Annotated in this window: 37 protein-coding genes (1 of these 37 cut by a window edge); 19 read left to right on the forward strand and 18 right to left on the reverse strand. The window is 69.5% G+C overall.

Features of this window, described 5'->3' with window-relative positions; genetic code table 11:
• A protein-coding gene (locus AXZ95_RS19350) for a GNAT family N-acetyltransferase (protein WP_018191129.1) crosses the window boundary here: on the forward strand, nt 1–468 show its 3' portion. Its footprint begins 93 nt before the window's first position; only the last 468 of its 561 coding nucleotides appear in the window; the start codon falls outside the window, past its left edge; its stop codon occupies nt 466–468.
• Here the strand turns inward: AXZ95_RS19350 and AXZ95_RS19355 are convergent.
• Entirely contained in the window at nt 442–1,383 is a 942-nt protein-coding gene (locus tag AXZ95_RS19355) for a COX15/CtaA family protein (protein ID WP_018191128.1), read from the reverse strand. The two genes, AXZ95_RS19350 and AXZ95_RS19355, sit on opposite strands and share 27 nt — an antisense overlap.
• Before the next feature lie 330 nt (nt 1,384–1,713).
• On the opposite strand from AXZ95_RS19355, the gene sufB reads away from it, so the two are divergent.
• From sufB to AXZ95_RS19385, 6 genes are all read left to right on the forward strand, one after another.
• Nucleotides 1,714–3,132, forward strand: coding sequence for a Fe-S cluster assembly protein SufB (sufB, locus tag AXZ95_RS19360; protein ID WP_018191127.1), 1,419 nt, complete (start codon nt 1,714–1,716; stop codon nt 3,130–3,132).
• Nucleotides 3,129–4,349, forward strand: coding sequence for a Fe-S cluster assembly protein SufD (gene sufD, locus AXZ95_RS19365; RefSeq protein ID WP_018191126.1), 1,221 nt, complete (start codon nt 3,129–3,131; stop codon nt 4,347–4,349). The genes sufB and sufD overlap by 4 nt, the downstream gene beginning before the upstream one ends.
• Entirely contained in the window at nt 4,349–4,678 is a 330-nt protein-coding gene (locus AXZ95_RS19370) for a non-heme iron oxygenase ferredoxin subunit (RefSeq protein ID WP_018191125.1), read from the forward strand. The genes sufD and AXZ95_RS19370 overlap by 1 nt, the downstream gene beginning before the upstream one ends.
• Before the next feature lie 2 nt (nt 4,679–4,680).
• Nucleotides 4,681–5,475 carry a Fe-S cluster assembly ATPase SufC gene (sufC, locus tag AXZ95_RS19375; protein WP_018191124.1) on the forward strand — a complete coding sequence of 265 codons (795 nt, stop codon included), beginning with the start codon at nt 4,681–4,683 and terminating at the stop codon, nt 5,473–5,475.
• An 18-nt stretch (nt 5,476–5,493) separates the two neighbouring features.
• A complete protein-coding gene (locus AXZ95_RS19380; protein ID WP_018191123.1) occupies nt 5,494–5,823 on the forward strand; it encodes a metal-sulfur cluster assembly factor in 330 nt (109 codons plus the stop codon).
• 104 nt (nt 5,824–5,927) lie between these two features.
• Nucleotides 5,928–7,526: an ABC-F family ATP-binding cassette domain-containing protein gene (locus AXZ95_RS19385; protein WP_026307183.1), complete on the forward strand. Its 1,599-nt coding sequence runs from the start codon at nt 5,928–5,930 to the stop codon at nt 7,524–7,526.
• 90 nt (nt 7,527–7,616) lie between these two features.
• On the opposite strand, the gene AXZ95_RS19390 is transcribed toward AXZ95_RS19385, so the two are convergent.
• From AXZ95_RS19390 to AXZ95_RS19400, 3 genes are read right to left on the reverse strand one after another with little or no spacing between them, the layout of a single operon-like run.
• Nucleotides 7,617–8,480 carry an SURF1 family protein gene (locus AXZ95_RS19390; RefSeq protein WP_018191121.1) on the reverse strand — a complete coding sequence of 288 codons (864 nt, stop codon included), beginning with the start codon at nt 8,478–8,480 and terminating at the stop codon, nt 7,617–7,619.
• On the reverse strand, nt 8,477–8,701 hold the full coding sequence (locus AXZ95_RS19395) for a hypothetical protein (protein ID WP_051087314.1): 225 nt from the start codon (nt 8,699–8,701) through the stop codon (nt 8,477–8,479). The genes AXZ95_RS19390 and AXZ95_RS19395 overlap by 4 nt, the downstream gene beginning before the upstream one ends.
• Nucleotides 8,702–8,706: 5 nt before the next feature.
• The gene (locus tag AXZ95_RS19400; RefSeq protein ID WP_231374427.1) at nt 8,707–9,015 is read right to left on the reverse strand and encodes a DUF3099 domain-containing protein; all 309 of its coding nucleotides are present in this window, start codon (nt 9,013–9,015) and stop codon (nt 8,707–8,709) included.
• An 89-nt stretch (nt 9,016–9,104) separates the two neighbouring features.
• Here AXZ95_RS19400 and fabG point away from each other — a divergent pair, with 89 nt between their 5' ends.
• Nucleotides 9,105–9,815, forward strand: a complete 711-nt coding sequence (gene fabG / locus AXZ95_RS19405; protein WP_018191118.1) for a 3-oxoacyl-ACP reductase FabG — start codon at nt 9,105–9,107, stop codon at nt 9,813–9,815.
• An 80-nt stretch (nt 9,816–9,895) separates the two neighbouring features.
• Here the strand turns inward: fabG and serB are convergent, their stop codons facing one another.
• Nucleotides 9,896–10,561, reverse strand: a complete 666-nt coding sequence (serB, locus tag AXZ95_RS19410) for a phosphoserine phosphatase SerB (protein WP_018191117.1) — start codon at nt 10,559–10,561, stop codon at nt 9,896–9,898.
• Nucleotides 10,558–11,802: a glucose-1-phosphate adenylyltransferase gene (locus tag AXZ95_RS19415; protein WP_026307182.1), complete on the reverse strand. Its 1,245-nt coding sequence runs from the start codon at nt 11,800–11,802 to the stop codon at nt 10,558–10,560. The genes serB and AXZ95_RS19415 overlap by 4 nt, the downstream gene beginning before the upstream one ends.
• Before the next feature lie 47 nt (nt 11,803–11,849).
• On the opposite strand from AXZ95_RS19415, the gene glgA reads away from it, so the two are divergent.
• From glgA to AXZ95_RS19430, 3 genes are all read left to right on the forward strand, one after another.
• Nucleotides 11,850–13,040 carry a glycogen synthase gene (glgA, locus tag AXZ95_RS19420; RefSeq protein WP_018191115.1) on the forward strand — a complete coding sequence of 397 codons (1,191 nt, stop codon included), beginning with the start codon at nt 11,850–11,852 and terminating at the stop codon, nt 13,038–13,040.
• Between the two features lie 30 nt (nt 13,041–13,070).
• Complete coding sequence (locus AXZ95_RS19425) at nt 13,071–13,871, forward strand: ABC transporter ATP-binding protein (RefSeq protein WP_018191114.1); 801 nt, start codon at nt 13,071–13,073, stop codon at nt 13,869–13,871.
• Between the two features lie 155 nt (nt 13,872–14,026).
• Nucleotides 14,027–14,278: a type B 50S ribosomal protein L31 gene (locus AXZ95_RS19430; RefSeq protein ID WP_018191113.1), complete on the forward strand. Its 252-nt coding sequence runs from the start codon at nt 14,027–14,029 to the stop codon at nt 14,276–14,278.
• A gap of 108 nt (nt 14,279–14,386) precedes the next feature.
• Here AXZ95_RS19430 and AXZ95_RS19435 read toward each other — a convergent pair whose 3' ends face one another.
• The 3 genes from AXZ95_RS19435 to treS form a co-directional block, all read right to left on the reverse strand.
• Nucleotides 14,387–14,707 (reverse strand): DUF4190 domain-containing protein, encoded by a 321-nt coding sequence (locus AXZ95_RS19435; RefSeq protein ID WP_018191112.1) that lies wholly within the window; start codon nt 14,705–14,707, stop codon nt 14,387–14,389.
• A 70-nt stretch (nt 14,708–14,777) separates the two neighbouring features.
• Nucleotides 14,778–15,464, reverse strand: a complete 687-nt coding sequence (locus tag AXZ95_RS19440; protein ID WP_018191111.1) for an exonuclease domain-containing protein — start codon at nt 15,462–15,464, stop codon at nt 14,778–14,780.
• Nucleotides 15,465–15,589: 125 nt separating this feature from the next.
• Nucleotides 15,590–17,299, reverse strand: a complete 1,710-nt coding sequence (treS, locus tag AXZ95_RS19445; protein ID WP_018191110.1) for a maltose alpha-D-glucosyltransferase — start codon at nt 17,297–17,299, stop codon at nt 15,590–15,592.
• A 166-nt stretch (nt 17,300–17,465) separates the two neighbouring features.
• On the opposite strand from treS, the gene AXZ95_RS19450 reads away from it, so the two are divergent.
• Nucleotides 17,466–18,401: an alpha/beta fold hydrolase gene (locus tag AXZ95_RS19450; RefSeq protein ID WP_018191109.1), complete on the forward strand. Its 936-nt coding sequence runs from the start codon at nt 17,466–17,468 to the stop codon at nt 18,399–18,401.
• Nucleotides 18,398–19,471: a glycosyltransferase family 1 protein gene (locus tag AXZ95_RS19455; RefSeq protein WP_018191108.1), complete on the forward strand. Its 1,074-nt coding sequence runs from the start codon at nt 18,398–18,400 to the stop codon at nt 19,469–19,471. Before AXZ95_RS19450 ends, AXZ95_RS19455 begins: the two co-directional genes overlap by 4 nt.
• A gap of 85 nt (nt 19,472–19,556) precedes the next feature.
• Here AXZ95_RS19455 and AXZ95_RS19460 read toward each other — a convergent pair whose 3' ends face one another.
• Complete coding sequence (locus tag AXZ95_RS19460; protein WP_018191107.1) at nt 19,557–20,156, reverse strand: histidine phosphatase family protein; 600 nt, start codon at nt 20,154–20,156, stop codon at nt 19,557–19,559.
• Nucleotides 20,157–20,194: 38 nt separating this feature from the next.
• Nucleotides 20,195–21,040, reverse strand: a complete 846-nt coding sequence (locus AXZ95_RS19465; RefSeq protein ID WP_018191106.1) for a Sir2 family NAD-dependent protein deacetylase — start codon at nt 21,038–21,040, stop codon at nt 20,195–20,197.
• Nucleotides 21,041–21,117: 77 nt separating this feature from the next.
• Between AXZ95_RS19465 and AXZ95_RS19470 the strand changes: the two genes are divergently transcribed.
• Together AXZ95_RS19470 and AXZ95_RS19475 are read left to right on the forward strand one after the other, a co-directional pair.
• Nucleotides 21,118–21,942 (forward strand): RNA methyltransferase, encoded by an 825-nt coding sequence (locus AXZ95_RS19470; protein ID WP_018191105.1) that lies wholly within the window; start codon nt 21,118–21,120, stop codon nt 21,940–21,942.
• 19 nt (nt 21,943–21,961) lie between these two features.
• Nucleotides 21,962–23,218, forward strand: coding sequence for a D-alanyl-D-alanine carboxypeptidase (locus AXZ95_RS19475; RefSeq protein WP_231371292.1), 1,257 nt, complete (start codon nt 21,962–21,964; stop codon nt 23,216–23,218).
• A 97-nt stretch (nt 23,219–23,315) separates the two neighbouring features.
• Here AXZ95_RS19475 and AXZ95_RS19480 read toward each other — a convergent pair whose 3' ends face one another.
• A complete protein-coding gene (locus AXZ95_RS19480; RefSeq protein ID WP_018191103.1) occupies nt 23,316–24,104 on the reverse strand; it encodes an SGNH/GDSL hydrolase family protein in 789 nt (262 codons plus the stop codon).
• Between the two features lie 130 nt (nt 24,105–24,234).
• Between AXZ95_RS19480 and AXZ95_RS19485 the strand changes: the two genes are divergently transcribed.
• The 3 genes from AXZ95_RS19485 to AXZ95_RS19495 are packed head-to-tail and all read left to right on the forward strand — an operon-like array spanning nt 24,235 to nt 27,762.
• Nucleotides 24,235–26,007, forward strand: a complete 1,773-nt coding sequence (locus AXZ95_RS19485) for a DEAD/DEAH box helicase (protein WP_018191102.1) — start codon at nt 24,235–24,237, stop codon at nt 26,005–26,007.
• Nucleotides 26,008–26,058: 51 nt separating this feature from the next.
• On the forward strand, nt 26,059–26,898 hold the full coding sequence (locus tag AXZ95_RS19490; protein ID WP_018191101.1) for a VIT family protein: 840 nt from the start codon (nt 26,059–26,061) through the stop codon (nt 26,896–26,898).
• A gap of 30 nt (nt 26,899–26,928) precedes the next feature.
• Nucleotides 26,929–27,762 (forward strand): AMP nucleosidase, encoded by an 834-nt coding sequence (locus AXZ95_RS19495; protein ID WP_018191100.1) that lies wholly within the window; start codon nt 26,929–26,931, stop codon nt 27,760–27,762.
• Between the two features lie 26 nt (nt 27,763–27,788).
• Here AXZ95_RS19495 and AXZ95_RS19500 read toward each other — a convergent pair whose 3' ends face one another.
• The 3 genes from AXZ95_RS19500 to AXZ95_RS19510 are packed head-to-tail and all read right to left on the reverse strand — an operon-like array spanning nt 27,789 to nt 33,575.
• The gene (locus AXZ95_RS19500; protein WP_018191099.1) at nt 27,789–31,181 is read right to left on the reverse strand and encodes an error-prone DNA polymerase; all 3,393 of its coding nucleotides are present in this window, start codon (nt 31,179–31,181) and stop codon (nt 27,789–27,791) included.
• 15 nt (nt 31,182–31,196) lie between these two features.
• On the reverse strand, nt 31,197–32,882 hold the full coding sequence (locus AXZ95_RS19505) for a DNA polymerase Y family protein (protein WP_018191098.1): 1,686 nt from the start codon (nt 32,880–32,882) through the stop codon (nt 31,197–31,199).
• Nucleotides 32,883–33,575: a hypothetical protein gene (locus AXZ95_RS19510; RefSeq protein WP_018191097.1), complete on the reverse strand. Its 693-nt coding sequence runs from the start codon at nt 33,573–33,575 to the stop codon at nt 32,883–32,885. It abuts the gene before it with no gap.
• Nucleotides 33,576–33,697: 122 nt separating this feature from the next.
• Here AXZ95_RS19510 and AXZ95_RS19515 point away from each other — a divergent pair, with 122 nt between their 5' ends.
• Nucleotides 33,698–34,129 carry an NUDIX domain-containing protein gene (locus tag AXZ95_RS19515; protein WP_018191096.1) on the forward strand — a complete coding sequence of 144 codons (432 nt, stop codon included), beginning with the start codon at nt 33,698–33,700 and terminating at the stop codon, nt 34,127–34,129.
• 21 nt (nt 34,130–34,150) lie between these two features.
• Here the strand turns inward: AXZ95_RS19515 and AXZ95_RS19520 are convergent, their stop codons facing one another.
• The 3 genes from AXZ95_RS19520 to AXZ95_RS19530 form a co-directional block, all read right to left on the reverse strand.
• A complete protein-coding gene (locus AXZ95_RS19520; protein WP_018191095.1) occupies nt 34,151–34,993 on the reverse strand; it encodes a DUF3097 domain-containing protein in 843 nt (280 codons plus the stop codon).
• A gap of 54 nt (nt 34,994–35,047) precedes the next feature.
• On the reverse strand, nt 35,048–35,338 hold the full coding sequence (locus AXZ95_RS19525) for a DUF6504 family protein (protein ID WP_018191094.1): 291 nt from the start codon (nt 35,336–35,338) through the stop codon (nt 35,048–35,050).
• Nucleotides 35,339–35,437: 99 nt separating this feature from the next.
• Entirely contained in the window at nt 35,438–41,473 is a 6,036-nt protein-coding gene (locus AXZ95_RS19530) for a DUF11 domain-containing protein (RefSeq protein WP_166645328.1), read from the reverse strand.
• Between the last annotated feature and the right edge of the window lie 17 nt (nt 41,474–41,490).

The following is a 41,490-nucleotide window of genomic DNA, read 5'->3' on the forward strand; positions in this document are numbered from 1 at the left end:
TGCCAGGACGTCGAGACGCAGCGGTGGGTGCCCCTCCCGTCGCCGTACACGCGTGAGAGCGCGGAGTTCTTCGTGCGCAGCTACTGCCCGCACGGCCTGGCGAGCCGCCGGTACACGGTCTGGGCGCTGCACGCGCGCGGCGGCGGCCGCCTCCTCGGAGCGCTGGAGGTCCGCAAGGACGAGCGCGCCGGGTCGGCCTCCCTCGGCTGCTGGTCCGGCCCCTGGGCGCGCGGGCAGGGCTACATGCGGGAGGCGCTCGGAGCCGTCGCCCGCTACGCGCTCGACCCCGATGGGCTGCGATTCGACCGGCTGAACTGGGAATACGTGCCCGGCAACGAGTCCAGCAGGCGTCTGGCGGAGGCTGCGGGCTTCGGGTTCGGCGACGGGATGCGCACGGTCGTCAGCCTGCACGGAGAGACGCGCGAGGCGCGCGTCGGCCGGCTAGGCCGCGACGACGTCCGCGGCTGAATCCTCTCGCGCGTCCAGCGCAGCCGCAGGGGCCTTGAGCGAGAGGATGACCGCGGTCATCGCGGAGGCCAGGAGCGCCGCGAGGGTCATGTGGATGCCCACGAGGATGCCCGGGAGGCCGGTGTTCGCCTGGATCAGACCGACGACGATCTGCAGCAGCTCGACCGCCAGCAGGTACTGCGTGAAACGGCGCACCGCCGTCGTGCGGTAGCGCAGGGATCCGACGACGAGGACGAGGGTCAGCGCGAACGTGACGTACGCGGGGATCGCGTGGACGTGCTGCAGGATCTCGGGATTCAGGCCGTTGCGCGGGGCGTTCGCGTCACCCGCGTGCGGTCCGCTGCCCGTGGTGAGGATGCCGACCAGGATCGTGATGGCGACGACGGCGCTGGTGACATGGGCGACACCCGCGAACCAGCCGGGGACGGCGCGGACGCGCGGGCCGGGGACGGCGTAGACGCGGAAGACGAACGCCGTGCAGGTGGCGACGAGGGCGATCGACACGACGAAGTGCAGACCGACCACGTACGGGTTGAGGCCGCTCAGGACGCTGAGGCCGCCGATCACGGCCTGCGCCGGGATGGCGAGGCCGGCGATCAGGGTCAGCCAGAACAGATCCGGGCGCTGCTTGCGCATCCGGAGGATGGCGAGGAACGCCACGATGGCCACGACCGCGAGAAGGGCGCTGAGCACGCGGTTGCCGAACTCGATGAAGCCGTGGACGCCCATCTCGGGCGTGTTGACCAGCGAGTCGGCCGTGCACTTCGGCCAGGTCGGGCAGCCGAGGCCGCTGGCCGTGAGCCGCACCAGGCCACCCGTCCCGACCAGGACGACCTGCCCCACCAGGTAGACCCACGCGATCACCTTCAGCCGAGTGTCCACGCGGTCCGGCAGCCAGGCGATGATGCGCTTCATGGTTCGGGGGCTTTCTCGGTCGGATCGGCGGGGCCGGATGCGGATACTCGGGCAATGCGCAGGCGCGCCTCTACTAATACCGCGCCGCACCTGTAGAATTGGTGGGTTCGAGGAACGCGCTATCCAGCGCGTGCGCGCGGCCGGTTTCTCCGTCCGTGGCCGGGGCATCGTGGCCCGTCTCCACGAACAGTCTAGGTACGCACGTGTTGGTACGCAGTCACCGCCACCCGCACAATCAGGACGCTCAGCAGCGACCGGCGAAAGCCGTGCTTGCCGAGGGGAATGAGCCGGACTGATATCCGGTTACGAGTGGAAGGAAACGAGGTAGATATGTCAGACATCCTGATCGATCGGCCTGAGCTCGCCTCTTTGGGGCAGTACGAGTTCGGCTGGGCGGATTCCGACGCCGCGGGTTCCATCGCCCGTCGCGGTCTCTCACCCGAGGTGGTGAAAGACATCTCGGCCCTGAAGAAGGAGCCCGAGTGGATGCTGCAGCGCCGCCTCAAGGCCCTTCAGCTCTTCGAGCGCAAGCCCATGCCGACCTGGGGCGCCGACCTGTCGGAGATCGACTTCGACAACATCAAGTACTTCGTCCGCTCCACCGAGAAGCAGGCGCAGAGCTGGGAAGACCTGCCGGAGGACATCCGGAACACGTACGAGAAGCTCGGCATCCCGGAGGCGGAGCGTCAGCGTCTCGTCGCCGGCGTCGCCGCGCAGTACGAGTCCGAGGTCGTCTACCACCAGATCCGTGAAGACCTGGAGCAGCAGGGCGTCATCTTCCTCGACACCGACACCGCGCTCCGCGAGCACCCCGAGATCTTCGAGGAGTACTTCGGAACGGTGATCCCGGCCGGCGACAACAAGTTCGCCGCGCTGAACACCGCCGTGTGGTCGGGCGGATCGTTCGTCTACGTCCCCAAGGGCGTCCACGTCGAGATCCCGCTGCAGGCCTACTTCCGCATCAACACCGAGAACATGGGCCAGTTCGAGCGGACGCTGATCATCGCCGACGAGGGCAGCTACGTCCACTACATCGAGGGCTGCACCGCTCCGATCTACAAGTCGGACTCGCTGCACTCCGCGGTCGTCGAGATCATCGTCAAGAAGAACGCCCGCGTGCGCTACACGACCATCCAGAACTGGTCCAACAACGTCTACAACCTCGTCACCAAGCGCGCCACCGCGGCCGAGGGCGCGACGATGGAGTGGATCGACGGCAACATCGGCTCCAAGGTGACGATGAAGTACCCGTCGATCTACCTGATGGGGGAGCACGCCAAGGGCGAGACCCTGTCCGTCGCCTTCGCCGGCCCCGGCCAGCACCAGGACGCCGGCGCCAAGATGATCCACATGGCGCCGTACACGCAGTCGTCGATCGTCTCCAAGTCGATCGCGCGCGGCGGCGGCCGTGCCGGCTATCGCGGCGAGGTGCGGATGGATGCGAACGCGCACCACTCCGCCAACACCGTCCGCTGTGACGCGCTGCTCGTCGACACGATCTCGCGGTCCGACACGTATCCGGCGATCGACATCCGTGTCGACGACGTGCAGCTCGGCCATGAGGCGACCGTGTCGCGCGTGAGCGAGGAGCAGCTGTTCTACCTCATGTCGCGCGGGCTCCCGGAGGACGAGGCCATGGCGATGATCGTCCGCGGCTTCATCGAGCCGATCGCCCGCGAGCTCCCCATGGAGTACGCACTGGAACTCAACAAGCTCATCGAGATGGGCATGGAAGGCTCTGTCGGATGACGCAGATCGAGACGACGCAGACCACCGCGCCCGCCCCGACCCACATGCGAGCACCTGTCCCGGTGCAGAGCCGCGCCGAGCGGTTCACCTCGACCGAGGTGTCGGACTTCCCTGCGGTCACCGGCCGCGAGGCGATGTGGAAGTACACGCCGGTGGCGCGCATCCAGGAGCTCATCACGGGCGACCTGGACGGCTCGCCCTACGTGTACGACGCCACGACCGCCCCCGCTGTGACCACCGCGTGGATCGGCCGTGACGACGCCCGCATCGGTGCTGCAGGAAAGCCCGAGGACCGCGCCTCCGCCAATGCCTGGACGGCCTTCGAGCAGGCGCTGCTCGTGACCATCGGCGCCGACCTCAGCGGAGACCGTCGCGAGGTCACGCTGACCCGCTCCGCCCTCGGCGGACCGGCGCGCGCCGCGCACACGGTCGTCGAGGTCGCCTCGGGAGCCGTGGCGACCCTCATCCTGCAGAACACCGGATCGGCGCACCTGACCGAGAACGTCGAGTTCCTCCTGGGTAAGGACGCCGACCTCACGGTCGTGTCGCTCCAGGAGTGGGACGACGAGGCGCTCCACGTCGCCGCCCACTTCGCCGAGCTCGGCGAGGGCGCGCGCATCAAGCACGTCGCCGTCACGCTCGGCGGCGGAGTCGTCCGGCTCAACCCGTCGGCCCACCTGGCCGGCGCGCGAGCGGACGCCGAACTGCTCGGCGCCTACTTCGCCGACGCCAGCCAGCACCTCGAGCAGCAGGTGTACGTCCACCACGACGGCCCCGAGACCCGCAGCCGCGTGACCTACAAGGGCGCGCTGCAGGGCCAGGGCGCGCGCACGGTGTGGATCGGCGACGTGCTCATCGGCCCGAAGGCCGTCGGCACCGACACCTACGAGCAGAACCGCAACCTCGTCCTCACCGACGGCGCCCGCGCCGACTCCGTGCCGAACCTCGAGATCGAGACCGGCGACATCGTCGGCGCCGGTCACGCGAGCGCCACCGGCCGTTTCGACGACGAGCAGCTCTTCTACCTCCAGTCCCGCGGGATCCCGGAGGAGGAGGCGCGCCGCCTGGTCGTGCGCGGCTTCCTCGCCGAGATCGTCCAGCAGATCGGCTCCCCGGCGCTCCAGGAGCGCCTGCAGGCCAAGATCGAGGACGAGCTGGAATCGGCGTCGGTCACAGCGTCGGCGCCCTCCGCGCCGGCCGCCGGGGCCGAGAACTGATGGCGGGCCAGCGCGTCGCAGCCGTCGCGGAGCTGGTCGAGAACCAGGCCACCCGCGTCGTGCTCGACGGCGTCCCCATCGCCGTCGTCAAGGACTCGTCCGGTGCGGTGCACGCCATCGGCGACACCTGCACCCACGGCGAGATCTCGCTGTCCGAGGGTTTCGTCGAGGACGAGACCCTGGAGTGCTGGGCGCACGGCTCCCAGTTCTCCCTCGTGACCGGCAAGCCCCTCAACCTCCCGGCCTACGAGCCGGTCCCCGTGTTTCCCGTCGAGATCATCGACGGAGACGTCTTCATCGACCCCAGCGCCCCGAAAGTGAACAACTAACCATGTCAGTCCTCGAGATCCGCGACCTCCACGTCACCGTCGAGACGGACCAGGGCACCAAGCCCATCCTGAACGGCGTCGACCTCACCATCAACGAGGGTGAGATCCACGCGATCATGGGCCCGAACGGCTCCGGCAAGTCCACCCTCGCCTACACGATCGCCGGTCACCCCAAGTACACCGTGACCCAGGGCTCGATCACGCTCGACGGCGAGGACGTCCTCGCGATGACCGTCGACGAGCGTGCGCGTGCCGGCCTCTTCCTCGCGATGCAGTACCCGGTCGAGATCCCCGGTGTCACCAACACCAACTTCCTCCGCACCGCCAAGACGGCGATCGACGGCCAGGCGCCGTCCATCCGCACCTGGGTGAAGGACGTCCGCGAGTCGATGGGCGCCCTGCGCATGGACTCGTCGTTCGCCGAGCGCAACGTCAACGAGGGCTTCTCGGGCGGCGAGAAGAAGCGCAACGAGATCCTCCAGCTGGAGCTGCTCAAGCCGAAGTTCGCCGTGCTCGACGAGACCGACTCCGGCCTCGACGTGGACGCGCTCAAGATCGTCTCCGAGGGCGTCAACCGGGCGAAGGCCAACACCGGCCTCGGCATCCTGCTGATCACGCACTACACGCGCATCCTCCGCTACATCAAGCCGGACTTCGTGCACGTGTTCGTCGCCGGCCGCGTGGCCGAGCAGGGCGGACCGGAGCTCGCGGACCGCCTGGAGGAGGAGGGCTACGACCGCTACGTCGACGCCCCCGAGCCCGCAGCCGCCTCGGCGGCCGAAGTCGCCGGATCCTGAGAGAGGTAGAATCCTCACATGCCCGCCACTTTGAGCCCAGCGCTCTTCGACCAGGTCGAGGAGGCGCTGAAGGACGTCATGGATCCCGAACTCGGGATCAACGTCGTCGACCTGGGCCTCATCTACGACCTGGCCTGGGATGACGAGAACAACGCGCTCATCATCTCGATGACGCTCACCAGTGCCGGCTGCCCGCTGACCGACGTGCTCGAAGAGCAGACCGCCGAGGCGCTCGACGGCATCGTCGAAGCATTCCGCATCAACTGGGTGTGGATGCCGCCGTGGGGTCCCGAGCGGATCACCGATGACGGCCGCGACATGATGCGCGCCCTCGGCTTCGCAATCTAAGACATCCCCTCCAACAGTTCCGGACTTTTTCGACCGCGCCGTGGCGTGTCGGGCCGAAAAAGTCCGGAACTGTTTGCTGAGAACCGAGTAGAGAAGAGATCGACGTGCTTGCCGTGCAGGGGCTGGAGCTGCGCGTTGGCGCACGCCTTCTGATGGAGGACGTGAGCTTCCGCGTCGCCGACGGGGACAAGATCGGACTCGTCGGCCGTAACGGCGCCGGCAAGACGACACTCACCAAGGTCCTCGCCGGCGACCTGCTCCCGACGGCCGGCAAGGTCGACCGCTCCGGCGACCTCGGTTACCTTCCGCAGGACCCGCGCTCCGGCAACCTGGACGACCTGGCGCGCACGCGCATCCTCGACGCCCGGGGCCTCGGCTCGATCGTCCTCGGGATGCAGCAGGCCACCGTCGACATGGCGAGCACCGACTCCGCCGTGTCCGAGGCCGCGATGAAGAAGTACGGCCGGCTGGAGGAGCGCTTCCACCTGCTCGGCGGGTACGCGGCCGAGGCCGAGGCCGCATCCATCGCGTCCAACCTGAACCTGCCGGATCGCATCCTCGACCAGCCGCTGAAGACCCTCTCGGGCGGTCAGCGCCGCCGGATCGAGCTGGCGCGCATCCTCTTCTCCGACGCCCGCACGATGATCCTCGACGAGCCGACGAACCACCTGGATGCGGACTCGGTCATCTGGCTGCGCGAGTTCCTGAAGAACTACACCGGCGGCTTCATCGTCATCTCGCACGACGTGGAACTGGTCGGCGAGACGGTCAACCGCGTCTTCTACCTGGATGCGAACCGCCAGGTCATCGACATCTACAACATGGGCTGGAAGAACTACCAGCGCCAGCGCGCCGCCGACGAGGAGCGCCGCAAGAAGGAGCGCGCCAACGCCGAGAAGAAGGCGGGCGCCCTGCAGCTGCAGGCGGCGAAGTTCGGCGCGAAGGCGACGAAGGCGGCCGCGGCGCACCAGATGGTCGCGCGCGCCGAGAAGCTGCTCGCGGGCCTCGAAGAGGTGCGCCAGGTCGACCGGGTCGCGAAACTGCGGTTCCCGACCCCGGCGCCGTGCGGTCGCACGCCGCTGCAGGCGAGCGATCTCTCCAAGAGCTACGGCTCGCTCGAGATCTTCACCGCCGTCAACCTCGCGATCGACCGCGGCTCGAAGGTCGTCGTGCTCGGGCTGAACGGTGCGGGCAAGACCACGTTGCTGCGGATGCTCGCGGGCGTCGACAAGCCGGACACCGGCCAGGTCGAGCCCGGCCACGGCTTGCGCATCGGGTACTACGCGCAGGAGCACGAGACCATCGACGTCGAGCGCAGCGTGCTCCAGAACATGGTCTCGTCCTCGCCGTCACTGACCGAGACCGAGGCCCGCAGGGTGCTCGGCTCGTTCCTGTTCACGGGCGACGACGCGCACAAGCCGGCCGGCGTGCTCTCCGGCGGCGAGAAGACCCGGCTCGCGCTGGCGATGATCGTCGTGTCGGGGGCGAACGTCCTGCTTCTCGACGAGCCCACCAACAACCTCGACCCGGCGAGCCGCGAGGAGATCCTGGATGCGCTGGCGCACTACGAAGGTGCCGTCGTGCTGGTCAGCCACGACGAGGGCGCGGTCGAGGCGCTGAACCCGGAGCGCGTCCTCATCCTCCCCGACGGCGTCGAGGACCACTGGTCCCGCGACTACCTCGACCTCATCTCCCTCGCCTAGCCCCTCCGCGCCCGAGTCGAGTACGCACAAATTGCACACCCGGAGCCCCCGGGGCGTGCAATTTGTGCGTACTCGACGGTGGGGGTGGGGTCAGCGGGCGGCGTCGAGGAGTTCGTCCTCGACGTCGGCGTCTGTGCGCTTGGCGCGGCGGCGACGCTCGCGCGCGGCGGCGCGCTCACGCTCCGCGGGGTCGTCCGAGTTGCGCTTGCGGTATTCCGTCACGAGCGCGTAGCCGAGGCCGAAGAAGCCGATCAGGGCGAAGATGATCCACTGGATCATGTACGACCAATGCAGCCCCTCATCCTGCGTCGGCGGGCTGGTCACGGTCGGCGTCGGCGCGGTCGCTGGCGCCGGGTCCTCGCTGGCGAGCAGCCCGTACGCGCCCGTGTAGACGTCGGCGCCGCCGAGCTTCTCTTTGACCACGGACAGCTGGATGGTGCCCACCTGATCACCCGTCGCCGTGCGTCCGGCGATGGCCGGCTCACTCGCCTTCAGCCGCGCGACGACCGTCACCGTTCCGGCGGGCGCGGCCGGCACGTGGTCGGGGGAGTCGGTGGTGTTGCCGGTCGGGACCCAGCCGCGATCCACGATGAACAGCGAGCCGTCGGCCGTCCGCAGCGGGGTGAGCACCTCGAACCCGGGGCTGCCGTTGAACGGGCGGTTGCGGACGAGCAGCTGCTTGTCGCGCTCGTACGTCCCGGTCACGGTGACGCGCTTCCACTCCTGCTTCGGCGAGTACGCGCCGAGAGTCGGCAGCTCATCGGCGAGCGGGACGGGGGACTGGTCGAAGTTCGCCGTCACCAGGGCGTTCGCGGCCGCGGCCTCCTTGCTGCGGGCGAGCTGCCAGTTGGAGAGGAAGCCGCAGGCGATCGCGAACACGATCGCGAAGGCGAGATACCCCAGCCAGCGGCGGGAGAACGCGAAACGCCACCCGTCGGTCGTCGATCCGGTCACGCGATCGGCCCCCCGGCGGCGACCTCGGCCGCCGGCACGACGCGCAGCGGGAAGTCGCGGGCGGCCAGGAACTCGCGCAGGAAGTCGACGTGCTCGTCGCACGCCAGCCAGACCTTCACCCGGTCGGCCGAGTGGATGCGCGGGTTGCGCCACTCGATGCGCCAGGATGCGCTGTCCCGGCAGCCGGCGCGCGAACACGTCAGCGGCTCCGGCTCGCCCATCCCGATCACTGGCCCTCCCGAGGCTCGTCCTTCGGCGCCTGCGGAGGCGGCGCAATTGGAACGATACTGCCTGGACGCTGAACATCCACTCGACCCTGCTCCACCGAGACGTTGGCGATGACGACCGCGAAGTAGGGGAGGAAGATCGCTCCGACGAGCGGGATGGCGGCCCACCAGCCGGGGACGATCACCGCGGCGATGAGGCAGAGCACACGTACGCCCATGGCGACCGAATACTTGATCATCCGGTGCCGTCGCTCCTCATCGGGGGAGAGGGGGAGACTCGTGATCGACGGTGCTGAGGGCTTCTTCATGTGCGTTGAGTCCAGCGTACGTCCATAAACTTGGGTTCGGCCCTGCTGGGGTCGAATCTGCAGAAAGCCGTCTTCCTGAAGGGAATCGCATGACCACGCCACGCACCGTCCTCGTCACCGGAGGCAACCGGGGGATCGGCTTCGCCATCGCCGAGGAGTTCGTCGCCCAGGGCCACCGGGTCGCGGTCACCGCGCGGTCGGGAGAGGGCCCGGAGGGCGCGCTGACGGTGCGGGCGGATGTCACGGACTCCGCCTCGGTCGACGCCGCGTTCACCGAGGTCGAGGAGAAGCTCGGGCCGGTGGAGGTCGTCGTCGCGAATGCGGGCATCACCAAGGACACCCTCCTGATGCGCATGACCGACGAGGAGTTCGACTCGGTCATCGAGACGAACCTGGGCGGCGCCTTCCGTGTCGTGAAGCGCGCCAACAAGGGGATGCTCAAGGCGCGGTTCGGCCGTATCGTCCTGATCTCGAGCGTGGTCGGTCTGTTCGGCGGCGCCGGGCAGGTCAACTACGCGTCGTCGAAGGCCGGACTCGTCGGCATGGCGAGATCCATCACGCGCGAGCTGGGCGCGCGCGGCATCACCGCGAACGTCGTCGCTCCCGGCTTCATCGAGACCGACATGACGGCGGCGCTGCCGGAGGCGCAGCAGGCCGAGTACAAGAAGAGCATCCCGGCCGGGCGGTTCGCGTCGGCGTCCGAGGTCGCGAAGGTCGTGACGTGGATCGCCGGGGACGACGCCGGCTACATCTCCGGTGCGGTCATCCCGGTCGACGGCGGCCTCGGGATGGGGCACTGACCCACGCACACAGCTCCTGAGTTTTTCGGCCCCACACCGGCGTGTCCGGCCGAAAAACTCAGGAGCTGTCGGCCGGGGCTTCAGCCGCGGAGGCCGAGGAGCGGGAGCACCTGCGAGAGGTCCGGCCGGTCGATGACGAGGTCGGCCTCGGCGCGCACGCGCGGCTTCGCGTTGAACGCGACGGACAGGCCGGCCTCCGCCATCATCCGCAGGTCGTTCGCTCCGTCGCCGATGGCCACCGTCTGGCGCAGGTGGACTCCCGCGTCGGCGGCCCAGAACAGCAGCGCCTGAGCCTTGGCGGCCGCATCCACGACCGGTCCGTCGACCTCGCCGGTCAGCCGGCCGCCGTCGACGACCAGCCGGTTGGCGCGCCAGTGATCGAGGCCGAGGCGTTCGCCGATCGGGTCGAGCAGCTCGTGGAAGCCGCCGGAGACCACACCGACGACCCCACCGGCCGCCTGGACTCCGGCGATGAGCTCGGGGACGCCTTCGGTCACCCGGATGCGCTCGCCCACGTGCTGGAACACGGAGGCGGGGAGCCCGGCGAGGGTTCGGACGCGTTCGCGGAGGCTCTCCTCGAAGTCGAGCTCGCCGCGCATGGCCCGCTCGGTGATCTCGGCGACCTCCGGACGCGACCCCGCCTCATCGGCGAGGAGTTCGATGACCTCGTCCTGGAGCAGCGTGGAGTCGGCGTCGAGGACGACGAGGACGGAGGCGGGCCCGGTGTGCTGTGCGGTGGTCGTCATGGAACGACGTGCACACCCTTGCCGACCACGGTGATGCCCGAGTCGGTCACGGTGAAGCCCCGTGCACGGTCCCGGTCCGGGTCGACGCCGATCTGCGCGCCCTCGGCGACCACGACATCCTTGTCCAGGATGGCGCGGCCGACGAACGCGTTCGGCTCGATGATCGCGCGCTCGAAGACGACCGAGTCGACGACCTTCGCACCGGAGTCGACCTTGGCCCACGGCCCGAGGACGCTGCGCTCGAGGTGGGCGCCCGAGATCACGGAGCCGAGGGAGACGATGGAGTCGATGGTCGTGCCGAGCGCGCCGCGGCCGTCGCGCACGATCTTCGCGGGCGGCGAGTTGAGCACCTGGCTGAAGATCGGCCACGAGCGGTTGTAGAGGTTGAACACCGGCAGCGTGGAGATGAGGTCCTGGTGCGCCTCGAAGAACGAGTCGATGGTTCCGACATCGCGCCAGTAGTAGCGGTCGCGGTCGGTCGAGCCGGGGACGTCGTTGTTGTTGAAGTCGTACACGGCCGCCTCGCCGCGGGCCACGAAGTCCGGGATGATGTCGCCGCCCATGTCGTGGTTGGAGTCGGGACGGTCGCCGTCCCGCACCACGGCGTCGATGAGCGCGTCGGCGTCGAAGACGTAGTTGCCCATGGAGGCGAGGACCTCGTTCGGGGAGTCGGGCAGACCGATCGGGTCGCGCGGCTTCTCACGGAACGCGCCGATGCGGTCCGGGCGCTCCGGCTCGACCTCGATGACGCCGAACTGGTCCGCGAGCCCGATCGGCTGGCGGATTGCGGCCACCGTGGCGGGAGCCCCCGAGGCGATGTGCGCCTCGATCATCTGGCCGAAGTCCATCCGGTACACGTGGTCGGCGCCCACGACGACGACGATGTCCGGCTTCTCATCCCGGAGCAGGTTGAGGCTCTGCAGGATGGCGTCCGCCGACCCGGAGAACCAGCGCTTGCCGAGGCGCTGCTGGGCGGGGACGGAGGCGACGTAGGAGCTCGTGATGCCGTCGAGCCGCCAGGTCTGGGACACGTGACGGTCGAGGCTGTGCGACTTGTACTGGGTGAGGACGACGATCTGGCGCAGTTGCGAGTTGATCAGGTTCGACAGGGCGAAGTCGATGAGACGGTACTGACCGCCGAACGGGACGGCGGGCTTCGCCCGGTCCGCCGTCAACGGCATCAGCCGCTTTCCCTCTCCGCCCGCGAGGACGATGCCGAAGATCTTCTTGCCTGATGCCATGACCACAACAGTAGAGGCGAACTGATCGCTGTACTAGCGTTTCGGTCATGCGCGTCGATCTGCTCACCCGGGAGTATCCGCCGGACATCTACGGCGGGGCCGGGGTCCATGTGACCGAGCTCGTGAAGGCTCTGCGGACCGACACCGAGGTGATCGTCCGAGCCTTCGGCGAGCCCCGGGACGAGCCGGATACCGCGTCGTACCGCGTTCCCGCGGAGCTCGCGGACGCGAACGGGGCGATCGCCACGCTGGGCGTCGACCTGCAGATGGCGCAGGACTGCGGGGGAGCGAATGTCGTCCACTCGCACACCTGGTATGCGAACGGCGCCGGTCACTTGGCGAAGCTGCTGCACGGCGTCCCGCACGTCGTCACGGCGCACAGCCTGGAGCCGCTCCGCCCCTGGAAGGCCGAGCAGCTGGGCGGCGGCTACCGCGTGTCCAGCTGGATCGAGAAGACCGCGTTCGAGGCCGCCGACACCGTGATCGCGGTCAGCGACGGGATGCGTCGCGACATCCTCGCGTCGTACCCGGAGCTCGACCCGACGAAGGTTGTCACGATCTACAACGGCATCGACCTGGAGCGCTGGCAGCCTCTGCGCGACGACGATCGCGCCCGCGCCCTGGGGATCGACCCCGGGCGTCCGGCGGTCATCTTCGTCGGTCGCATCACCCGCCAGAAGGGGCTTCCGTACCTACTTCGCGCGGCCAGGATGCTGCCGCCCGAGGTGCAGGTCATCCTCTGTGCCGGGGCGCCGGACACGCCGGAGATCCTGGCCGAGGTGAGCGGACTCGTCGAGGAGCTGCAGGCCGAGCGGGACGGCGTGGTCTGGATCGACCGCCTGCTCCCGAACGACGAGCTGCGCATCGCGCTGACCGCATCCACCGTCTTCGTCTGCCCCTCGATCTACGAGCCGCTCGGGATCGTCAACCTCGAGGCGATGGCGTGCGGGCTGCCCGTGGTCGGGACGGCGACCGGCGGCATCCCCGAGGTGATCGTGGACGGGGTCACCGGACGGCTCGTCCCCATCCAGCAGCTGCAGGACGGCACGGGCACGCCGATCGATCCGGAGAAGTTCGTCGCAGACCTCGCCGCGGCCCTCACCGAGGTGGCCGGCGACCCCGAGCGGGCGGCCGAGATGGGCCGCGCCGGACGGGAGCGCGCGGAGACCTCGTTCAGCTGGACGGCCATCGCGGAGCAGACGCGGGACGTGTACCGGTCGCTCGCCGGTCGTCACTGACCTGTGTCCGGCGACGGTAGGCTGGAACGCATGGCCGACAGCGTTCTCCGACTTTCCGACGTGTCCGTTGTGCGGGACGGCAACCCCGTCCTGAAGGGTATCGACTGGGCGGTCGAACCGGACGAGCGGTGGGTCATCCTGGGCCGGAACGGCGCCGGGAAGACGACCCTGCTGCAGATCGCCGCGGCGGCCCTGCACCCGAGTTCCGGCGAGGCCGTCGTGCTGGGCGAGTCGGTCGGCCACACCGACCTCGCCGAGCTGCGTCCGCTGCTCGGCTTCGCGTCGAGCGCGCTCGCCCGCCGCATCCCGCGCAATGAGCGCGTGCTGGATGTGGTGATGACGGCCGCCTACGCCGTGACGGGTCGCTGGAACGAGCTCTACGAGGACATCGACGAGCGTCGCGCGCACCGCGTGCTCTCCGAGTGGCACCTCGACCACCTCGCCGACCGCACCTTCGGCAGCCTGTCCGACGGCGAGCAGAAGCGCGTTCAGATCGCCCGCTCGGTGATGACCGATCCCGAGATCCTGCTTCTCGACGAACCGGCGGCCAGCCTCGACCTCGGCGGCCGCGAGGAGCTGCTGCAGCTGCTCGGCGGGTACGCCAGCGACCCGAAGTCGCCCGCGATCGTCATGGTCACGCATCACGTCGAGGAGATCCCGCAGGCGTTCAACCGTGCGCTGCTGCTGAAGGACGGCGAGATCACCGCCCAGGGCCCCATCGAAGAGGTCTTGACGAGCGAGAACCTCAGTGCGACCTTCGATATCGACGTCGAGATCACCGAGTCCGACGGCCGGTACACCGCCCGGGCGCGCCAGGGCGTCGAGGGCTGATCGGCCGCTGTCGATCTGCTAGACTCGATAGCTGGCCCCCGAACCGATCCTGCCTTTCCGGCTACGATCCACGGCTCTCGGGTCTGAAGCTTCCCGTCCACGCGGTCTGCGCGGACACGACCGAACCGACTACTAGCTGCAACAAGGAAGTCCTGATGAAGACTGGCATCCACCCCGACTACGCCCCGGTGGTTTTCCGCGACCTGGCCTCGGGTGCGACGTTCCTCACCCGCTCCACCGTCTCGAGCGATAAGACCATCGAGTGGGAGGACGGCAACACCTACCCGGTGATCGACGTCGAGATCTCGTCCGAGTCGCACCCGTTCTACACGGGCAAGCAGCGCATCATGGACTCGGCCGGCCGCGTCGAGAAGTTCAACTCGCGCTACAAGAGCTTCGGCAAGTAAGCCGCTCCGCGAAGGCCCCCGTCGATTCGACGGGGGCCTTCGTCATGCCGGCCGAAACACGAAGGCCCCCGTCCGGTGGACGGGGGCCTTCGGCGTTCGTGGGCGGACTCAGTTGTAGTTGTAGTTGCTCATCGCTGCGCCGAGCGACGCGAAGAAGATGATGGAGAAGATGATGCTGAAGGCGACCGACACGAAGCCGATGATGATGGCCGCGATCGCGAGGCCGCGGCCTTGTTCGCCGGTGCGCTTGATCTGGTTGAGGGCGATGAAGCCGAGGATGATGCCCACGATGTTGACGATGAAGGACAGGATGAAGGCCACGATCGACATGGTGTTCCAGCCGGGCTGCGCGCCCTGATACTGCTGCTGGTAGCCGGCGGGCTGCTGCTGCGGCGGGAGGGGCTGCGGGTTCAGGTTGGAGTCGCTCATGCGCCACAATCTAGCGGGCCAGCGCCCGGAGCAGTAGCCCCCGCATGCGGGGGCGGGGTGCGAGACCCGGTCAGCGAATGGGCCAGGCGCCCGATGTCGTGAACTCCGGGTCGCGCTCGCGCCGCATGTACTCCTGGAAGTCGGCGGCCTGCTCGCGGCACCAGTCGACCTGGCGGCGGTGCAGTTCGGCGGCCTCCAGCGCCAGAGCTTCTGCGTGGATGCGCGCGAGCGCCTGCGCGACCCGGCCGGCTGCGATGGCGTCGGCTCCCGCGTCATGTGCGGCGAGGAGGTCGACGCCGTAGTGGGTGGCGGTGACCGTGAGCGTGCGCTTGCCACGGCGGTACTTGTCCACCGCCTTGTCGATCACGAGCGGGTCGATGATCGGGCCGGGGGAGACGAGCGGCGCGACGCCGTGGCGGCGGGCCTCGCGGTCGAGGAGCGTGAAGTCGTACGGTGCGTTGTAGGCCACGACGGGGATGCCGCGATCGAACAGGCTGCGCAGCTGGGCGACGATCGCGGCGACCGCTCTGGCCGCATCCATCCCGTGCTCGCGGGCGCGCTCGGTGGTGATGCCGTGCACCGCGGTCGCCTCGGAGGGGATCTCGACCTGCGGGTCGATCAGCCAGTCACGGCGGTGCAGCACCTCACCGGTCTCGTCGAGGAGGCCGACGTGGGCGGTGACGATCCGGGCCGATTCGACGTCGATTCCGGTGGTCTCGAGGTCGAACACCCCGAGTCGCTGGTGCCACGTGCTCATGTCCTCACGCTAAGCCGACCCACCGTCATCCCCCGGGAACGGCACGCCGAGGTGCACGTAGTTGCGCGTGACACGCCGGGGGAGGGCACCGCAATGTGCACCTCGGCGAACCGGGGAACCGCGGCTCAGTCGCGGCGCGGCTCCATGTGCAGCCAGTAGAAGTTCTGCGTGCCCAGGGTGAGCGTGAAGCGGCCGTCGTCGGCGACGGTCGGGAACTCGGCGCCGCCGAACAGGTCGTACAGCGTGCGGCCGGCGAACTCCGGCGCCTCCAGCGTGACCGACACGGGATTGTGCGCGAACGAGAACACGCACAGCACGTCCTCCGGCTGGTCGCCGAAATGCGTGCCGCTGCCCGCATACGAGCGCACGAACGCCAGGACGGACTCGTGGTCGGTCGGCAGCACGCGGATGTCGCCCAGCCCGAACACGGGATGGGCCTTCCGCACGTGGATGACGTTGCGGATCCAGTGCAGCAGCGACCGCGACTGCGCGAGCTGCGCCTCCACGTTCACCTGGTTGTAGTGGAACACCAGAGACTGCACGACGGGCAGGTAGAGCTTGCCGGGGTCGGCGCTGGAGAAGCCGGCGTTGCGGTCCGGCGTCCACTGCATCGGGGTGCGGGAGCTGTCGCGGTCGGGCAGCCAGATGTTGTCGCCCATCCCGATCTCGTCGCCGTAGTACAGGAACGGGCTGCCGGGAAGTGAGAAGAGCAGGGCGTGGGCGAGCTCCAGCTCGGCACGGGAGTTGTCGAGCAGCGGGGCGAGGCGGCGCCGGATGCCGATGTTGGCGCGCATGCGCGGGTCGTAGGCGTACCAGCCGTACATCGCCTGCCGGTACTCCTCGCTCACCATCTCGAGCGTCAGCTCGTCGTGGTTGCGGAGGAACACGCCCCAGGCGGCGCCGTCCGGTACGTCCGTGGTCTCGGAGAGCACCCGCACGAGCTCGCTCGCCTGCTGCGACCGGAGCGCGTAGAAGATGCGCGGCATCACCGGGAAGTCGAAGGCCATGTGGCACTCCGGCTCCTCCTCGCTGCCGAAGAACGCCGCGACCTCGCGCGGCCACTGGTTGGCCTCGGCGATCATGATGCGGCCGGGGTACTCGCGGTCCACCCACTCGCGCAGCTTGATGATGAACTCGTGGGTCTTCGGCTCGCCCTCGCCGTTGCCCTCGTCGGACTCGTAGAGGTACGGGATGGCGTCGAGCCGGAAGCCGTCGACGCCCAGGTCGAGCCAGAACCGGACGACGTCGTACATGGCCTCGTGCACGGCCGGGTTCTCGAAGTTGAGGTCCGGCTGGTGCGAGAAGAAGCGGTGGAAGTAGAACTGGCGCCGTGCCTCGTCGAAGGCCCAGTTGGAGTCCTCGGTGTCGACGAAGATGATGCGGATGTCCGGCCACTTGTCGTCCGTGTCGTTCCACACGTAGAAGTCGCCGTACGGCCCCTCCGGGTCGGAACGCGACTGCTGGAACCACTCGTGCTGATCGGAGGTGTGGTTGATCGGCAGGTCGATGATGATGCGCATGTTGCGCTCGTGCGCCTTCGTGACGAGCTCGCGGAACTCGTCGATCGTCCCGAACTCCGGGAGGATCGACGTGAAGTCGGAGACGTCGTAGCCGCCATCGCGCAGGGGCGACCGGAAGAACGGCGGGAGCCAGAGCGCGTCGATGCCGAGCCACTGCAGGTAGTCGAGCTTGGAGGTGAGGCCGGCGATGTCGCCGGAACCGTCGCCGTTGCTGTCGACGAACGAGCGGACCATGACCTCGTAGAAGACCGACCGGCGGTACCACTGGGGATCGAGGGCGAGCCCGGGCAGCGTGATGGGCGCGGTGAAACTCACGGTTCTCCTTCAGCGGGGTGGATCGGGGGTGGTGCCGGGAGCGGGATGAAGCGGGGTGGTGCGCGGCGGCCGCCGGGGGAGCGGCATCCGGTGCAAGCGATTACATCCAGAGAAGTCTAGGGTGTGCGGGCGGTGCCCTGTCCAGTCCTGCCTAGACTGGGGAGCGATGACTGTCTCCTCACCCTACGCCGCCGCCCTGGGGCGGGTGCCCGTGCGCGAAGAGGCGGTCGCTGTCCTCGGCTCGACCACCCGGTACTGGGACTACGGCGAGCGGGATGCGACGACCACCCTGGTGCTCGTGCACGGCTTCCGCGGCGACCACCACGGCCTAGAGCCGGTGGTCGCCCAGCTCGACGGCATCCGCATGATCTCGCCGGACCTCCCGGGTTTCGGCGCATCGACGCCGATGACCGAGGCGGCGCACGACATCGTCGGCTACGGCCGCTGGCTGCGCGCGTTCGTCGATGGGCTCGGGCTGGCCGGCCGGGTGGTGCTGCTCGGGCACTCGTTCGGGTCGATCGTGGTGGCCGGCGCGCTGGCGGAGGCGGACGGCGGGGGCGGCGCGCACAGCGCGGCCGAGCGGCCGGCCGGCGTCGTTCTCGTCAACCCGATCGGCCAGCCCGCGCTGGAGGGTCCGCGTGGCGTGTTCACCCGGCTCGCGATCTTCTACTACTGGCTCGCAGCGGTGCTCCCGGAGCGGCTCGGCTTCGCACTGCTGCGCAACCGGGTGATCGTGCGCGTGATGAGCATGGCCATGGCGAAGACGAAGGAGCCGGCGCTGCGCCGCTGGATCCACGACCAGCATGACCGCTACTTCTCGGCGTTCAGCGATCGGCAGGTCGTGCTGGAGGCGTTCCGTGCCTCGGTGTCGCACGACGTCAGCGAGTACGCGGGACGCATCCCGGAGCGCACGCTGCTCGTCGCCGCCGAGAAGGACGACATCACGCCCATCGCGGCCGAGTACCGCCTGCAGACGCTGTTCCCGGATGCGGAGCTCGTCGTCATCCCGGATGTCGGCCACCTCATCCACTACGAGACGCCGGCGGCGGCGGCCCGTGCCATCCAGCGCTTCGTCGCGGAGCTGCCGGGGGAGCGCGCGTGAGGATCCTGTTCGACTGCCGCTATACGCGGATCGGCCGGCACGACGGCATCAGCCGCTACACGGCCGGCCTCGTCACCGCCCTCGCGAAGCGGCACCCGGTGACGATGCTGATCAGCGACCACCGCCAGCTCGACTTACTGCCCGACCTGCCGTGGGAGCTCATTCCGTCGCCCACGTCGATGGGCGAGCCGTGGGTGGCGCGGACGGTCAACCGCCTCAAGCCCGACGTCGTGTTCACGCCCATGCAGACGATGGGCGGCTTCGGGCGGAAGTACCGGCTCGTGCTGACCGTCCACGACCTCATCTACTACCGCCACCCGACGCCGCCGCGCGACCTGCCGGCGTTCGTGCGGGGGCTGTGGCGGCTGTACCACCTGGCGTGGTGGCCGCAGCGCCTGCTGCTCAACCGCTCCGACGCGGTCGTGACCGTGTCGGAGACGACGAAGGGGCTCATCGCCGAGCACCGCCTGACCAAGCGGCCGGTGCACGTCGTGCCCAATGCGGCCGACATGCCCGAGCTCGCACCCGGACGGGCCGAGCGCACCGCGGCGGAGAGCAAGAGCCTCGTCTACATGGGCTCGTTCATGCCGTACAAGAACGTGGACACACTGGTGCGTGCGGCCGCGCTGCTGCCGGAGTACACGCTCCACCTGATGAGCCGGGTATCGGATGCCGAGCGCCAGCGTCTGACGGAACTCGCGCCGGGTGCGCGCATCGTCTTCCACGACGGCGCCAGCGACGAGGAGTACGCGGAGACGCTTGCCGCGGCGACCGCCCTGGTGACGGCGTCGCACGACGAAGGGTTCGGCATCCCCCTGGTGGAGTCGATGACACTCGGCACGCCGGTGGTCGTCAGCGACATCCCGATCTTCCGGGAGATCGGCGGGGAGGCTGCACTGTATTTCAACGCGGATGCGCCGGAGCAGGTGGCGGCGAAGGTCAGGCACCTGGAGGAGGACGGCGTGTGGGCTGCCCGGTCGGCGGCCGCGCGCGCTCAGGCCGCGCGGTACACCTGGGACGGCTCGGCGGAGCGGCTGCTCACCGTGCTCGAGGGCGTCGCGTCGGGCTGACGACCATCTGTGGGTCGCGACTCGCCGTTATCGGCGGGCCGTAACGGCGTGTTGCGACCCCTGGATGCGGCGGAGTGGCGTTCCGTCACATCACGGAGGCGGTGAACAGGTCGCGGTCCTCCGGGCCGAGGTTGAATCGGTCCAGCGTGAGGTCGCCGTCGTCGTAGCGGAAGCGGTGGACGGACCCGTTCGGGATCAGCTCGCCCGGCCCCGGCAGCGCGTGGTCGGTGACGTGGCGTACCAGCGACGAGATGACGCCGCCGTGGCTGACGACGATGACGTTCTCACCGGGATGCCGCTCGCCGAGGTCACGCAGCGCGGGAAGGGCGCGCGCGACGACCTCGTCGCGGGTCTCGCGACCGGGCACGGGCATCCCGTCGGGCCAGCGGGCCAGGATCTGCTCGCCGGTCAGCCCCTCGGCCTCGCCGTACTGCCGCTCGGCGACCGCCGGAAGGCGCTCCGGCTCGCCCAGCCCGACATGACCGGCGATGATCCGCGCGGTGTCGAGAGCGCGTGACAGCGGGCTGGCGTAGATCGCGTCGAACCGTCCGCCCGCGAGCGCGCGTCCAGTCGCCTCCGCCTGGTCGCGGCCGGTCGCATTGAGCGGGATGTCGCTGGAGCCTTGGATGCGTTTCGCGAGGTTCCAGTCGGTCTGGCCGTGCCGCACCAGCGAGATGAAGGTCACACGCGTCCTTTCGTCACCGGGACGCGTGGGCGGTCGGGTCAGGCCAACCGCTCGGCCAACTCGACCAGTGTCTCCGTCGTCCCACCGTCCAGCTTAATGGTCGCGCGACCGTCGCCCTTGGTCGCGCCCCGGTTGACGATGACGATGGGGAGCCGGCGCCGCCGGGCCTCCTCGAGGAGGCGGATGCCGGAGTTGACCACCAGCGACGAACCGGCGATCACGAGGGCGTCGGCCGAACGGACCAGCGCGCTGGCCTCGCGGTACTTCTCGGCGGGCACGAACTCGCCGAAGAAGACCACATCCGGCTTCAGATGGCCGCCGCAGACGGTGCAGTCCGGGACGACGAAGGCGTCGATGTCGGTGACGATGGCGTCGCCGTCCGGGGCGATCTCGACGGCGCCCTCGGTGTCGAGCCACGGGTTCGCGGCGTCGATGCGAGCGGTGATCGCCTCGCGGGCGAAGATCTGGCCGCAGACGAGGCAGAGGACGCGGTCCATGGCGCCGTGGAGGTCGACGACCTTGCGCGACCCGGCCTGCTTGTGCAGCCCGTCCACGTTCTGGGTGATGACGCCGTTGGCGGCGCCCGCGGCCTCCAGCGCCGCCAGAGCACGGTGGCCGTCGTTGGGATGCGCTGCCGCGAACCGGCGGTAGCCCAGGTGGCTGCCGGCCCAGTAGCGCTTGCGGAAGCGGTCGTCGGAGAGGAACTGCTGGAACGTCATCGGGGTGCGCTTCGGAGCGCCCTCGCCGCGGTAGTCCGGGATGCCGGAGTCGGTGGACACGCCAGCGCCGGTCAGAACGGCGAAGCGGCGGCCGGAGAGCAACTCGACGGTCTGGTCGATCCCGCGGGCGAGTTCCGGCGGGAGCTCGGTCGTCAGCGTGGTCACAGGCACCTCCAGATCCTCTCTGAGTCTAAACACCCCAGTTTTCCGATTTGTTTCGTGCGGCTGGCAGTGTTGACGTCATGCTCCTGCACCGCATCGACGACCTGGAGGCCGAAGGCCTCGCCGACTACTCGCGCCTGACCGACGTGGCGCTGCGGCGGGTGACCGAACCGGCGGGCGGGCTGTACATCGCCGAGTCGACGAAGGTGATCACGCGCGCCCTGGCCGCCGGGCACCGACCGCGTTCCGTGCTGCTGCAGGAGCAGTGGCTCCCGGACATCGAGCCGCTCCTGGAGCCGTATCCCGACGTCCCGGTGTTCGTCGGCGACGCGGCCGTGCTCGAGCGGCTCACCGGGTACCACCTGCACCGGGGCGCGCTGGCGGCTATGCACCGCCCCGAGTTGCCCGATCCGGCCGAGCTGCTGCGGGATGCGCGGCGCGTGGTCGTGCTGGAGGACATCGTCGACCACACCAACGTCGGGGCGATCTTCCGCGCGGTCGCGGGCCTCGGCGCGGACGCCGTGCTCGTCACGCCGCGGTGCGCCGACCCGCTCTACCGGCGCAGCGTCCGCGTCTCCATGGGCACCGTGCTCCAGGTGCCGTGGACTCGACTGCCGGAGTGGGATGAGGCGGTGCCGTTGCTCCACGACGCAGGGTTCGACATCGCCGCGCTCGCGCTCTCCGACGAGGCCGTGACGCTCGACGCGTACGCGGCCGACCCGCCGGAGCGCGTGGCCATGGTGTTCGGAGCGGAGGGCGACGGGCTCAGCAGGCGGGCGCTGATTGCGGCGGACACGGTGGTCACCATCCCGATGCTGCATGGCGTCGACTCGCTCAACGTGGCCTCCGCGTCCGCTGTCGCGTTGTGGGCGCTCCGCGCGCGTTCTCAGCCGTCGCAGGGATAGCCGCCGCTAAAATCCGAGGGTGCCCCAGCAAGTTCTCGTCGATCCGCCGCGCCGTGTCTCCCGGAAGGTGTACCGCCGGCGCCGCATCGTGGTCTTCGGGACGCTGATCGCCATCCTCGTCGCTTTCGTCTATGTGGTGGGGTCGCTGGTTGCGCCGGTCCCGGCGACCGCAGCGGTCACGGCGCACGGCAAGCAGCTCGTGCAGCCGGCCGTGCAGCTGGCCTGGCCGGGATATGGCTCGGCCGCGATCGTCGCGCCCGACTATCCAGGAGCGTCGGCGTCGCACGGGAGCGACGCCAGTGTGCCGATCGCGAGCATCACGAAGACGATCACAGCGCTCGTCGTGCTGGAGAAGAAGCCGCTGAACGGCAACGATCAGGGGCCGGACATCTCGTTCACGCAGCGGGATGTGGACATCTGGAACGACGTCGTCGCGGCGGGCGGATCGTGGGCGCCGGTGGTCGCGGGCACGTCCATGACCGAGAAGCAGGCGCTGGAGGCGATGCTCCTGCCGTCGGCGAACAACTACGCGATCTCGCTGGCGAACTGGGCGTACGGGTCGACGAGCGCCTACGTGTCGGCCGCCAACGACTGGCTGGCGAAGAACGGCTTCACCGGCACGAAGGTCACAACGCCGGACGGCCTCGACCCGGGGAACGTGAGCACGACGAAGGACCTGATCGGCATCGGGAAGCTGGTACTCGCGTCGCCCGCGCTGTCGTCGATCGTTTCGCAGAAGAACGCCACCCTCCCCGGCGCCGGGTCGCAGGACAACACCAACACGCTGCTCGGGTTCGAGGGCATGGACGGCATCAAGACCGGGAACACCGACGAGGCGGGCAACTGCCTGCTGTTCTCGGCGGAGCTGCCGGTCGGGTCGACGAAGGTGCGGGTGCTCGGCGTGGTGCTGGGTGCGCCGACCCACGACGATCTGTGGGCGGGGGTTCAGGCGCTGATGACCAGCATGAAGAGCGGGTTCCACCAGGTGACGCCGGTCGAGAAGGGTCAGGTGTTCGGCACCTACACGACCGCGTGGGGGGCGTCGTCGAAGCTCATCGCGACCGAGACGAAGTCGTTCCTGGTGTGGTCGGATACGCCGATCACCGTGGATCTGCAGACGCGACCGCTGTCGTCCGGGTTCAAGGGCGACATCCTCGGTCAGGGGACGTTCACGCTCAACGGGACGACCGCGACGGTGCCGTTGGCACTCGCGCGGGACGTGCCCGACCCGGGATTCGGGTGGCGGCTGGCGCATCCGGGCGGACTCGGGACGTAGCGTCGCGCGTCTGTGGGACGCGACTCGCCGTTATGGGGTGGCCGTAACGGCGTGTTGCGACCCACCGAGGTGGTCTTTGCTGGCGCTGGTGGTCGCGCTAGTCGCGGCTGAGGAGGAACGGGCCGGCCTGCGGTCGCTTCGGGGTGACGTGGTCTCCGGAGGACTGGTGGCGGATGCGGCGGATCACCCACGGCACGAGGTATTCGCGAGCCCAGGAGAGGTCCTCGGCGCGGGCGCGACGCCAGGTGCGCGGAGGGAGCGGCTCGGGCTGAAGCGGCTGCAGGTCGTTCTCGACGTTGAGCGCCGCGAGGACCATCCGTGCGACGGTGTGGTGGCCGAGGGGTGCGAGGTGCAACCGGTCGGGAGCCCACATCCGCTGGTCCTGGATCTCGGTCAGCGACCACTGGTCCGCGACGATGCAGTCGTAGCGGGCGGCGATCGCGCGCACGTTCTCGTTGTAGATCGCGACCTTGCCGCGAATGCCGCGGAAGACCGGCGAGAAGCCGACGTCGACGCCGGTGAACACGACGATCGTCGCGCCGTCGACGCTGAGCCGCGAGACGGCCTCGTCGAACAGCAGCGCGATCTGATCGGGATCTGTGCCGGGGCGGATCACGTCGTTGCCGCCCGCCGAGATGGTGATGAGGTCGGGGCGGAGGGCGACCGCCGCATCCACCTGCTCGTCCAGGATCTGGCGGATCAGCTTGCCGCGCACAGCGAGGTTCGCGTACGCGAAGTCGTCTGTCTGCTGGCTGAGGACCTCGGCGACACGGTCGGCCCAGCCGCGGTGGCCTCCCGGGCTGCCGGGCTCCGGATCGCCGATGCCTTCGGTGAACGAGTCTCCGAGGGCGACGTAGCGGGACCAGGGATGCCGTGCTTCTGCCATTGCTCCATTCTGCATCGGACTCCGCTGTCGGCGGGCTCCGGTAGATTTGATCCAAGTGGAGACGTCAGCAACACCCGAGCCGGAAGAGGCCCCCGGTGACCCCGAACTCAGTGGTCTCGAGCGTCCCGGCGTGCACGCGGGAAGCTTCGCGGCCGAGCATCTCTCGCCGTCCTTCCCGGAGCGCGCGGCCTGGGGGACCGCGGGCAAGCTGCGTGCCTGGCAGGCGGAGGCGCTCGACGCGTACTTCGTCCACGAACCCCGCGACTTCCTCGCGGCGGCGACGCCGGGCGCCGGTAAGACGACGTTCGCGCTGAGGCTCGCGACCGAGCTGCTGTCTCGGCGTGTCGTCGAGCGTGTGACCGTCGTCGCGCCGACCGAGCACCTCAAGCGCCAGTGGGCCGAGGCCGCCGCTCGCGTCGGCTTGCACCTCGATCCGGATTTCAAGAACTCCGACGGGCGCTACGCGCGGCACTATCGCGGTGCGGCGGTAACTTACGCGCAGGTGGCCATGCGTCCGAGCCTGCACAAGGACATCACCGAGGCGTACAAGACGTTGGTGATCCTGGACGAGGTGCATCACGGCGGCGACGCGCTCAGTTGGGGTGACGGCATCCGGGACGCCTTCGAGCGCGCGACCCGACGGCTGTCGTTGACGGGTACGCCGTTCCGCTCCGACACGGCGCCGATCCCGTTCGTGACGTACCTGCCGGACAGGCAGGGCATCCGCACCTCGGTCACGGACTACAACTACGGCTACGGCCGTGCGCTCGAGGACGGCGTCGTCCGTCCCGTGATCTTCATGGTCTACGCCGGCCACATGCGGTGGCGGACCAAGACCGGCGACGAGATGGAGGCACGTCTCGGCGAGGGCAACACGAAGGACATCACGTCGCAGGCGTGGCGGACGGCCCTCGATCCTCGCGGCGAGTGGATTCCCGCTGTGCTGGCCGCCGCCGACCGCCGCCTCACCGAGGTGCGCAACTCGATCCCCGACGCCGGCGGCCTGGTGATCGCGACGGATCACTACGCCGCCCGCGCCTACGCGGATCTGCTGCACCAGATCAGTGGAGAGCCGGCCACGGTCGTGCTGTCGGACGAGAAGGAGGCGAGCGACCGGATCGCGGAGTTCTCGCAGGGCGACTCGCGGTGGATGGTCGCGGTGCGGATGGTGTCGGAGGGCGTGGACGTGCCGCGGCTGTCCGTCGGCGTGTACGCGACCAGCGCATCCACACCGCTGTTCTTCGCCCAGGCGATCGGCCGTTTCGTCCGTGCGCGTCGCCGCGGCGAGACGGCGTCGGTGTTCCTGCCGAACGTGCCGACGCTGATGGCGCTGGCGAACGCGATGGAGCTGGAGCGCGATCACGCGCTCGACCGCGTCGAGGAGAACGCCGAGGGCGACCTGTGGAACCCCGAGGACGCGATGATGGCCGAGGCGAACCGCGAGGAGCGCGCGTCGGAGGCGCTGACGGAGGAGTTCGCGTTCGAGGCGCTGGGGTCGGAGGCGAACTTCGACCGTGTGCTGTACGACGGGAAGGAGTTCGGCAGCTTCGCGGTCCCCGGAACGGACGAGGAGCTGGACTTCATCGGCCTGCCGGGGATCTTGGAGCCGGAGCAGGTGCACGAGCTGCTGCTGCAGCGGCAGCAGCGGCAGGCGCGCCGGCACTCCTCCCGGCCGGCGACGGCGGAAGGGCACCCCCCTGCTCCGCTGCACCGCACGCTGAAGGAGCAGCGCCAGTTGCTGAACAGTCTGGTGGGGTTGTATTCGAAGAACTCGGGGGAGCCGCACGGCCTCATCCACGCCGAGCTTCGCCGGGTGTGCGGGGGCCCGGCGGTGGCGCAGGCCAGCGTGACGCAGCTGCAGGCGCGCATCGACTTCCTGCGCAAGCGGCTCGGCAGTCATTAGGGTCGCCGAACCTTGCTGGCGGGCGATCGGCGTGATTCTTAGGCTGGGCGCATGGGCGACACTGGATCGGATGACCTGACAGCGAGTGGGGCGGCGGATCGCGCTGCGGCGGATCGCGCAGCGGCGGATCGCGCGGCGGCGGATCGCGCGGCCGCGGACCGCGCGCCGGCTGACGAGGCGGCGGGCGGGCCGCACCCGGACGAACCGCACCGCGGTGGCTTGGCGCAGCGCCTGAACTGGCTGCGCGCCGGCGTGCTCGGGGCGAACGACGGCATCGTCTCGGTTGCCGCCGTCGTGGTCGGCGTCGCGGGGGCGACGGCCTCTGTTGCGGCGATCGTGACGGCTGGGCTGGCGGCACTCGTGGGTGGGGCGATCTCGATGGCTCTGGGCGAATACGTCTCGGTGAGCAGCCAGCGTGACAGCGAACGATCGCTGATCGCGAAGGAGCGCCGCGAACTTGCGGAGATGCCGGAGGAGGAACTGGACGAGCTGACGGGTCTGTACGAGCAGCGGGGCCTGACGCCGGCCACGGCCCGGAAGGTCGCCGTGGAGCTCACCGCGCATGACGCCCTCGCCGCGCACCTGTCGGCGGAGCTCGGAATCGACCAGGACGACGTCGTCAGCCCGTGGCATGCCGCGCTCGCATCGGCCGTCGCGTTCACGTGCGGCGCCGTGCTCCCGATGCTGACCATCCTGCTTCCCGCTGCGTTCCGCATCCCGGTCACGTTCGTCGCGGTGCTCGTCGCCCTCGCCGTCACCGGCTACGTCGCGGCGTGGATCGGGGGCAGCTCGCGGGGTCGTGCCATGGTACGAGTGGTGGTGGGCGGCGCGTTGGCGCTGGCTGCGACGTTCATCGTCGGGTCTCTGCTCGGCACCACCGTCGCCGGCTGACCGGCGGCGGACGAGAAAGGGAGACTCAGGATGGTGGATGCGCAGGACCGCGAGGCCGCGGTGAATGTGATGCCCAGCGAGGGCGGCATGAAGGACAAGGAGGCCATCGTCCGCGACTGGCTCCCGCGCTACACCGGCACTCCGTTGGAGGAGTTCGGCGAGTACATCCTGCTGACCAACTTCGGCGACTACGTGCAGCGCTTCGCCGATTGGTACGGCGCCGAGGTGCGCGGGCTGGATCGCTCGATGCCGAACGCTACGGCGGACGGGATCACGATGGTCGACTTCGGTATGGGCAGCCCGAACGCGGCGACGATCATGGACCTGCTGACCGCTGTGTGTCCGAAAGCCGCCCTGTTTCTGGGCAAGTGCGGCGGGGTGAAGCGCAAGAACAAGCTCGGCGATCTCGTGCTTCCGATCGCGGCGATCCGCGGCGAGGGCACGTCGAACGACTACCTGCCTCCCGAGGTGCCAGCGCTCCCGGCGTTCCAGCTGCAGCGCGCCGTGTCGTCCACCATCCGCGACTTCCAGCAGGACTACTGGACAGGCACCGTCTTCACGACGAACCGCCGAGTCTGGGAGCACGACGACACCTTCAAGGAGTACCTGAAGCGGACGCGGTGCATGGCCGTCGACATGGAGACGGCGACGGTGTTCGCGGCGGGTTTCGCCAACCGCATCCCGAGCGGGGCGCTGCTGCTCATCTCGGATCAGCCGATGACGCCGGAGGGCGTGAAGACGGTGGAGAGCGATCTCGGAGTGACGCGCGATTTCGTCGAGCGTCACATCCGGATCGGTGTGGAGGCGCTCCGTCTGGTGCGCAGGAACGGTCGCAGTGTGCGGCACCTGCGGTTCGAGGAGTGACGGGACGCGCTGCGGCCTGAGGCGGCTCATCGGAAGTCCCTCGAGACGGTTCGGATGCCGGTGTCGAGTGCTTCGAGCCGGTCGGCGAGCACATTGACGACGCCTTCCTCGCTGCGCTCCAGGATGCCGCGGACGATCATCGCCGGTGCCTGGCGGGCGACCCGGCGATAGCGGTTCCAGACCCCGACCGGGCAGATGACGTTCACCATCCCGGTCTCGTCCTCGATGTTGAGGAACGTGACTCCCGCCGCCGTCGCCGGACGCTGCCGATGCGTCACCACGCCGCCCACCTCGATGCGCCGGCCGGATTCGCCCGCGGCGAGCGTGTCGGCCGGGCGGACGCCGCGGGCGGCGAGCGCCGGGCGCAGGAAGCGGATGGGATGGTCGTCGGTCGAGATACCGGTCGCCCACAGGTCGCTGGCGAGCTGTTCGGCGGGGGAGAGCATCGGCAGCAGGGGCGGCTGCACGGTGATCGCCGTGCCGGCGAGGTACTCCGGTCGCTCCTGAGCGGCGTTGCCGGCCTCCCAGATCGCCTGCCGCCTGCTCAGGTCGAAACCGTCGAACGCGCCGGCGGCGGCGAGCGCCTCCAGCTGACCGGTGTTGAGTCCGGTGCGCCGGGCGAGGTCGCCGAGGTCGCGGTAGGGGCCGTACGCTTCGCGCTCGGCGACGATGCGCTCCGCGACCTTCTCGCCGATCGAGGTGACCGCCGCGAGGCCGAGGCGTACCGCGTGACCGGCGTCGCGGCGGTGCGCGGCGAAGTCGAGCGGGACCGCCGGATCGAAGGGGTCGATCGGCGGCTGATCGGTCTGCAGGCACGGATCGGATCCGGTCGGCCCGCGCTGGGCGTCCGGATCGTCGAGCGGCTCGAGGAGCGGGAAGACGCCGGAGCGCTGGATGTCGGGGCGGTGCACGATCACGCCGTGCCGGCGTGCGTCGGCGGTGAGGGTGCGCGGTGAGTAGAAGCCCATGGGCTGGGCGCGCAGCAGTCCGGCGAGGAACGCGCCCGGGTAGTGCAGCTTCATCCACGAACTGACGTAGACGAGCAGCGCGAAGCTGATCGCGTGGCTCTCCGCGAAGCCGAAGTTGGCGAACGCCTCGATCTTCTCGTAGATGGCGTCGGCGTCGGCTCCGGTGATGCCGTTGTTCGCCATCCCGTCGTACAGCTTCGCTTTGAGCGCTTCGATCTTCTCCACCCCGCGCTTGGAGCCCATGGCCCGGCGCAGCAGGTCGGCGTCCTCCGCCGTGCAGTCGCCGACCGCGACCGCCATCTGCATCAGCTGCTCCTGGAACAGTGGGACACCCATCGTGCGCTCCAGCACCGGCACGAGCGAGGGGTGCAGGTAGGTGACCGGCTCCTTGCCGAGCTTCCGGCGGATGTACGGATGCACCGCCCCGCCTTGGATGGGACCGGGGCGGATGAGCGCGATCTCGATCACGAGGTCGTAGAAGCTGCGGGGCTGAAGTCGCGGCAGGGTGCCGATCTGGGCGCGGCTCTCCACCTGGAAGACGCCGATCGAGTCGGCACGGCAGAGCATGTCGTAGACGCCCTGCTCCTCCTTCGGGATGCTGTCGAGCGTCCACTTCTCGCCGAGCGACGCCTCGATGGTGCGCATCGAGTAGTCGAGCGCCGACAGCATCCCGAGGCCGAGGAGGTCGAACTTGACCAGCCCCATCCATGCGCAGTCGTCTTTGTCCCACTGCAGCACGGTGCGGCCCTCCATGCGGGCGTGCTCGATCGGGCACACCTCGCCGACGGGCCGGTCGGTGAGGACCATCCCGCCCGAATGGATGCCGAGGTGCCGCGGGAACTTGAGCACCTGTTGCGCGAGACCCACCACGTCGTCCGGGATGTCGTGGTCGTCGCTGGTCTGGACGGTGCCCCACGAGTCGATCTGCTTGCTCCAGGCGTCCTGCTGGCCGGTGGAGTAGCCGAGTGCCTTCGCCATGTCGCGCACGGCGTTCTTGGGGCGGTAGGTGATCACGTTGGCGACCTGCGCCGCGTTGTGCCTGCCGTACTTGGCGTAGACGTACTGGATGACCTCCTCCCGGCGATCGGAGTCGAAGTCGACGTCGATGTCGGGCTCCTCCTCGCGCATGCTGGAGAGGAACCGCTCGAACGGCAGGTCGTACTTGATCGAGTCGACGGCGGTGATCCCGAGCAGGTAGACGACCGCCGAGTTCGCCGCGGATCCGCGACCCTGGCAGAGGATGCCGCGGCTGCGGGCGAACCGGACGATGTCGTGGACGATGAGGAAGTAGCCGGGGAAGTCCTTCGCCTCGATCACATCCAGCTCGCGTTCGATGCGCTCGCGTTTCGCCGGGTTGCTGTCGAGGTCGGGATACCGTTCGGCGGCGCCCTGCCAGGTGAGCTCGCGCAGCCAGCTCATCGGCGTGTGGCCCTCAGGGACGTCCTGTTTCGGCAGCCGGGGGCGTGCGCTGCGGAGACGGAAGGAGAGGTCGTCGGCGATCTCGACGGTCCGTTCGACGGCGCCGGGGTAGCGCGCGAACCGGCGGGCCATCTCGGCGCCGCTGCGCAGGTGGGCCGCTCCAGCGGCGGGCAGCCAGCCGTCGAGTTCGTCGAGGCTGCGGCGGGCGCGCACGGCGGCGACGGCGGTCGCCAGGGGGTATTGCGCCGGGCTCGCATAGTGGACGTTGTTGGTCGCAACGGTCGGCAGCCCGAGCCGGCCGGCGATACGGGTGAGGATGTCGTTGTCGGTCGAGTCGCGCGGGGCGCCCTGATCGATCAGCTCGACGAGCACGTTGTCGTGCCCGAACAGGTCGGCGAGCCGCGCGACCTCCCGCTCCGCTGCACGTTCGCCGTGCTCGGCGAGGGCCAGCCGGACGTCGCCCTTCCGGCATCCGGTCAGCACCATCCATTCGCCGCCCGACTGCTCGGCGAGCTCGTCGAGCCGGTACACCGGCCGCCCCTTCTCTTCTCCGGCGAGCTGCCCCGCGGTGATCGCGGCGGCGAGCCGATGGTAGCCGCCCTGCCGGCGGCCGAGCACGACCAGGTGGCTGCCCTCTGGATCGGGTTCGCCGTTCTGCGGCTTGGTGAGCGACAGCGACAGCTCGGCGCCGAAGACGGTCTTCACCCGGTCGTACGCCTCTGCCGCTTCGGCCAGGTGCACGACCCCGTACATGCCGTCATGGTCGGTGAGGGCGAGCGCGTGCAGGTTCAGCCGGGTGGCCTCTTCGAGCAGTTCCTCCGGGGAGGACGCGCCGTCGAGGAAGCTGAAGTTGCTGTGCGCGTGGAGCTCGGCGTACGGGACCGCGTCCTCGGGCGTCTCCGGGATCGCCTGCGGCACGTATTTCTGCCGCTTGCGCGACGACGGACGTTCGTCTGCCTGCTGTCCGGTGCGTCGTCCGGAGAGCCGCCGCTCGAACTCGGCCCACGGGATCGGCGGATTGTTCCACCCCATCAGACATCGCCTCGTTCAGTCATAGCGCGCCTCCGCGAACCAGCCGGAGCCGGCCAGTGCGAGCAGCCAGGCGGTGCCGTCGGCATCGACCAGCTGGAAGCGGTGCATCGCCCGGGAGAGGGTGGCGTCCCACCACCGCTCCCGCACGGGCCAGGGCCCGGCCCAGGAGTCGACCGGCCGGGCGTCCCGCGCCTGGCCGGTGGCGGAGAAGCGGGCGATCGGCGCGGTCACGTCTCCGCGATCGGTCACCTCGACCGGCGCGCCCTCTTCGGTGAGCACCGCGACGGGACGCGGGACCTCGAACACGGTCGACGGCGCAGGTGCCGGCAGCGATCCGGGCCACGGCTGGTCGGCGCGGGCCACCCCCACAGGCCGGTCGCCCCACGGCACCAGCACCTGCCGTTCACCGGGCGCGCGGCCACCGCCGATCGTGGCCGTGACCACCGCTTCGTGCCCGAGCATGCTCTGCACCCGGGTGAGGCCGTGGTGGATGCGCTCGTCGGCGCCGCCGCCCCACAGTCCGTCTTCGTGGTGGCCGATGTCGTCGACCGCCTCCGGCTCGAGCACCACCCGGGAGATCGGGGACGCCAGCCCGGAGTCGATCGCGCCGGAGCCCTGCAGCTGCCAGCGGACGCGGTCGACCACGTCGGGCGGAGAGAACAACCGGGGGTGGAGCCAGGTGCGCTCGCTGACCCGCCCGGACTCGTCGGTGACCTCCACCCGCAGTGATGTGCACACGAGCCCGGCCTTGGTGAGCCCGCCGATGAACTGCTCGGCCGTGCCGCGCACGGCGAAGGTCACCTGGTCGACACGGTCGAGGGGAGGTTCGAACTCGATGGAGCGGTCGAGCTGCTTCGGCGGAGTCCGCGGCACCACCGCCGTGGCGTCGAGTCCGCTGGCGAGGGTGTGCGCGAGCTCTCCCCGCTCGCCGAACCGCTCCCGCATGTCCACGCGCGAGAGCGCGGCGATGTCGCCGAGGGTATGCAGCCCCAACCGGCGCAGCAGCGGCGTGAGCTCGGCGAAGCCCAGGTGGGCGACCGGGAGCGGGGCCAGGAACCGCGGGGAGCCGCCGGACGGGATGATGCGCACACGACTGCGGCCCCAGAAGTGCGGGGCGGGGGGATCAGCAGCGCGACCGGCAGCGGCATCGGTCGACGCGCCGGCATCGGTCGACGTCGTCCCGGTGGGGGTGGCGCTGCTGAGAGGCCGGGCGGCTCCCGTCGAGCGCGCGGCCTGCTCGGCGGCGAAGGGACCGTCGGCGATCCCGACCCGGGCATCCGGCAGGCCCAGCCCTTCCAGGCAGCGCAGCAGCTCGGCGGCCGCTTGCTCCTCGCCGCCGTAGTAGCGCGCGGGTCCGCGCGCCCGGAGCACGCAGGTGCCGGGGCGGACCGGCTGTACGCCGGGGGTGATCTCCTCGATCGCGGCGAGCACCGGCTCGAACGCACGCGCATCGAGCACCGGATCGTACGGCAGCACGTTCAGCTGGGGGCAGCGCGCCTGCGCCTCGCGCATCCGCAGCCCGCGCTTCACCCCGTCGGCTCGTGCGGCTGGGGAGCAGGCGAACACGACGCCCTTCTCGACCAGGGCGAGCGGCTCGTCGGGTGGCAGGTCGAGCGCCTGCTGCGCAGCGATGACCGGCCAGTCGGGGCACCAGAGCACGATCGCCCGGGTGACGACGGCTTCGCGTGTTCCGTCCGTCATCTAGCTCACCGCCTCGAGCCGCGTGGGCCCGGAAGCGCGGAAGCTCTCGTCGACGGCCGGCAGCCACAGCTCGGCGGTGCGGCGTGGCCCCGTCCCGCCGCGGGGCGCCGACTCCACGGTGACGCGCCGGGACGACAGGTAGCCGTTCCCGGTGCCGAGGCCGTCCCACCCGCTGCGCGCGACGGTGAGCGTCGCTTCCACCTGTGGCCAGTCGCCGGCGACGATGAGAGTCGCTTCGCGCTGCCGCAGCCGGGCGGTGAGCCGGGCGACGTCGCCGTCTTTCGCGCGCGCGGGCGGCGCGACGACCACCACGCTGAGCACATCGACGACCGCCGCGGTCACGGTGAGCCAGTGGTCGCCGGGGTGGGGCACCAGCACGAGCCGTTCGAGGTCGATGCCGAACCGCCCGGCGGCTTCTGCCCCGAAGTCGGGCATCCCGATCACACCGCACCATGCCCCGGCCGCGCTCGGACCGGCCAGCATGGCCATCAGCAGTGTCGTGGAACCGCGGACCGAGTACGCCGCCCCTGCCTTGAGCGAACCTCCTGGCAGGAGGGGCGAGAGCGCTGGATGCGTCTGCAGGCTCCGGCTCTCGAGCTTGGTTGCCTGCATCTGCCGAATGCGGGTCTGCAGCTCGTGCACCTGCGCCCGGTCGGCGACCGGTTCATCGAGGTGTGGAGCTGCGAGGGACATGAGTCCATTTTCGAACGTATGTTCGAACAACGCAAATGGAATTTCGACGCTGTGGACAACCGCTCCGTGTGGAGAAGAACAGTACGCCACCCGACCGACAGTCGTCGGCGCACAATGGACGCGTGCGCCCGACCTATCCCGCCGCCGTGTACCTGTGCCTGTTCGACGGCGACCGCATCCTGCTGCAACGCCGCGCGGGGACGGGGTATCGGGACGGCGAGCTGTCGCTCCCCGCCGGACACATCGAGCCGGGGGAGTCGGCCACGGCCGCGCTGCTCCGTGAGGCGCGGGAGGAGATCGGCCTCGCGCTCGGTCCCGATCAGGTGCGGCTCGCCCTGGTCCAGCATGGTCGCGCGGACGGTGACGCCTACATCGACTTCTTCTTCGCTGCTGCACTCCCCGCGGGTGCGGTTCCCGTGATCGGGGAGCCGGAGAAGGCTTCCGAGCTGGTCTGGGCGCCGCTGCGCGCGCTCCCGGGCGATGTCATCCCGGTGATCCGGCATGGCATCGAGGCGCTCGAACGGGGCGAGTCGTACACCGAATACGGCTGGTGAGCGTCGCCAGCCAGGCCGCGTCTACCGCGTTTGGGGTTCGGTGACGAAGTCGATCAGCTGCTCGACCCGGCCGAGCAGCTCGGGCTCGAGATCGGTGTAGGAGCGGACCTGGCCGAGGATGCGCTTCCAGGCGCGTGCGATGTCGGCCTGCGTCTCATGGGGGAGGCCGAGGGCGGCGCAGATGCCGTGCTTCCAGGAGATCGAGCGGGGGATGCTCGGCCAGGCGTCGAGGCCGACCCGCTGCGGCTTCACCGCCTGCCAGATGTCGATGTAGGGGTGGCCGACGACGAGGACGTGCGCGCCGTACGGCCCGCGTGCCACCTGCTCGGCGATCCGGCTCTCTTTGGACCCGGGGACGAGGTGGTCGACGAGGACGCCGATGCGCCGTCCGCGGTCCGGCTGGAACTCGCGGACGATCGCGTCGAGGTCGTCGACGCCTTCGAGGTATTCGACGACGACGCCTTCGACGCGCAGGTCGTCGCCCCAGACCCGCTCGACCAGTTCGGCGTCGTGGCGACCCTCCACGAAGATGCGGCTGGCGCGGGCGACGCGTGCCTTCTGGTCGCCGACGGCGAACGATCCGGATGCGGTCCGCGTGGGGCCGGCCGGGGTGCGGGATGGGACGACCAGGCGTACCGGCTCTCCGTCGATGAGGAACGAGCCTGTCAGTGGGAAGACGCGCTTCTTGCCGAAGTAGTCCTCGAGTTCGACCGTCTGCGCCTCGAGTCGCGTGATCGCGCCGCAGAAGCCGGATGCTGCGTCCTCGAGGACGAGGTCTCGTACGGCTTCGACGGTGGGGACGGACTTCTTGCCGGCGCTTCTCCAGTCGCCGGCGAGCACATCGGTTCCGTAGCGGTCGTCCATCACCCGATGGAGGCTATGCGACGGGATGCGCGGCGCGGGTAAGCCACGCTGCGGTCAGTCGAAAACGCGGACCAGCCGCCACGATCGGGCGCTCGCGTCGTGCCGGACGTCGAAGACGTGGGCCTCGCCGTCTTCGCTGGTCCCCTGGAATCGCCAACCGCCGATCGACCGGGGGACGCTGCCGATGGGGTAGCGATGCTCGCCGAAGGGGCGCCACCAGGCGCAGACCTCCGCCCAGACGGTCGGGGTGTCGGACACCCGATATCGAGTGGATCTCCACACGAGCCGGATGGGGACGCCCTCGTCGGTCGTCCAGACGGCGACGGTCTCGTCGATCTCGGTCATGCTGCTCACCTCGTCTGTCGAACGTATGTTCGAACGAGAGTGTACCTCTACCTCGCGACATCGCACCTCCTGTCACCGTTCGTCGCCGACTCCGCATGCTCATCCGGACACCGCGGGGAGTGACTGTCGCGAGAGTGGAGTGTCGACCGAAGCGGGCGGAGTGGTGGTCCTCTCACCGGACGGAGGAGTACCCACCGCGACGGCGGTGTTCTGGACATGGCCCGCAGCGAGGTCGGCGTTCGTGAGTCGATATTCGGCCGTCGCCGTCACCGATTGCCCCGGTTCCAGCCGCCCGGCAACGCCGGGCCACGCGTATGTCAGCGACGACAGCCCGGCGAGAGGATCTGCGACCGACACTCCGTCGATCGTCACGTTGCCCGTATTGCTCACGACGAAGCGATACGTGACGGTGTCGCCGACCATCGCGGGGGACTGCACCCGGCCGGCATCGGCCGTCTTGATCAGCGTGAGCCGAGGATCGGCCGCCAGCGGCACTTCTGCCGACGCTTCGTCCGTGACGGCGACGCCCGAGGGCGGCGTTCCCACGGTCGACGCCGTGTTCGCGATGTGGCCGGAATCGATGTCCGCCTGGGTGAGCGGGTAGGTCGCGGTCGCGGTGACGCTCTCGTCGGGGGCGAGGACTCCCGGCGCTCCTGGCCACGAGTACGCGAGCTCGGACAGCCCGGCGAGCGGATCCGTGATGGTCACTCCGGTCAGGGTGACGTTTCCGTCGTTCTTCGATCGGAACGTGTAGGTGACCACATCACCGGGACGAGCAGGCGACTGCACGGCCGCCGCGTCGGCGGTCTTGACCAGCTCGATCGAGGGGAAGGGAGCCAGTGGCGTGTCGGTGCTCGCGGGCGGCGGCGTGACGACGATTCCGGACGGCGGCGTTCCCGTTGCCCGTGCCGTATTCGCCACGTGCCCCGCGTCGATGTCGGCCTGGGTCAACACGTAGGTGGCCGTGGCGATCACGGTCTCCCGTGGCGCCAGCGTTCCCGGCGCGCCGGGCCAGGCGTAGGTGAGCGGTGAGAGGCCGACCATCGGGTCGGCGACGCTCACTCCGGTCATCGTCACGTTCCCCGTGTTGGTCACCGTGAACGTGTACGTGATCGTGGTGCCGGCGCCGGTCGGAGTCTGTATCCCCATGGTGCCCGCGGACTTCACGACGGTCAGGGCGGGATCGGCGGGGAGAGGGATCGTGACGGTGGCCACGTCTGTCACGTCGTCTCCGGACGGCGGGGTCCCGGTCGTGGTCGCGGTGTTGACCAGCTCTTCGGCGTCGAGGTCCGCCTGCGTCAGACGATAGGTCGCCGTGGCCGTGACGGTCTCACCCGGCGCGAGCACTCCCGGTGAACCCGGCCACGTGTACGTGAGTGATGACAAGCCCGGCAGGGGGTCCTGGATGACCACGTTCGTCAGGGTGACGTTCCCGATGTTCTGAGACGCGAACGTGAAGGTGACCGTGTCGCCGCTCTCGGCCGGTGATTGGACGAGTGCGGTATCCGCCTTCTTCACGAGCCGGATGCCTGGCTCCGTGGTGAGCGGGATGTCGACGGAGGCTTGGTCGGTGACCTTGGTGCCGGTGGGCGGGGTTCCCTCGGTGCCTGCGGTGTTGGCCACATGCCCGGCGTCGATGTCCGCCTGCGTCAGCTGGTACGTCGCCGTGGCGGTGACCTTCTCCTTCGGAGCCAGCGTGCCCGGGGTACCCGGCCAGGTGTAGGTCAGGGCGGACAGGCCCGGCTTCGGGTCGGTGATCGCGACACCGGTGAGGGTGACGTTGCCGGTGTTCTCCGCCACGAAGGTGTACGTGACGGTGTCACCCGACCGGGGCGGCGACTGGACCGCGGCGACGTCGGCCGCCTTGACCAGGTCAATGCTCGGGACCGTCACCAGCGGCAGGTCCGCCGATGCCCCGTCGGTGACCTTCGTGCCGGTGGGCGGGGTGCCCTCGGTGCCTGCGGTGTTGGCCACATGCCCGGCGTCGATGTCCGCCTGCGTCAGCTGGTACGTGGCCGTGGCGGTGACCTTCTGCTTCGGGGCCAGGGTGCCCGGGGTACCCGGCCAGGTGTAGGTCAGAGCGGACAGGCCCGGCTTCGGGTCGGTGATGCTGACGCCGGTCAGTGTCACGTTGCCGGTGTTCTCCGACACGAAGGTGTACGTGACGGTGTCGCCTGACTGTGGCGGGGTCTGTACCGTCGACGGATCGGCGAGCTTCGTGAGATCGATGCTCGGCGCCGGCGGAAGGTCCACTGTGGCTGTTCCCTCATCGGTCACCGGGGTGCCCACGGGCGGCTTTCCGATCGTGGTGGCCGTGTTGACGACCGTCCCGGCGTCGATGTCGGCCTGGGTGAGCTGGTAGGTCGCTGTCGCGGTGACCTTCTGTCCCGGGGTCAGCGTGCCCGGGCTGCCCGGCCAGGAGTAGGTCAGTGCCGACAGACCTGGGAGGGGGTCGTCGATGGCGACATCGGTCAGCGTGACGTTCCCGGTGTTCTGGGACGCGAATGTGAACGTCACGGTGTCGCCGGCATGCGCCGGAGTGCTGACGGCGCTGGTGTCCGCCTTCTTCACGAGTTCGATCGCGGGGGCGACTCCGAGCGGGGTGTCGGTCGACGCGGGTGGGGTGGTCACTCTGGTTCCGGTCGGCGGGATGCCCGCGGAGGTCGCCGTGTTCGCCACATGCCCGGCGTCGATGTCCGCCTGAACGAGCTGGTACGTCGCGGTTGCAGTGACGAACTCCTTCGGCTGGAGGGTGCCGGGGGTTCCCGGCCAGTCGTAGACGAGCGCGGACAAGCCGATCAGGGGATCGGTGATCGTGACACCCGTCATCGTCACGTTCCCGGTGTTCCGGGCGACGAAGGAGAAGGTGACGGTATCGCCCACCTGAGCCTGGGACTGGATCGCGGTTGCGTCGGCGTCCTTCGTGAGCTCGAGCTTCGGCTCCGGCGGAAGTGTCACCGTCGCGGTCCCGTCGTCGGTCACCGGCGTTCCCGACGGCGGTGTGCCCGTGGTCCTCGCGGTATTGACCACTGTGCCTGCGTCCAGGTCCGCCTGAGTGAGGCGGTAGGTCGCCGTCGCGGTGACGTACTCGCGCGGAGCGAGTGTCCCCGGATTTCCCGGCCACGTGTACGTGAGCCCGGACAGGCCAGGAAGCGGGTCGACGATCGAGACGTCCGTCAAGGTCGTGGTGCCGTTGTTCGTCGCGACGAACGTGTAGCTGACGATGTCGCCGGCCGTAGTTGGGGAGGAGACCGCGCTCGTGTCTGCCGTCTTGACCAGCTCGATCGCGGAGGTGGAGACCAGCGGAGTGTCCGTCGACGCCGGTGGGGTGGTCACCGGCGTTCCTGTCGGAGGGGTGCCGGTCGCCGTGGCGGTGTTTCCCAGGTGCCCGGCGTCGATGTCGGCCTGAGCGAGTTGGTACGTCGCTGTCGCGGTGACGAACTCCTTCGGCTGCAGCGTGCCCGGCACTCCCGGCCAATCGTAGGTCAGCGAGGTCAGACCGGCCATCGGATCGGTGATCGAGACATCGGTCAAGGTGGTGTTGCCGCTGTTCCGGGCGACGAAGGCGAAGGTGACGGTGTCGCCGACCTGAGCCGGGGACTGGATCGCGGTCGCGTCGGCGTCCTTGGTGAGTTCGAGCTTCGGTTCCGGCGGAAGTGTCACCGTCGCGGTCCCGTCGTCGGTCACCGGGGTTCCGGTGGGCGGCGTTCCTGAGGTGGTGGCGGTGTTCACGACGGCGCCCGCGTTGAGGTCCGATTGGGTGAGGCGGTAGGTCGCCGTCGCGGTCACGACGTCCGATGGCGCCAGAATCCCGGGGACCCCAGGCCACGTGTAGGTGAGTGCGGACAGTCCGGGAAGCGGGTCGGCGATCCAGACGTTGGTCAGGGTGGTGGTGCCCGTGTTCTTGGCCACGAAGGTGTAGGTGACGACATCGCCGGCCGCCGCGGGCGAGCTGATCGCGGTGGTGTCGGCCTTCTTGTCCACTGAGATCGAGGGCGTGACCACCAGCGGCGAATCGGTGCCGGAGGGCGGCGGCGTGATCGGCGGTCCGGACGGAGGCGTGCCACGTGTCGTCGCGGTATTCGCCAGGTGTCCGCCGTCGAGGTCCGCCTGGGTCAGGCGGTACGTCGCGGTTCCATGGACTTCCTCCTTCGGGTGCAGGGTCCCCGGAGTCCCTCCGGACGGCCATGCATGTGTGATCGGAGACAGCCCCGGCAGTGGATCGGTGATGGCGACATCGGTGAGCGTCACGTTGCCGTCGTTCTTGGCTACGAAGTGGAAGGTGACGTTGTCTCCGACCTGAGCCGGGGTGGCGACGGTCGTGAGGTCGGCCGCTTTGACGATGCTCAACGCGGGAGCCGGCGGGAAGGTGATGTCGACGTCCGCAGGCGGAGAGGTCGTGTCCGGCCCGGTGGGCGGCGTACCGGTCGCGGTCGCCTCGTTGGACAGCCGACCGGAGTCGACGTCTGCCTGGGTCAGGACGTAACTGGCCGTGCACGTCATGACGTCATCCGGGTCCAGGCGTGGGGTCGGCGGGCAACTGACCGGTGACAGGGCGCCGGAGCCGGTGAATCGCGTCTCGTCCACCCGCGGGTTCGAGAGAGTGACGTTGCCGGTGTTGGTGACCACGAACGTGTAGGTGATGGTCGACCCGACCGAGAGGCGCGAACCGTCGGAGGGAGTCGCGGACTTCGCGACGCTGATCGACGGCGCGGAGCCCAAGGGGGTGTCGGTGTTCGCCGGCGGCGGCGTCACAGCCGGACCTGACGGGGGCGTTCCGACCGCCGTCGCCGTGTTGGCGAGGTGCCCGGCGTTGAGGTCGGCCAGGGTGAGGCGATAGGTCGCGGTCGCGACGACGGTCTCCTTCGGCTGCAGCGTTCCCGCAGTTCCCGGCCACGTGTACGTGAGGGCGGATAGACCGGGCATGGGGTCGGCGATGCTGACGTCGGTCAGGGTCACGTTGCCGATGTTCTGCGCAGCGAAGCGGAAGGTGACGAGGTCGCCGACCTTGGCGGGACGGGACAGGCCGTCGGTGAGAGTGACCTTCGTGAGGTCGAGTCCCGGGCCGGTTGTGAGCGGGACGTCGTTGAGCGCAGGTGGCGGAACCACCGCTGGACCTGTGGGCGGCGTTCCGGTGGTTGTCGCAGCATTGGCGACGTGACCGGTGTTGAGGTCTGCCTGGGTGAGCGTGTAGACGGCGGTGGCCGTGACCTTCTGGTCCGGGAGGAGCGTGCCGGGAGCTCCGGGCCAGGAATAGGTCAGTGGCGAAAGCCCGGGCAGCGGGTCGACGATGTCGACGTTCGTGAGCGTCACGTTGCCGGAGTTGTGCGCCGTGAAGTGGTACGTGATCTGGTCGCCGACACGGGAAGGGCTGTTGAGCCGATCACGATCGGCCGTCTTGACCAGGGTCATGTCGGGGTTGGCGACGAGTGGTGTGTCGGTCACGGAGGGAGGCGGCGTCACATCGGGCCCGGCCGGGGGAGTGCCGCGCGTGGTGGCCGTGTTGACGACGTGGCCGGTATCGATGTCGGCTTGCGTCAGCGTGTAGGTCGCCGTTGCCGTGACCGTTTCTCCGGGCAGCAGCGTGCCCGGAGTTCCCGGCCAGGTGTACGTCAGCGCGGACAGTCCCGGGAGCGTGTCGGTGATCGTCACACCGGTGAGGGTGACGTTGCCCTCGTTCTTCGCCGAGAACCGGTAGGTGACGGTGTCTCCCACCGTGGAGGCGGTGCCGGCCTGCAGGGGATCGGTCGTCTTGGTGGAGGTGAGTTTCGGGCCGGCGGTGAGTGGGACGGGGACGCTGGCGGGTGGTGTGGTGACGTTCTGGCCGGTGGGTGGTGTCCCGGTGGCGGTGGCCTGGTTGATGACCTGGCCGGTGTTGATGTCGGCCTGGGTGAGCTGGTAGGTCGCGGTCGCCGTCACGGTCTGGCCGGGGGTGAGGGTGCCGGGGGTGCCGGGCCAGGTGTAGCTGATCGCGGACAGGCCCGGGAGCTGGTCGGTGATGCTCACCCCGGTGAGGGTGACGTTGCCGGTATTGGTGGAGGTGAAGGTGTAGGTGATCGTGTCCCCGACCGTCGCCGGGTTCTTCACCGCGGACGCGTTCGCGGCCTTGATCAGGTTCAGGGTCGGGTTCGCCACCAGCGGGGTGTCGGTCG

This window comes from Leifsonia sp. 115AMFTsu3.1 (genome assembly GCF_004362795.1).
Taxonomy (GTDB): Bacteria; Actinomycetota; Actinomycetes; order Actinomycetales; family Microbacteriaceae; genus Leifsonia.

Coding starts and splice junctions, on each gene's coding strand:
- AXZ95_RS19355 (WP_018191128.1), bottom strand. CDS start 1,383: ATGAAGCGCATCATCGCCTGGCTGCCGGACCGCGTGGACACTCGGCTG.
- sufB (WP_018191127.1), top strand. CDS start 1,714: ATGTCAGACATCCTGATCGATCGGCCTGAGCTCGCCTCTTTGGGGCAG.
- sufD (WP_018191126.1), top strand. CDS start 3,129: ATGACGCAGATCGAGACGACGCAGACCACCGCGCCCGCCCCGACCCAC.
- AXZ95_RS19370 (WP_018191125.1), top strand. CDS start 4,349: ATGGCGGGCCAGCGCGTCGCAGCCGTCGCGGAGCTGGTCGAGAACCAG.
- sufC (WP_018191124.1), top strand. CDS start 4,681: ATGTCAGTCCTCGAGATCCGCGACCTCCACGTCACCGTCGAGACGGAC.
- AXZ95_RS19380 (WP_018191123.1), top strand. CDS start 5,494: ATGCCCGCCACTTTGAGCCCAGCGCTCTTCGACCAGGTCGAGGAGGCG.
- AXZ95_RS19395 (WP_051087314.1), bottom strand. CDS start 8,701: ATGGGCGAGCCGGAGCCGCTGACGTGTTCGCGCGCCGGCTGCCGGGAC.
- AXZ95_RS19400 (WP_231374427.1), bottom strand. CDS start 9,015: ATGAAGAAGCCCTCAGCACCGTCGATCACGAGTCTCCCCCTCTCCCCC.
- fabG (WP_018191118.1), top strand. CDS start 9,105: ATGACCACGCCACGCACCGTCCTCGTCACCGGAGGCAACCGGGGGATC.
- serB (WP_018191117.1), bottom strand. CDS start 10,561: ATGACGACCACCGCACAGCACACCGGGCCCGCCTCCGTCCTCGTCGTC.
- AXZ95_RS19415 (WP_026307182.1), bottom strand. CDS start 11,802: ATGGCATCAGGCAAGAAGATCTTCGGCATCGTCCTCGCGGGCGGAGAG.
- glgA (WP_018191115.1), top strand. CDS start 11,850: ATGCGCGTCGATCTGCTCACCCGGGAGTATCCGCCGGACATCTACGGC.
- AXZ95_RS19425 (WP_018191114.1), top strand. CDS start 13,071: ATGGCCGACAGCGTTCTCCGACTTTCCGACGTGTCCGTTGTGCGGGAC.
- AXZ95_RS19430 (WP_018191113.1), top strand. CDS start 14,027: ATGAAGACTGGCATCCACCCCGACTACGCCCCGGTGGTTTTCCGCGAC.
- AXZ95_RS19435 (WP_018191112.1), bottom strand. CDS start 14,707: ATGAGCGACTCCAACCTGAACCCGCAGCCCCTCCCGCCGCAGCAGCAG.
- AXZ95_RS19440 (WP_018191111.1), bottom strand. CDS start 15,464: ATGAGCACGTGGCACCAGCGACTCGGGGTGTTCGACCTCGAGACCACC.
- AXZ95_RS19450 (WP_018191109.1), top strand. CDS start 17,466: ATGACTGTCTCCTCACCCTACGCCGCCGCCCTGGGGCGGGTGCCCGTG.
- AXZ95_RS19470 (WP_018191105.1), top strand. CDS start 21,118: ATGCTCCTGCACCGCATCGACGACCTGGAGGCCGAAGGCCTCGCCGAC.
- AXZ95_RS19480 (WP_018191103.1), bottom strand. CDS start 24,104: ATGGCAGAAGCACGGCATCCCTGGTCCCGCTACGTCGCCCTCGGAGAC.
- AXZ95_RS19490 (WP_018191101.1), top strand. CDS start 26,059: ATGGGCGACACTGGATCGGATGACCTGACAGCGAGTGGGGCGGCGGAT.
- AXZ95_RS19495 (WP_018191100.1), top strand. CDS start 26,929: ATGGTGGATGCGCAGGACCGCGAGGCCGCGGTGAATGTGATGCCCAGC.
- AXZ95_RS19500 (WP_018191099.1), bottom strand. CDS start 31,181: ATGGGGTGGAACAATCCGCCGATCCCGTGGGCCGAGTTCGAGCGGCGG.
- AXZ95_RS19505 (WP_018191098.1), bottom strand. CDS start 32,882: ATGACGGACGGAACACGCGAAGCCGTCGTCACCCGGGCGATCGTGCTC.
- AXZ95_RS19510 (WP_018191097.1), bottom strand. CDS start 33,575: ATGTCCCTCGCAGCTCCACACCTCGATGAACCGGTCGCCGACCGGGCG.
- AXZ95_RS19520 (WP_018191095.1), bottom strand. CDS start 34,993: ATGGACGACCGCTACGGAACCGATGTGCTCGCCGGCGACTGGAGAAGC.
- AXZ95_RS19525 (WP_018191094.1), bottom strand. CDS start 35,338: ATGACCGAGATCGACGAGACCGTCGCCGTCTGGACGACCGACGAGGGC.